Below are 54628 nucleotides of genomic sequence, written 5' to 3'. Positions count from 1 at the left end.
GGTGAGATCGTGGAGGACACGAGCAAGGACGCCTTCTTCGACGAGCCCCGCAGCCTCCGCGTCCAGGCCTTCCTATCGAAGATCCTGTCGCATTGAGGGGGCAGGGGCCGATGAGGCCGCTGACCGGCCTCTCCGTCCACCCCGGCCGATCCGCAAAGCACGGATGCCGCGGAGGCGCATCGCCTCGACGCCAGACTGCCGCCGCGATCACGGGGTTGTGCCGGGCGGCCCCGCCACGGCCGATCCTGCCGCCCCCCCACCGCCCAGGACTGGGTCGCCGCTTTGCTGACGGGGCTTCGGCTGGCCTGAGCGGCCTGCCTCAGCGCAGCGGCGCGGACAGGATCTCCGTCAGGTCCCAGCGGTCCTTCCGCAGAGAGCGGACATCAGCGATCTTCCAGAGGCCGCCCTCGCGCAGGAGGCTGTAACGCAACTCCTGCGGGCTGCCGTTGCGGAAGGTGGCCTGCACCTCGGCCCGGTCGGCCTCCACCACGAGCAGCGTGAGCGTCAGGCTCTTGGAAAAGCCCGGCTCCGTATCCTGGCCGTTGACGTGGAAGGCGAAGCCGAGGCGCCCGACCTCGCCCTTCGCCTCGCGCTGGTCGCGCTCGAACAGGTGGCGCAGGCCCTTGGCGTAGAAGCGGACGGCATTGATGTCGTCCTTGGCGTAGAAGGCGCGCACCGTCTCGACGGGATCGGTCGCCGATTGCGCCCGCGCGCTCCCGGCGGAGAGCGCCAGGACAAGGGCGATGAGAGCGGTGCGCATGGCCTCGCTCAGGCGGCCTCAGCCGGGGCGCCGCCGGCCTCCGTCTTGAGCCAGGCGGCGCCGCAGGCCTTGGCGAGCTCGCGCACCCGCAGGATGTAGCTCTGCCGTTCGGTCACCGAGATCACGCCGCGCGCATCGAGCAGGTTGAAGACGTGGCTCGCCTTGATGCACTGGTCGTAGGCCGGCTGCACCATGCGATGGCGCCCGCCTTCCGTGGCCGGAGCACCGGCGTCCAGATAGGAGCGGCAGGCCTTTTCCGCGTCGGCGAAGTGCCGAAACAGCATCGCCGTGTCGGCGGCCTCGAAGTTGTGGCGCGAATATTCCTGCTCGGCCTGCAGGAAGACGTCGCCGTAAGTGACCTTCGCGTCGCCTTCGCCGCCGTTGAAATTGAGGTCGTAGACGTTCTCGACGCCCTGCACGTACATGGCGAGCCGCTCGAGGCCGTAGGTCAGCTCGCCGGCGACCGGCGCGCATTCGAAGCCGGCCACCTGCTGGAAATAGGTGAACTGGCTCACCTCCATGCCGTCGCACCAGCATTCCCAACCGAGGCCCCAGGCGCCCAGCGTCGGGCTCTCCCAGTCGTCCTCGACGAAGCGGATGTCGTGGAGCTTGAGGTCGACGCCGATCGCGGCGAGCGATTCAAGGTAGAGCTCCTGAAGGTTCGGCGGGTTCGGCTTCAGGATGACCTGGAACTGGTAATAATGCTGCAGCCGGTTCGGGTTCTCGCCGTAGCGGCCGTCCTTCGGGCGCCGCGACGGCTGAACATAGGCCGCGTTCCAGGGCTTCGGCCCGAGCGCCCGCAGCGTCGTGGCCGGATGGAAGGTGCCGGCGCCGACCTCCATATCGTAGGGCTGCAGGATCACGCAGCCCTTGCCCGCCCAGAAGCGCTGCAGGGTCAGGATCAGGCCCTGGAACGAGCGTGTGGGCGAGAGATCGACGTCGCTCGACATGGAGATTCCGACAGCGGGAAGAAGGGTCGCGCGACCGTTTAGAGCCCTCGCCGCCGAAGGGGAAGCCGCTTGAATGACGGAGGCCGCGGGGCGTCGCACGGGGGATGGAAACCGCCCCGGTGCGCGCCCGCACACATTTCTGCCACGATTCCTTTAAGCCGGGGAACCGTGAAGCTTACGGCCAAGTTGTTTCGACAATTCAGGGTCGTGGGCCGCCCCATTGGGCGGATCAGAACAGCGGCAGCCAAGTCATGCGCAAGGGATTTACCGTTTTCGCCGCGGCCATCGCCGCCTCTCTCGTCGCCACACCAATGGTGATCTCGGCGTCCAACGCCCTCGCCACCGCGGACACGACCGGCACGGTCGCCGCCACCGTGGCGATCACCCCAGTCGAGGTCGCGCCGGTCCAGGCCGCCCCCGCCGCCTCACTTCCCGGCGCGCAGGATTGCCGCCGCAAGGTGCGCGTCGTCTATACCGGCTATGGCAGCGTGCCCGCGGCCTGCGTGGCGAGCGCGCAGTAAGCGGCGCGCCACCTCAGGGAAGGGGCGCGCGCAGGGCCGGGGCCAGCACGTAGCCGTGCGGGATGCGGCGCTTGCCGATGAAGCCACCCGCCGAGGCGTCGTGGTAATAGTCGAAGCCCGTCATGCCGAAGGCGCCGCCATTCATGACCTGCGGCACGGGGATGGCGCCGAGCGCATGCACGTCTTCGCCGTTGCGGCCGACGGAGCCGCGACGGAACTGGCTTGGATAGGGATCGAGCTCGATCACCTGCGGGCCGCGCCCGCCCGCCTCGAAGATGCGCTGCTTGGTGCCCTCGGTCTCCGCCGCGGCCGCGGTAACCGACAGGGCGGCGAGGGCACCCGCGAGGGCGGCGAGACGGCGTGAGGTCACCACGGGCGGACTCCGGCTGGGCGAGGGAACGGCCGAGGCTGGCCGCTCAACCCTTGGACTGTAGCACGGTGCGGCGCTCGCGCAGCCGCTCCTCGCAATTCGTGTCGAACATCTTCGCAACGATCGGCGAAGGTCGTGAATCGCAGACAAACGCCTCGTCTGGGGACGGGGCGGGAATCGGATCGCGGGCGACGATCGGATGGGGCGCGCAGGCCCCGACGCTCCCGGCAAGGCCGAGGAGAACGATCAGCTTCGGGAGGCGCATCGGTCTTCGGCCACGTCTCTACGGGGGCGGCGGCGAGGGTCGCACCGCTCCATGGCCGACGAAACTGCGGACCGGTGGCCACGCTGGCAAGCGGTCCGCGGCTGCAATGGCCGGTTTAGGCGTCCCCTGTCGCCCGCCCGCAACAACGGCCGCCTTCGCCGCAGGCGGGCGACCGAACCCGGGCCCGCACGCGTGGTTGGCCCATCGAGGCATCGTCCGGAGAGACGCGCAGCGTCCCGATGGAGCCCAAGAAACCGAGGGAGCTGCCCATGGCCCAGCAGATCCCCGTCGCCCCGGACGCCCGCGCCGATGCCGTTGAGGCGGGCAGCGACGCAGCCCATGCGATCACCGAGGACCTCGCCTATCGCCGCTCGGCATCGTCAATGTCGTCTTCGTCGGGCCACACGGCGCGGGCGACCGCAGCTGGGTGCTGGTCGATGGGGGCCTGCGCGGCACCGCCACGGCGATCCGCGACACGGCCGCCGCCCGCTTTGGCACGGGCGCGCGCCCCGCGGCGATCCTGCTTACCCATGGCCATTTCGACCATGTCGGCGTGCTGGAGGATCTGGCCCGCGAGGGGACGCCCCGGTCTACGCCCACGGGCTGGAAAAACCCTATCTCGACGGCAGCGCGGCCCAGGAATCGGCCTATGCCGTCGCCACGCGGGCACTGGAACTGCACGGCCCGCCCACGTATCTGACGCTCGACTGGGACGCAGCCGGCGCTTCCGTGCGCTTCCTCGCCAGCCTGAAACCCGAGCGCGCGATCACCGGGCACGGCCGCCCCCTACGCGGACCGGACCTGCAGCGCGCCCTCGATGCCCTGGCCCAGGACTTCGAGCGCGTCGCCGTTCCCGAACGGGGCCGCTATGTCGAGCGACCCGCCCGGGCGGCGGACGGCTCGGCCTACCGGGAGGCCTGAGCGGAGCCACCCGCAACACGCAGCGAGCCCCAAGCGAGCTCCGTGCAGCGAACCCATGCGCGCCGGCGAGTTGACGCTGGCGATGGGGTCTGCGACCCGCAGTTCACGGCCTCTGCCTTGCTTCGGCGGGCAGGCTTGGCCTGAGCCCGGGGCCGGAATGCGGCCTCGCGAGAATGGTCGCTGGCACGGCGCGTCAGGCCGAGGCGGCGCTGGGAGGTGTGGATGACGACGACGATCGACAGCGGCCAGAAGCTTCACCTCGTGTTCGGCGGCGAACTCGAGGATCTGGACAGCGTGCGCTTCCGCGACGTGAAGGGCCTCGATATCGTCGGGATCTTCCCCGATTACGCCTCCGCCCAGACCGCGTGGCGGGCCAAGGCTCAGGCCACCGTCGACAGCGCGCAGACCCGCTACTTCATCGTGCACCTGCACCGCCTGCTGGAGCCCTGAGCGCCGGCGCCCGCCAGCTGGTGGGTGGGGAGGGCGGGCCGTGAAGGCATTGTGACACCCTGCCGCCACTGATAAGAGCGCCCCCGTCGGGACGAGAGTCGTGTGCCCTCCGACGGTTTTCGCGCGGGATACCCGTCGTTTGCGAGAGTTTGCGAGCCTTATAGAGAGCCCGGCAATGAAGTCGTCGATCAAGATCATCGCCGGCAACGCGAGCCGTCCGCTCGCCGAGGCGATCGCCGCCTATCTGGAACTGCCGCTGGCGAGCTGCATGGTCCGGCGCTTCGCCGACATGGAGATCTTCGTCGAGCTGCAGGAGAACGTGCGCGGCGAGGACGTGTTCATCGTCCAGTCGACCTCGTTTCCCGCCAACGATCACCTGATGGAACTGCTCATCATGATCGACGCGGCCCGGCGCTCCTCCGCCCGCCGCATCACGGCGGTAATCCCCTATTTCGGCTATGCGCGGCAGGACCGGCGCACCTCGGGCCGCACGCCGATCTCGGCCAAGCTCGTGGCCAATCTCATCACCGAGGCCGGCGCCGACCGCGTGATGACGCTGGATCTCCATGCCGGCCAGATCCAGGGCTTCTTCGACATCCCGACTGACAACCTCTTCGCCGCCCCGGTGATGGTGCGCGACATCAAGGAGCGGCTGCCCCCGGGCGAGCGCATGGTGGTCTCCCCCGACGTCGGCGGCGTGGTGCGCGCCCGGGCGCTCGCCAAGCGCATCGACGCGCCGCTCGCCATCGTCGACAAGCGCCGCGAACGTCCCGGCGAGTCGGAGGTGATGAACATCATTGGCGACGTAAGCGGGCGGTCCTGCATCCTCGTCGACGACATCGTCGATTCCGGCGGTACCCTGGTGAACGCCGCCGAAGCCCTGCTGAATGCCGGCGCCAAGGACGTCTCCGCCTACATCACGCATGGGGTGCTCTCGGGCGGCGCGGTCTCGCGCATCGCCGCCTCGAAGATGAAGGAGCTCGTCATCACAGACTCGATCCAGCCGACCCAGGCGGTGAAGCTCGCCCGCAACATCCGCGTGATCGGCATCGCCCCGCTGCTCGGCGAGGCGATCGGGCGTACGGCCACGGAATCGAGCGTGTCGAGCCTCTTCGTCTGAACCGGCAGCTCCCGCTCGCGACCGACCCCGCTCTTCTCAAGGGAGCGGGGTATTTCGTGTCTTGCAATAGGTATTTATTCCTTATATGGGAGGTGAGCCTCCCATCGCGCCTCCTACCGAGCCTTTTGATCATTGTGCAAATTTACATTTAGACACCGCGCAAACTCATAGGAGCCTCCTGCCTGCAAACCAGGTTCGCCAACCGGGAGACAGGCCATACTCAAGCTGTCGACGTCCTCCTGCGCGGGCAGGCCGCCCGGGTGCGTAAGGAGATCTTCGACCGCAACGCGCTGCTCGTCCTGGAGCAGCAGATCCGTAAGACCCGCGCCGGGCTGGAGTGCAGCCGTCAGCCCTGGCCCTCGCGGTGGCCGGCGACGAGCGGAAACACTTCGCCAGGACGAGGTCGAAGCGCGCACCCGCGCGCTGGAGGCTCAGGCGATCGCCGCGCTCAGGGGCAGCCGGGAGGATCTGGCGGAGGAGGAGGCGTCGGCCATGGCCGAGCTGGAGGCAGAGCGCGACGCCCTGCGCGCGGCCCGGGCCCGCTTCGCGGCGGAAATCGCCGGCATCGGCGCCCACGTGGCCGATGCCTCGAAGCGCCAGGGCGAGTTGGAGCGCGGCCGGCGGGTCAAGCCGTGAACGAAGCCGTACGGCGCCTCGGCGCGGGCGCGTCCCGGCAAGATGCCGCGACCCTACGCGAGGCAGAGACTACCCTGGCGCACCTTCAGGCGCTTCAAGCAGAGGCGGCCGATGTCGAGGCCGCCCTGGCCGAGGCCGGGCCAGGACATCGCTGAGCGCATGGAGCGCGCGGGCTTCGGTCCGACCCACCGTCCGGACGGCGACAGCATCCTCACACGCCTGCGCCGCGCGGCCGAGGCGCCGTCGCCCGATGCCGCCCACGCCTGATCCCGACACCCCCATCCTCAGGAGGACGAGTTGGCGCGCGGGTTGCCTGGGCGAGGGGATCACCTCTCGAGTCCTCCCATGCATTTCCAGTGGATCGCCCTTCGCTACTTCCGTGAAACGGTTCAGGCCCGCTCCATCCGGAAGGCTTCGGAGACGCTCAACGTCGCGCCCTCGGCGGTGAACAGGCAGATCATCAAGATCGAGGAGCAACTGGGCGCGCCACTGTTTGAGCGCAGTTCCCGCGGCCTCAAGCTGACCGCAGCGGGCGAGCTCTTCTATCGCTGGGTGCTCACCAGCCAAGGCGGCCTCGACCAGACCATCACGGAGATCAACGACCTGCGCGGCGCGCGCACCGGGCACGTCACCGTGGCCTGCGAGGAGGGCATCGCGAAGGATTTCCTGCCCGCCATCGTCCGCGCCTTCCGCGCCAAGCACCGGCAGGTCGGCTTCACGCTGCAGGTTCACGATATGCAGGACGTGGTGGCGCGGGTCGCGGAGGGGCAGGCCGATCTCGGCCTCGCCTTCAGCCCCATGCCCGATGCGAGGGTGCGGCGGCGCAGCCAGGCCTCGATGGCGATCGGCGCGGTTCTGCACCCGGCCCATCCCCTCGCGGTGCGCCCCGAGATGAAGCTCTCGGACCTGATCGGCGAGACGCTGGTCCTGCCCGACAACGGCTTCTCGACCCGCCAGATCTTCAATGCGCAGCTCGGCGGCGATGCCGAGCTGCTCTTCGCACGCCGGATCGAGACCAATTCCTTCGAGACCATGACCGCCCTGATCAAGGCGGGCATCGCCATCGGCGTCCGCTCGCAGATGGGCATCGCCGGCGAGATCGCCAGGGGCGACGTGGTGTTCGTGCCCTTCGAGCGGCGCTCCTTCCCGCCCGAGACCGTTACCCTGCTCGTCAAAGGAACGCGCATCCTGCCCGCGGCCGGCGCGCATTTCGTCGAGGCGGTGGATGCGGCTCTGCGGGCGCTCACGGAAGAGTCCCGCTGGGCCGCCCCGCAGGCGGACAGCTTGGCCCTCAGGCCGTCGGCATGAGGGCGCAGCCGTAACACTTGATCAGGTTGCAGGTGTCGTGGTCGACGACGTTGGTGTCGGCGAGCTCGAGATTGAAGAAGCTCTGCTCCTCTCCCTCGAAGAGGGGGCCGGCATGCCACGTGCCCTTGTAGAGGGCCACCGCCGCATCGCCCGGGATGCGAAACACCTTGATACTTTCGAGCGTCGGCGCCTCCGCCTCGCCCGGCGCCGCGACACCGAGATACCAAGTCTTGCCGCCGACGGAGGCGAGAGTCTGGGTGACTGCCTTGTGCCGGGTGATGCGATGGATCGTCAGGCCCCGGGCGGGCAGGCGCATGGCGTAGAAGCGGGGCGTGCCGGCGGAGAAATCGAGCTGGGCATCCTGCGGCCCGAAGGGCACACCGTCCTCCATGGGCACCACCACCGTGCCGAAGGGCGCGAAGGCCTCCGGCGTGAGAGCGTGGATCGGGACGGCGCGGGTCTCGGCAACGGCTTCGGGCGCGGTCTCAGGCGTGCTCATGGGAAACCTCTTCGGAAACGGGGGCAGGCAACACCGCGCGGTGGCGGATCTCGAAATCCTCGGGCAGGTCGAGCTCGGCCTCGGCATAGGCCTGGAGGGCGGGCAGGAAAGCCCCGGCCTGGAGCACGAACAGGCGCTGCGTGATGCCGCGGACCACCCGTGGCAGGGCATGGCGATGCCCGCTGATCGACGCCGTATGCGGGCCGTGGCTCACGGCGCTCGCACCGTTGAAGCAGAAGACGCGGGTAACCCAGGCATCGGCCGCCTCCCGCGGGGTGAAGCTGAAATCGGTGGCCAGGAACGGATAGGCGGCGAAACGCTCGTCCTCCTCCCCCGGCTCCGGACGGTAGCGGTCGGCCCACCGGGCGATCACCGGGGCGAGGGACCGCAACTCGGGCCGGGCGGCGAGATCGACCGCGACGCCAGTGGCGCAGAGCAGGTGGTCGCAGGCAAGCGTCCCCCGCGGGGTCTCGACCGCGATTGCGTCGCCGGCCAGGCGCACGGAGAGCCACGGGCTGCCGGGATGCAGATGGAAATCCGGATTGGCCATGGCCATGGCGAAGCCCCGGGGTGCCGGCGGCTGATCGACCCGCCGGACATGGCGCGCCACCCGCCAGCGCGTCGCGCAGTCGAGATCCGGGAAATGCGCGAGCATGCCAGCATTCTCCAGGTGGCGATGAGGATTGGCCCGCGGCAGGCGCTCCCGGCGGAAGCACAGGTCGACCCGGGCCGCGCCAGCGGCGAGCGCCGCGTTGGCGTTGTCGAAGGCCGAGGCGCCGTGGCCGAGGATGGCGATGCGCTTACCGCGCAACCGGGCGAAGTCGATGAAGCCGTTGGTGTGGTCGTAGCGGTCCCGGGGCAGGGCGGCGCTCACGAATTCGGGCACGTCCCAGCCTCCGGCCCCGTCGAAGCCGGTGGCGATCACCACGTTGCGGGCATAGCGCAGGACCTCGCGCCCGCCCTGCATGGCCGCGACCACCACGACATCGGCATCGTCCGGCGCGGGGCGGATATCGATCACCGCGGTTCCGCTCTCGACCGCGAGGCCCAGGGTGTCCCGATACCAGCGTAGATAGGCCGCCCAGTCCCGGCGGGGGATGCGCTGCAGGGCGTCCCAGGCCCCGGCGCCGTAGCGGGCCGCGTACCAGGCGGCGACCGACAGGCTCGGGCAGCCGAACTCGATGCCGTTCAGGCCCTTGGGGGTGCGCAGTTCCTCCATGCGGGCGAAGCTGTCCCACACGCCCTCCTGGCCGGCCGGAGCCCGGTCGAGGAGCACGACGTCGTCGACCCCGTCCCGGCGGAGGGCGGCCGCCGTCATCAGGCCGGACTGGCCGCCGCCGACGATGAGGGCCGCGTGGATCGGCGCGCCGTCCGGCCGCCGCGCCGGCGTGACCCAGCGCGCCGACGGATAGGACAGGGCATCGAGATCGGCCCGTGCCCGGGCGGCGAGTGCGTCGAGCGCTGCATCGCCAGTCGTCGCGGCCGTCTCGGCGCGGCAGGCATGGCTTCGCCCGGACAGCGCGCCCATTGGTCTCTCCTGATGCTCCCCGCTCCTTTGCGGTGACGAGATCTGGCGCGGGCGCCGGCATCTTGAGAAGCCTCATGTTCCGTACGAGGCGTGCGCGTTTCGGCAACGAGCGACCCCGAGATTGTTGCCGCCGTAGAGCGGGCGCGCTCGGTCCGGCTCCGCGACATCCGGCCCGGTGTCGCCGAAACGCGTCGCGTTGCCCTTCCGGCAACGGAGGGCGCGAAACTTGCTGCTTCGTGCCGCGGGCAGGCCCGTGCACAAGATCGGCTAGGCGCGAACAGGGCGGCCACGAGGCCGCCGCAGAGAGGGAGTTGACCCGTTCCATGCTGCCCTACAGCTTCGAGACCCCCGATTCGGTGAAGGCGTTCCGGATCGGCCCGAACGACACGAACTACTTCGCGATGCTGTTCGACGAGACAAAAGACGCGATCGACAACATCTTCGTCATCGAGATCTTCAACGTAGGCGGCGCCACGCCGCCCAACGAGCATGCTGCCGCGCACGAGTTCTTCTACGTGCTCGAAGGGGAGGGGATCGCCCGCTGCGAGGACAAGACCATGACGATCAAGAAGGGCGACGCGCTGCTGCTGCGCCCGGGCAGCGAGCACGTCATCCAGAACACCGGCAAGGGCAAGCTCTACACGCTCACGGTGATGACCCCGAACGAGGGCTTCGCCGAGCTCATCCGCCGCGGCGAGCCGGTCGCGCTCGACGCCGAGGACATGCGGGTGCTTCGCGGCCAATGAGCGAGGACGCGCTGTCCGCGGGCACGGCCCTGCGCCCCCTCGGCGCGAGCCCGCGCAACCAGTGGCAGGTCGATGCGCAGCGGGTCAGCCTGCTGCGCGGTCCCGGGCCGCAGCGGCCGGTGACGGTGGAGGACAAGGGCCGGGCGATCACCTTCGACCTCGCCCGAACCGCCTGCCTCGTCGTCGACATGCAGAACGACTTCTGCCACCCGGACGGCTGGCTCGCCCATATCGGCGTCGACGTGAGCCCGGCCCGCCGGCCGATCGAGCCCCTGCAACGGCTGCTGCCCGCCCTCCGCGGGGCGGACGTGCCGGTGATCTGGGTGAACTGGGGCAACCGGCCGGACCGGCTCAACCTCAGCCCGGCTCTGCTCCACGTCTACAACCCCACCGGCGCCGGCATCGGCCTCGGCGACCCCCTGCCGAAATCCGGCGCGCCGGTGCTGCAGCTCGGCAGCTGGGCGGCGGAGGTGGTGGAGGAACTGGCGCCCGATCCGCGGGATATCCAGGTGGCGAAGTACCGGATGTCGGGCTTCCCCGACACGCCCCTCGCCAGCATCCTGCGCAATCTCGACGTGACGACGCTGCTCTTCGCCGGTGTCAACCTCGACCAATGCGTGATGTGCACCCTGCAGGACGCCAATTTCCTCGGCTATGACTGCCTGCTGCTGGAGGATTGCGCCGCCACCACCTCGCCGGACTTCTGCACCCAGGCGACCCTGTACAACATCCGCCAGTGCTTCGGCTTCGTCACGGACGGGCCGGCCCTGCTAGGCCAGCTCGGATAAAGCTCAGAGCCCGTAGCGCGCCCAGGCGGCCCGCTCCTCGAGGGCAGCCAGCGCCGCCTCGGGCAGGGCAGCGGCGACGCTGCCCGGCGTGCCGCGGCGGAGCAGGCGGCCGAGGAGCGAGCCCTTGGCATCGGCCACGAGACGCAGGTCAACCTTGTCGCCGTAGCGCGCCCGCAGGGTGCCGCGCAGGTCGCCGAGGGCGTCGACCAGGCCGAGGGGTAGCGCCTGCCGCCCACTCCAGACCGCTCCGGTGAACAGGTTCTCCCCCGGCGACAGCTTCGGCCGGCGCTCGCTGACGAGCGCGGTGAACAGCGCCTGCACGTCGGCCTGGATCCGCTTCAGCCGCTCCACGTCGGCCGGATCCTCCGGCCGGAACGGGTCGAGCATGGCCTTGGCCTCGCCCTGGGTGTGCACCCGGCGCTCGACGCCGATGCGCTCGATCAGCCGGTCGAAGCCGAATCCCGCCGAGACCACACCGATCGAGCCGACCAGCGAGGTCGGGTCGGCGACGATCTCGTCGGCCGCGCAGGCGATCATGTAGCCGCCCGAGGCCGCGACATCCTCCACGAAGGCGAAGACCGGGACGTCCTTCTCCGCGGCCAGTTGCCGGATGCGGCGGTAGATCAGGTGCGACTGGGCGGGCGAGCCGCCGGGGGAATTCACGATCAGCGCCACCGCCTCAATCCGCGGCATGGCGAAGGCGCGCTCCAGGGCCGGGCCGAGGGTGGCGATCGACAGGCCCGGCCGCAGGGGGGACAGGGCGCCGATCGTGCCGCTGAGGCGCAGAACCGCCACCCGCGGGCGGGGATCGCGCCAGCGCTTCGGCAGCAGCCGGCGGAAAACGTTCGGACGCGCGCTCTTGCCCGGCATGCTGCCCCTGAGGATCTCGATCTCGACCATAAGCCGGGCGGCTTCGCCACCTCGGCCGTCTCCTGCGTAATCCGCCGCGGCCCGGCGCGCCATCCGCAGCCGCCGACAGGAGCCTTCCGCGGCGCCGGATCGGGCTGCCTGCCCGAACCGTTTCGCCCCGCCGATCGTTCCTCGGCCGCCCGCAAGCCGTCCTGCGGGATCGCGGCAAGCGTCAACGGACGGATCCACGAGGAGGAGTACGCGAGGATGCGTGTGTTGAGATGGATGATCCTGGCGATCGGCATGCTGGGGGGCGCCGTCGGCCTCTCGGCGAGCGCCGGGGCGGCGTCGCTGCCGGCCAGCGCCGCGGTCGCGGGGGTGGAGGGCGCCCTCGTCGCCAAGGCGCATTGGCATGGGCGGAGACGATACTGGCATCGCCGGCACTGGGGCTATCGCCCGTACTGGCGCCGGCGCCACGCCTGGCATCGCCGACACTATTACCGCCGCCCGGTCTATTATCGCCCGGTCTATGGCTGGCGGCGCCATCACTACTACCGGCCCTATGGCTGGCGCCGCCATTACGGCTGGGGGCATCGCCACTGGGGCCACCATTATGGCTGGCGCCACCGTCACTGGGGCCATCACCACGGCTGGGGCCACCATCACGGCTGGCGGCGCTTCTGAGGCCCCCGCCTCACGCTCGCGACAGGAAGACCGAAGGGCGCCCAGATGGGCGCCCTTTTTCGTGGGGTTCGAGGATGACGGCCCTGAGCCCGCGCTCGCTTCGGAAGCGGCTCGACGGTTCTCGCCCCCACCCGTCCGTTCCGAACCGTCGGCGAGCCTCCCGGAACCCGTCGTTCGGTTGCGATGACTTGCCCGTTGCCCATACGCTCAGGTCGATCTTGGAAGAACGGCGCCGTTCACACGACATCCTTGCGGGATCAGGCAACCGCTTGAGTCATCTCAGCGAGCTTGGCGACCGTGTTCATGTTCCGAGCCGTCCCCTGCTTTTCACTGGGTATGCGAAGTCGAGTGGTCCCCATTCCATCCGGATAGAAAATGAATAGCTCGCGCTTGCCCAAGCGCACCTGCTCGTTTTTGAGCCCTGTCACGCCGTCGATCGGATCGGCCGGAAGCGTCCCATCCACGAACAGGGCCATGACCCGATTGCCAGGCGAAGCTACAAACGGGTTGCGGGCGAGCGTGTCAGCGATCTCAGAGGCGGTCCGCACGATCACACCGACATTCCTGCCTGCATAGGTATACAGCTCACTCTCAAGCGCGGATCGCACCTCGGCCTCCGAACCCCCGCTTCGGAAAACGGCGTTCCCGCTGGCGATATAGGTTCTCACCTTCTCGAACCCAACCGCCTCACACATCTGGGCCAGCGTCGTCATCGGCAGCTTGCCGGTACCGCCGACATTCACGGCGCGAAGCAAGGCCACATATCCGGTCACCGTCTCACTCCGCCATTTCGCTGACGCCGCCAAGCCATATCACGACGGCATCACCGTCTTCCCCCACTCACCCCTCGAGCCAACGCTCTCCACGGTGAAGCGCCTCCGCCTGCGGGGTGAAGCGGCCCTCCGCATCCTGCAGGACAAGGGGCGGCAGCAGACGGAAGGGCGCGCGGCTGCCCTTCCGGCCCGTGAGCAGGATGCGGATCGCCGGATCGCCGGCCCGGGCGTGGACCGGGCGGAGCGCGAGCTCGCCGAAGCGGTTGCGCAGGGCGTCGAGGCAGGCGGGCAGGGCGTCGGCGCGGTGGATCAGGCCGAGGCGTCCGCCGGGCTTGGCCAGATCGGCGCAGGCGCGCATCCAGGCTTCAAGGCCGCCCGGCGCGAAGCCATGGGCCGAGGCCTTGCCGGCGATGGGGGAGGGGCGGTGGCGCCCCCCCTCGAAGAAGGGGGGGTTGGTGAGCACCACCTCCGCGCTCTCCCCCGCGAGCCCGGCCGCCCGGCGGGCCGCGCCCAGCGCCAGCAGATCGGCGCAGAGCACCGCGACGCGCTCCGACAGGCCGTTCTCCGCGGCGTTGCGGCGGGCGAGGTCGGCCAGCACCGGCTCGCGCTCCACCAGCACCACCCGGCAATCCGGCGCGCGCCGGGCGACGGCGAGGCCGACCGCCCCCGTGCTCGCCCCGGCATCGAGAACTATGCCCGCCGCGTCGGGGCCCAGCAGGCTCGCGAGCAGCACCGCATCCGTGCCGGCGCGATGAGCGCCCCGCGGCGGCTGGCGCAGCCGCAGACGGCCTCCGAGCCAGTCCTCTGGCTCCGGCGGATCGCCGGGCGAAGGATCGGGCAGGGCGGCGGGCTCAAGCGCCATCGCCGTGCCCTCGGTCGTCGCGCAGCTCGTGGGCGAGCCCGGCCTCGGTGAGGAGGCGCCGGGCCTGGCGGGCCTGGTCGTCCGGCACCAGCAGCCGCCTCGGGAAGGCGCCGATGGAGCCTTCGATCCCGCTGACATGTTCGTCGGCCACCAGCACGGGAATCGCCGCGCCTTCGAGCAGGGAGCGAGCGAAGCCGACGAGGACGATGTCGTTGGTGCGGATCAGCTCGGTCACGGCAGGCTCCGGGCGGGGTCGCCCGGCTTAGCACCGGGAGCCGACGCTGTCGCTGAGGCCCGATCCGCCGATCCTCGGCGATCATCCGGATTTGGGGCGGGACACGCACGGCATAGGGCGACCCGCGGCTAAGGGGCGTGTTGCGACACCGCACGCCCCGTGCGAAGGGGTCGGCCTACGGTTGCGGTCCGGCCGCGCCATCGCAAGGAGGCATCGCGCTTGGGCGTCGTCGTATCCCTGGATGAGAGCCGTCCCGATCCGGAGGCGAGCCTCACCGATCTGGTCGCCCTGGTGCGCGAGGGCATGGAGAAGGTCAACGCGACGATCCTGTCGCGCACCGGCTCCGACGTCGCCATGATCCCGGAGGTCGCCAACCACCTGATCGCCTCCGGCGGAAAGCGCCTGCGCCCGATCCTCACTCTCGCCGCCGCCGATCTCTGCGGCTATGCCGGACATGACGGGGCGGTAAAGCTCGCGGCCTCCGTCGAGTTCATGCACACCGCCACGCTCCTCCACGACGACGTGGTCGACGAGAGCGACATGCGCCGCGGGCGCGTCGCCGCCCGCATCAAGTGGGGCAACGAGGCGAGCGTGCTGGTGGGCGATTTCCTGCTCGGCCAAGCCTTCCGCATGATGGTGGAGGTGGGCTCGCTGCGCGCCCTCGACATCCTCTCCGCCGCCGCGACGGTGATCGCGGAGGGCGAGGTGATGCAGCTCACCGCCGCCAAGAACACCGAGACCAGCGAGGACGAGTACCTCGCGGTGATCCGCGCCAAAACGGCCGAGCTCTTCGCCGCCGCCTGCGAGGTCGGGCCGGTGCTCGCCGAGCGGCCCCGGGCGGAGCAGGCGGCCTGCCGCTCCTACGGCATGAATCTCGGCATCGCCTTCCAGCTCATCGACGACGTGCTTGATTACGGCGGCACCAGCGCGGCTCTGGGCAAGAATGTCGGCGACGATTTCCGCGAGGGCAAGATCACCCTGCCGATCGTGCTCGCTTTCCGCCGGGGCAGCGATGCGGAGCGCGCCTTCTGGCGGCGGACCCTGGAGCAGGGCGAGCTCGGCGAGGGCGACCTGGAGGAAGCCCTCGCGATCCTGCGCCGCCACCGGGCGCTGGAGGACACGATCGAGCGGGCCCGCCATTACGGCGCCATGGCCCGGGATGCCCTGGCGCTGTTCCCCAAGAGCCCGATGAAGTCGGCCCTGCTGCAGGTCGTGGATTTCTGCATCGCCCGGGCGCACTGACGGCGCCGGCAGGCGCTGTCAACCACAAGACGTTCGGCGCCGGCAGGCGCTGTCGGTCGGGAATTGCGCTGCCGTCAGCGCAGCCAGGTCGGCGCCACCCACCAGAGCGGGTTCTGCGCCCGGATCACCCGGGCCGCCCGCACCGCCTCCCGGCGGTCGGCGAACAGGCCGAACACCGTCGCGCCGGAGCCCGACATGCGGGCGAGGCGGCAGCCGGGCTGTCCGCGCAGGGCCGCCAGCGCCGTCCCGATGACTGGGGCCACGCTCAGCGCCGGGGCTTCGAGATCGTTGCGGGCCGGCGTCACCGCCGCGAGCAGGGCGCCAGCGTCGAGGCCAGGGGCGATCTCGGGATGGGCGGCGCCGGGCAGCGTCTGGCCCACGGCGAGCCCGAGGGCCTTGAAGACCGGAGCCGTGGCCACCGGCACGCCGGGATTGATCAACACCGCCGGCACCGGCGCGAGGCCGAGCCCCGGCCCCACTGCCTCGCCGGCGCCACGCATCATCCGGGCACGGGGGTCGAGGCAGACGGGCACGTCAGCGCCAGTGGCGCGGGCGGCTGCGACGACGGCCGGATAATCGAGGGGCAGGTCATTGAGCCGGGCGAGCAGCCGCAGGGCAGAAGCCGCATCCGAGGACCCGCCGCCGATCCCCGCCGCCACGGGCAGGCGCTTCACCAGATGAAAAGCACCGAGGCGCAGACCGGGAACATGCTCGGCAAGACGGCGCGCCACGCGCAGGACGAGGTTGTCGTCGGTCGGCCCCGCGGGACCGGCAGTCGGGCCGCTCACGGCGAGGGACAATGCCTCGCCAGGGATCAGGCTCAGGATGTCGGCGGTGCCCGCGAAGGCGACGAGGCTTTCGAGGACGTGATAGCCGTCACCCTCGCGCCGCCCGAGCACGTGCAGGGTCAGGTTGATCTTGGCCGGAGCGCGGGCGATGAGGGCGGACACGGGCTCTTCCGGCAGGGTGACGGGCGTTCGGCGAAGCTTCGCGCGGCGTTTACGCGGGCGCAGCGGGATCGGCAACCGCGCGGCCTCCGCGCTTGACGCGGAGGCGCTAGCCCGATTGATCGACGTCTTCCCCGTTTGCCGAAAGCCCTCCCATGACGCCGCCCGACGGCCCACCCCGTTTCCGCAAGCCCTACCGGCCCCGCCCGCAGGGGCCGCGCCCCCCGATGCCGAAGGCGCGGGAGGGGCTCGACCACGTGGTGCTCTACGGCTGGCACCCGGTCTCGCAGGCGCTGTCGAACAGCGGCCGGCGCCTGCACCGGCTGCTCGCGACCGAAAACGCCGCGGCCCGGCTCGCGGAGGAGATCGGGACCCTGCCGATCACGCCGGAGATCGTGCGCCCGGCGGCGATCGGCAGCCTGCTCGGGCCGGATGCGGTGCATCAGGGCCTCTACCTCGAGGCCGACCCGCTCTCCGCACCGGCCCTCGACGCGATGCCGGACGACGCCCTGCTCATCGCCCTCGACCAGATCACCGACCCGCACAATGTCGGCGCGATCGTGCGCACGGCGGCTGCCTTCGGCGTCACAGCCATCGTGACCACGGCGCGCCACTCGCCCAACGCGACCGGGGTAATGGCGAAGTCCGCTTCGGGGGGGCTGGAGCACGTCCCGATGGTGGTCGTGCGCAATCTCGGCGATGCGCTGACCACCCTGCGGGAGCGGGGCTTTTCCTGCATCGGCCTCGACTCGGACGCGGAGACGGATCTCGAGGCGCTGACACCCCGGAGCCCGGCGGTGATCGTGCTCGGCGCCGAGGGCAAGGGCCTGCGCCAGCGCACCCGCGAATGCTGCGATGTGCTCGCGCGGATCGACTTCACCGGTGCGATCCGGAGCCTCAACGTCTCCAACGCGGCTGCGATCACCCTCTACGCCCTGACACGGAAGGGAAACGGGGCGGCCTGAACCGCCCCCTCCCGATCAGGCCGAGGCGAGGGGCTTCGACACGTCCTCCAGGGAACGGCCCTCCGCCTTGGTCCCCCAGACCCCGCCGACGATCGCCGCCACCGCCATCAGCGCAGCGCCGAGCAGATAGCCGCCGAGCACCCAGTCCCGCGAGCCTGTCTCGACCAGGCTGCCGAACAGGAGCGGGCCGGAGACCCCGCCGATGCCGGTGCCCAGAGCGTAGAAGGCCGCGATGGCAAGGGCGCGGATTTCCAGGGGGAAGGTTTCGGCGACCGTGAGATAGGCGGAGCTCGCCGCGGCGGAGGCGAAGAAAAACACGACCATCCAGGCTACCGTCTGACCGACGGCTCCGAAGCTGTCTCCGAGGAACAGGAAGCCCACCCCGGCGAGAAGAACCGCCGAGATGCCGTAGGTGAAGGCGATCATCGGCCGCCGCCCGATCGTGTCGAAGAAGCGGCCGAGCAGCAGCGGCCCCAGGAAGGAGCCCAGGGCGAAGGGCAGCAGGTACCAGCCGACATGCTCGCCGGGCACCTGATAGAAGCGCTCGAGCACCAGGGCATAGGTGAAGAACAGGGCGTTGTAGAAGAAGGCCTGCGCGATCATCAGCGACAGGCCGACCAGGGTCTGGCGCCGGCTCGTCACGAACATGGCGTGGGCGACCTCCGAGAGCGGGGTGTGGTGGCGCGTCCTGAGCTTCAGACGCCGGCTCTCGTCGGGCGGGGGCAGGGTGACGCCGTCGTCGGTGAAGCGCTTCTCGATGCCGGTCACGACCCGGTCGGCCTCGGCGGCGTAGCCGTGGGTGACGAGCCAGCGCGGGCTCTCAGGGATCCAGGTCCGCAGAAGCAGGATCACGAGGCCGATGCCCCCGCCGACGAAGAAGGCGATGCGCCAGCCCCAGGCCGGATCGATCATGCCCGGCCGCAGCACGACGATGGACAGGAAGGAGCCGAGCGCCGCCCCGATCCAGAACGAGCCGTTGATGACGAGGTCCGTCCAGCCGCGGACGCGCGCCGGGATCAGCTCCTGGATGGTCGAGTTGATCGCCGTGTACTCGCCGCCGATGCCCGCCCCGGTGAGGAAGCGGAAGAGGCAGAAGCTCCAGATGTTCCAGGACAGGCCCGTCGCCGCGGTGGCGGTCAGGTAGAGGGCCAGCGTGATGAAGAACAGCTTCTTGCGCCCGATCCGGTCGGTGAGCCAGCCAAAGCCGACCGCGCCCGTGACCGCGCCGACGAGGTAGGAGCTCGCCGCGAGCCCGACATCGAACTCGGTGAAGGACATCGGCGCCTGACGGAGCGCCCCGACCAGGGAGCCGGCCAGCGTCACCTCCAGGCCGTCGAGCACCCAGGTGATGCCCAGGGCGACGATCACGAGCAGGTGGAAGCGCCCGAAGGGCAGCCGGTCGAGCCTGGCGGAAATGTCGGTGTCGACGACGGTGCCCATCGCCACGCGTTCGGGCGCCGTGCCCCCGGTCGCTCCTTCCGCCTTGCTCGCCATCGACGCCTCGTTAACCGTGGTTGCAGACAGGTGTTGGCAACGCCCGGCGGAATCCGAGGACCGCTTCCGCGCACCAGCAAGCGGAAACGCTTCAAGCGGCGCAATGGACCCATTCACCGGGCCAAGCCGCCATGATCAATCTTTCGAGGATCGCACTTCTCACCCTCACCGTCGCGGGAGGGTTCTTCGCCGCGCAGTTGCTCGCCACCGGGTCGGGCCAGGCCGCCGATGCGACGGCGGGCTCGGACGCCACGGGTATCTGGTCGCTCCGGCCGCAGCGCTCGGCGCCTGCATCGGAACCGTCGAGAGAGCTGCGGCTGCCGCGCTCGGTCCCGCTCTCCGCCCTGCCGGGCGAACGCCGCTCGGTCCGCGTGGTCTACCAGGGCTACGGACCGACGGGCAGCACGGCACGGCCGGCCGGCGACTGAGCGATCAGCGCGCCATATTCACCCAGCGTACGAGGTCGACGAGCACCTGGCCCAGGGCGGCATCGAGGCCGACCGCCGCACTCCGCGCATCGACCTTCCCGACGGGCACGCGGGCCGTGAAGATGCGGGCATTGACGACCCGGCCGGTTCCCTCGGCCACGAGCTTGGCGGAGAGGTCCACCACCGCCTCGCCCGAGCCGGCCTGGATGTCGAATTCCCGGATCTCGCTCACGAGCTGATAATCCGAGACCACCTTGTCGCCGGGCCGCGTCACCGAGCGCAGGCGGCCCGAATTCTCCAGACTCTGGATCAACCGCGTCTGGATCAGACGCGGCAACCGGTCGGCCCACTGGCCACCGCCCAGGAAGGAGAGGGAGCCGCCCGGCTCGCGCACGATGATGCGGTCGGCCTCGAGGGGCTGCAGCCCCACCGGCTCCGAGACCATGATCGCGCGCGCCGCGCCACCGGTACGGCTCGAGGGCGGTAGCGCCGCGAGATCGAAGGTCAGCGGTGCGCTACCGCCCCCGCAGCCGCCGAGGGCCACGAGCAGACAGGCGAACACCGCCGCTCTTGCCGGGGATCCCGCCTCCCGCCGCAACCGCATCGGGCTCGGCATGGAGAAACCAGGGGTGATAGGCGCGATCTGCAACTGGTCCGTCCCTTCGCCGCGAAGCGGCTCGGCCAACGTCTTCATCCTTAAACTAAAGCAAAGCACAAGCGTTGCCGTGCGCCCCGGCACAACGGGTGCGGTCGGGTACGGTTAGCGGCCGCCGTTGTATTCCGGCAACGACGGCCTCCCGCCGAAAATCACCTGCGAGGGGTCGCGCTCCAGGCTCTTGGCGGCGCGGTTCAGGGTGTTGAGCGTACGCTGCCCGTCGCTGGAGAGTGCCTCGACCTCGCGGCGGCTCGAACCGGACAGACGGTTGAAGCTCGTCGAGATGTTGGCGGTGCGCTTGTCGAGATTCTCCGACAGGGTCCGGAAAGCCCGGCCCGCGTCGCGCACCGAAATCGCCGCCTCGCGCACCTCGGCGAAGGTCGAGGATCCCTGCTGGCCGGAAGCCGAGCCGAGGAAGCTCTCGGCGCCCTTCAGCACGGCATCGACGCGGTCGGCGGACGCGTTGAGCTTGGCGGCGAGGGAACGGGCATCGTGCAGGCCGGCCTCGATATCCGGGCTTGCCGTGGCGAGCGCGCCGGAGAAGCGGTCGGCATTCTCGATCACCCGGTTGAGGCGCTGGCCGTCCACCGCCTTGACGAGGCCGGCGATCGAGGGGCCGGCCTCGGCGAGCGTCTTCGAGAAGGCCTCGACGTTGGCCAGCGTGCGGTTGATCGCGCCCTCGTTGCCGGCCACGACCTTGTCGAGCCGCTGCAGCACGTCGTCGGCACGCTGGGCGATCTGCTTGGCGGCGGCCATCATGTCCTGGATGTCGCTCGAATCCGCGAAGATCGTCGGCATCTTGTCGCCCGAGCCGGGCTGGAGCGGGGGCGCGTCGGCGCTGCCGCCGGACAGGGCGATCTGCGAGACGCCGGTGAGCATCGCGGAATCGAGCCGGGCCCGGGTGTCGGCGCGCAGGGGCGTCGAGGGATCGACCTGGACGACCGCCTCGACCCGGCGCGGATCCTGCGGCAGCAGGCGCACTTCCGTCGCCTCGCCGACCTTGATGCCGTTGAACGACACCGTGGAGCCCTTGGCGAGGCCCCCGACCGAGCCGGAGAAGATCACCCGGACGAACTGGGTGGCCTGACCGCGGGAGCCGCCCTGCAGCCAGAACACGAAGCCGAAGGCGGCGATGACCACACCGACGGTGAAGGCGCCGATGAGGGCGTAATTGGCACGCGTCTCCATGAGCTCAGCCGTTTCCCTGATCCATCGAGGGCGCGCGGTGCGGGCCCGCACCGACGCCGCGGCCGCCCGCGCGGCGGGCCTCAGGCGCGAAGCTGCGCATGACCGTCTCCCTGATCCCTTGCCGCGTGTTCGCCCCCGCCGGTGGCGATGGCCCGCGCGCGCTTGCCGTGGAAGTAGGAGCGCAGCCAGGGATGATCGCTCGCGAGCATCGCCTCGATCGGCCCCTCGGCGATGATCTGTCCGTCGCCCAGAGCCGCGATGCGGTCGCAGGCGGTGTAGAGGCTGTCGAGGTCGTGGGTGACCATGAACACGGTCAGGCCCAGCGTCTCCTTCAGCGTGGAGACGAGATCGTCGAACTCGCCGGCGCCGATCGGGTCGAGGCCCGAGGTCGGCTCGTCGAGGAACAGGATCTCGGGATCGAGGGCCAGCGAGCGGGCGAGCGCGGCCCGCTTGATCATGCCGCCCGACAGCTCGGAGGGATACTTGTCGGCGGCGTCGGGCTTGAGGCCGACCATCTCGATCTTGAGGCGGGCGAACTCGTCGAGCAGGCGTTCGGACAGGTCCAGATGCTCCCGCATCGGCATCTGGATGTTCTGCTTGACCGTGAGTCCGGAGAACAGCGCGCCCTGCTGGAACAGCACGCCCCAGCGCTGCTCCAGCTGGCGGCGGCGGGCGAGGGTGAGCCCGTCCACGTCCTCGCCGAAGATCTCGATGGTGCCGGAGCGCTTCGGCACGAGGCCGAGGATGGTCCGCGTCAGCACCGACTTGCCCTGGCCGGAGGGGCCGACGAAGCCGAGGATCTCGCCGCGATAGATGTCGAGGTTCAGCCCCTTCATCACCGTGCGGTGGCCGAAGCCGACCACGAGGTCGCGCACGCGGATGATCGCGTCGCGGGCCTGCGGGGGACGAGGGCGTGCGTTCTCGCTCAAAGCTCGGGTCCCGGGCTTCTCAGAAGTCGATGGCCGCGAAGAAGACAGCGAAGAGCCCATCGAGCACGATCACCATGAAGATGGACTTCACAACTGAGGCGGTCACGTGGCGGCCCAGCGACTCGGCCGAGCCTTCCACCGCGAACCCCTCGATCGTGGCGATGATCCCGATGATCAGCGCCATGAAGGGCGCCTTGATCAGCCCCACGGCGAAGTGGTGGAACGAGACCGCCACCTGCAGCCGCGAGACGAAGGCGTCGACCGTCATGCCGCCATAGATCGCCGAGGTCAGGCCGCCCCCGGCGATGGCCGCCAGCGAGGCGAGGAAGGCGAGGAGCGGCAGCCCGATCACCAGGGCGAGGATGCGCGGCACGATCAGGATCTCGATCGGGTCGAGGCCCATGACGCGGAGCGCATCGACCTCCTCGCGCATGCGCATCGAGCCGATTTCGGCGGTGAAGGCCGAGCCGGAGCGGCCCGCCACCATGATCGAGGTGAGCAGCACGCCGAGCTCGCGCAGGATCAGGATGCCGATCAGGTTCACGACGAAGCTCTGGGCGCCGAAGCGCTGAAGCTGGAAGATGCCCTGCTGCGCCACGATCCCGCCCACGAGGAACGAGATCAGCGCGATGATCGGCACGCCGCGATAGGCGACCTGCTCGATCTGGTTGACCAGGGCCGCGCCGCGGAAGGTGCCCGGGCGCAGGGCCACGCGGCCGCAGGCGCTGATCACCTCGCCGAGGAAGGCGAGGCCGGCCACGCATTCGTGGCCGATGGTCACGGTGCGCCGGCCGATGGTCTCGAACAGGCCGACGATGCCGCCCCGACCGCGGGGCGGCGGCGGCTCGGCGGCGCGCAGATGCATCTCGTCGAGAAGAATGCGGTGCTCGGGCCGCGCCCCGGCATAGGCGAGCCGGCCGCCGCGCTGCTCGATCTCGCTGCGGGTCCGCTCCAGCACCCAGGCGCCGAGCGTGTCGAGGCGGATGACGTGGGAGAGGTCGATCAGGACCGCCTGGCGCGCGCCCTGCTCGGCGATGCCGGCGCAGGCCCGCTCCACCGCGGCGCCCTGATCGGCGGTCCAGCGGCCGCGCAGCAGGAAGCGGCCGCTCGCCGGATCGAGATCGGCCGTCGCGGCATCGGGGGCGAGCGCGCTGTCGTCTCTGCGCAGGACCATCATTCCGTTTCCGCGTCGAGGCGGCGCAGGTTTATGGAAACATCCTCAACGGACCGTTTCCGAAAGGCATGATGCAGCATCCGCGCCGCTTCATGGCGCGATCAAGGCAGCGCGCCGGGCGAGGACGCCGCCGCGTGCGGCAAGGCACAAGCCCGTGAGCGCCAGCGGCGCCATCGACAGGAACGTCGCCGCACCTCCGGCCTGGGCGTAGACGAGGCCGCAGAGCAGGGTCGAACCGGAGGCGACGAGGGCGGTGGCGGCGCTCACCGTCCCCTGCGCCCGGCCGCGGGCCCCCTCCGGCGCGAGCTGCGAGACGGCGGCCATGGCGCCGAGCTGCGTCGCGCCGAAGGTGAAGCCGTGCAGGAGCTGGAGGGCGAGGGCCGCCGGAAGCTCGGTGCCGTAGGCGGCCATGCCCACCGCCCGGACGAGGGCCGCGCCGGCCCCGAGCCCGATCATGCGGAAGGGCGAGCGCCAACGCGCAGGCACCTTCCGCACGATGGCGAAGAGGACGATCTCCGAAGCGACGCCGATCGCCCAGAGGGCGCCGATCCAGCGCGGCGCGATGCCGTGCGCGGCCCAGTGGATCGCTCCGAAGGCGTTCACCGCGGCATGGGTCGCCTGGATCGTCGCCGCCGCGGCGATGGCGAGGCGCAGCTGGTTCGGCAGGCGCGGCCCGGGCGCCTCCCCGCCGGGGGAGGCCGGCCGGGCGGGGCTGCCGGTCTCGCCCACCGCCAGCGCGACCGCGCCCGCGACGAGCGAGAGAAGCGTGAGAAGGAGCGGCACGGCGAAACGCTCGCCGAGCAGGCCGAGCAAGGCGCCGCCGGCGAGGTTCGCCACCAGGAAGCCGACCGAGCCGCCCATGCGGATGCGGGCATAGTCGAGCCGCGCGGAGCGGCGCACCGCGGCGAGCGTCAGGTAGTCGATGCAGGGCACGAGCGAGGCGCCGCAGAGCGCGTTCAGCGCCACCAGCCCGGCGAGGGGCGCCCCGCCGAACCCGGCCGCAAGCGGCATGGCCGCATAGGTGAGGCCGCCACCGAGGCTCCCCGCGATCAGGAGGGCGCGGGCGGGCACGCCCCGGTCGATCAGGGACATCAGCGGCGCGGTCGCCACGATGCGGATCACGATCGGCAGGGCGATCAGGGCGCCGATCACCCGCGGATCGAGCCCCAGGGCGTTCAGCCAGACCGGCATGAACGGCATGGCGATGCCGATCTCGACGAACACGAAGGTGTAGAGCAGCGTGAGCCGGACGGGATCGGGCTCGGGCGTCGGCGACATCGGAAAGGGGAATTCCGCGGAAATGGCTCGGCGATACCGGTCGTAAGCCTGCGTTAAAGGCCCCGTGTCAAACTGCGCGGAACTTCGAAACGTGCCGGCCGGTGCGGGCGCTGCGCCCCGTGCCGACGGGCCCGAAGCGTGTGGTGTTCATGTCGAGTTCCCGTTCGCTGACGCCGCTGGACGCGTCCGAGTACGACCTGATCGAGGCCGCGGTGCGCGAGACCGCCCGGGGCCGCTGGTTCCTGTCGGAATTCGCCCGGCGCAACCGCAACGCCGACACCGATCTGCTGCTGAACGCGATCGGCCGATTGGAGAACGCCGTCACCAGCGATCGGACCGGGGAGGGCGTCGGCCGCCTGCGCGGCGACCTGATGGACATGGCCGACGCCATCGCCCGGACCAAGGTCGAGATCACCGCCCTCAACGCCCCGGAGCGGGACCAGAGCCGGCTGACCATGGCCTCCGAGGCCCTCGACGCCATCGTGCGCGACACCGAGCGGGCGACCTCCGACATCCTGGGCGCCGCCGAGAACGTGCAGGAGGCCGCCTGGACCCTGCGCGAGACCGGCGCCGATGCCGGCGTCTGCGACGAGCTCGACCGCCGGGCCACCCAGATCTACACGGCCTGTTCCTTCCAGGACCTCACCGCCCAGCGCACCGGCCGCATCGTCCATACGCTGCGCTACCTGGAAGAGCGCATCGCTTCGATGATCGCGATCTGGGGCGAGCCGATCGAGCCGGCCCCGTCCGCGCACGAGAGCCGGACGACGCCGACGACCTTCGACCTCAGCCAGAGCGACGTCGACCGCTTCATCGACATGGAGCCGAATGCCGAGGCGCCCGCCCCCAAGGCGCCGCTTCCGGCAGCCTCCGCGCTCGCCGACGATCTCGTCTTCCTGCCGGAGGTCCCGGAAGCGGCCGAGAGCGCGCCGGTGGCCCCGGTCGCGGCCCTGGCGCTGGTGACCGAGGACTTCGTCCCGGAGGAGGACCTCGCCGAGGAGGGCAGGGTCGAACAGGCCGCCGTCGAAACGGCCGAGATGCCGGAGAGCCCGGAAGCGGCGTTGGCGGACGCGGCGAGCGACCCTGAGCTCGAGGACGAGCCGGCCCTCCTCGCGATCGAGCCCGAAACGCCTCCGCCGGCCACCGAGCCTGAACTCGTCGTCCCCTCCGACGACGTCGAGGCCTTCGACGCGGAGGTCGAGGCCGCCCCCGCGGCAGCCGAGACCAAAGCCGAAGCCGAGCTGGGCGAGGTCGATCTCTCCGCGGTGTTCGGCGATCTCGACAGCCTGACGATCGAGGAGAAGATCGCGCTGTTCTCGTGAGCGCGGCCCCTCGCCGGCGGGACGGCTCGTGCGCGGCCCCCGCCTGATGTAGAGGGGCGGGATGGCGCTCCATCTGCTCAAGCTCTGCGTCGGCCCCGGCTCGATCGAGGAGCTGGAGGCGCGCATCGCCCGCCATCGCGAGGAGGCCCTGCGCAGCGGGCAGGATCCGGCCCCCTTCCACACCACCCGGATGATCCCCAAGCGGGCAGGCGCGATTGCCGGCAAGGGCTCGATCTACTGGGTGATCAAGGGCACCCTGCTGTGCCGGCAGGCCATCACCCGGATCGACCCCTTCACCGGAACCGACGGGATCGGCCGCTGCCGGCTGGTGCTCGACCCCCAAGTGGTGCCGGTTTCGCCACGGCCCTGCCGGCCCTTCCAGGGCTGGCGCTATCTGGAACCGCGCGACGCCCCCACCGACCTCGATGCCCGCACCTCGGGCGACCTCGCCGAGATGCCGGAATCGCTGCGTCGGGAACTCGCCGCGATGGGGTTGATCTGAGCCGGCCGCACGTTCAACCGATCGGGGCCATCGAGCCGGCGGCGTGCGTGGCCCGCGCTTCCAGCAGCCAGCAGGCCGCATCGAAGCGCACCGCCTCCCCGTGCAGGTACGGATCGAAGGCAGCGCGGACCCGCCGCACGATCTCCGCGCAGCGCGGCGCATCCACATCCGGCAGGATCCGGCCGAGCGGGCCCAGGCGCGTGACGTACTCGGCGAGATCCCGTTCGGGCATCGTGCAGGGAACGTCGATGGGTCGGATCACGACATCGCCCCATCCGCTCGCCCCCAGGATGTACCGCACCCTGTCCGCGTCCGCGAAGGCGAACTGGCCCGGCGCATCCGGCCGGCGCGGCGGAAGCTCGGGAAGGAGCGGGGCGGCCGCCCGCTCGGCCGTCGTCATGAAGGGATTCTGCTCCGCGCTCCGCCAGACGACCGCGCGCAGCCGCGCATCCTCCTGCGCGGCGGCCCTGAGATTGGTGAAGGCGCGGACGGGATCGGCGAAGAACATGATTCCGAAGCGCGAGATGACGGTCCCGAAGCTCTTCGGCACGAAGACGTAGCGCTCGGCATCGGCGCAGACGAACCGCACCCTCTCGCCCAGCGAAGCGGACAGGGCACGGGCGGCCTCGATCATCGGCACGGACAGATCGATGCCGGTGACCGGGACCATCGGGCTCGTGGCGCCCGCGGCAGCGCGCGTGGTGCTCCCGGTCCCGCAGCCGACATCCAGCACCGGGCGGTCGGGCGAGGCCGCGACGGCCTCGCGGAGCAGGTCCTCGAAGGGCCTGAACAGGTCGTCGAGCAGGGTCTGCGCCTGGACCCAGGCATGGCCGGCGCGGCCGTTCCAGACGCCGGCCTGGTCCTCTTCCACAGCGTGTTGCGTGCTCGTCATCGCCACCTTCCGTTTGCGCGTGAAACGAAGAAGCGTCACCGTGCCACTTCAAGTCGACTTGAGGTCAAGGGAGTATGCTGCTCGACATTTCGGAGGTCGCCCGCCGCTCCGGCGTGCCCGCCTCGACGCTGCGCTACTACGAAGAGAGGGGGCTCATCGTCTCGGTCGGCCGACGCGGACTCCGGCGCCTGTTCGAGGCCCAGGTCCTGCAGAGCGTGGCCCTGATCGCCCTTGGCCGATCCGCCGGCTTCTCCCTCGACGAGATCGCCCGGATGTTCGCGCCGGACGGAAGCCCTCGGATCGACCGAGCGCTTCTCGCCGCCAAGGCGAGCGAACTGGACGACACCATCCGAAAACTCACGGCCCTGCGCGACGGGCTGATCCACGCGGCCGCCTGCGGCGCGCCGAGCCATATGGAATGCCCGACCTTCCGCCGGATCCTGGCCGCCGCCGCAGCCCGCAGGGCGGGACGGCCCGGGCGAAGGAAGGCGCTCTCCTGCGTCCCGGCATAGCCCTTCTTCGACGCCTCGCTTGCCCGAGGCGGGAGGGGCCGCATCGACCCAAAAAAGGCCGGGACCCGTTCGGGGTCCCGGCCTTCCGATCTCCAGGATCTTAAGGGATCAGATCCCCTCGAACCGGCCGCTGGCATGGGCCAGCAGGGTGTAGACCTTGCCCGTCTCGGAGGTGAGATAGGCGTCGGCCCGGCGGGTGTCGGTGTCGTTGCGGGTCACCTCGCCGAGCAGGCGCTCGAACTCGCCCACGTAGCGGTCGACGGTGCGGGCGAACTCCGCATCGGTCCGGTAGCGCCGCTCCACCTCGACGAAGGTCTGCCGGCCCGGCCCCGTATAGAGCTTCACGTCGAGCAGGTTCGGATCGTTCCGGCGGTAGCGCTGCCAGAACTCGACCGCGGCCTGATGGTCGATCATCCGGGCGATGTCCGTGGAGATCGCGTCGAGGGTGATGCGGTTGGCCGGCGCGGGGGCCGCCTGAGCCGGAGCCGTCTCCTCGCCGTCCTCGTCGATCGAGGCGCGGGTCAGGAGGTCGGAGAGCCAGCCGCGATTGTCGCGACCGGACTTCGCCCCCTGGGCGGGGCGCGCCGCCGCCTGGGCTGCGGCGGCCGGACGGGCGGACGCGGCCGGGGGCGCCGACGGGGCCGAAGCAGGGCGGCTCTGCGCCGGAGCGGGCGTAGCCGCAGCGAGCGCCGCCGGGGCAGGGGCGGGCGCCGCGGCCCGGCCCCCCTCGGCGACCCGGCGCTGCTCGACCGGCTGGGCGACGTCGACGGCCCGGTTCGAGCGCGAGACCAGCGCCGAGAGCTGGTTGAGCGCCTCGATCTGTTCGGAGACGACGCGACGCATCTCGCCGGCCGCATCCTGCGTCTCGCGGGGGATCTCCAGCACGCCGCGCTGCAGCTCGCCGCGGGTCGCCTCCAGCTCCTGACGGACCTGGGCGGCCATGGCGCCGACCTGGGCGATGGTGGCGCCGAGATTCTGCGAGGCGGTGCCGAACACGTCGCGCATCTGCGCCGCGGCGGCTTCGATCGCCGTGCGCACCGAAGAGACGGCACGCTCGCTCTCCGCATCGGCACCGCTGCGCAGTCGGTCGAACTCGGCGGTGACGCTCGATCCGGCCGCCTGGGCGGTCCGGGTCATGCTCTCGCCGACCTCCTTCGCCCGCGCCTCGGCGGCGCGCAGCGTCTGCTCGATACGCTCGCCGAAGCGGGCGGCCTCCGCCTCCAGGTTGCGGGAGCGCTGCTCCAGCCCGGCCAGCACGGCCTCGACCTCCTGGCGGCGACCGTCGAGGGACGCGGCGAGGCGGCTCTCGATGCTCTCCAGCGAACCCGCGGCGCCCGTGAGGGTGGCGGCATGCGCCTCGGCCTGCTCGCCGAGGCTGCGCCCGCTCCGGCCGAGGGAGGCCGAGAGGGCGGTGGCTTCCTTGAGGGCACCCTCGGCCGCCTGGCGCAGAGCCTCGACCTGGCTCCGCACCCCGGCGCTGGCCCGCTCGGTCTCGGCCGCGACGGTGCCGAGGGCCGACTGGATCTGCTCGATGCGTGCAGCCAGTCCGTTCTCGATCGCACCGAGATTGCCGGCGGTCCCGGCGACGAGGTCGGTGAGCGCGGCATTGGCCGCCTCGACCCGCGCCAGCACCGCGCCGAGATCGTCGCGCAGGCCGTCATTCGCCCGGGCGAGGGCGGCGAGCGTCCGCGCGGCCCCCTCGTCGATGGCCGTGCGCAGGGCGTTGGCGGAGGCCTCGGTCCGGGCCACCAGCTCCTCGGTGCGCTGGCGCAGGGTCTCGACCAGGGGCGTGCCCTGATCGGCGAAGGCCCGCTCGATCGCCTCGCCCCGCTCGGCCAGCGCCGCGACCAGCGCCGCGGCAGGCCCGTCGACCGTCTCGCGCAAGCGCTCGGTCTGTCGGCCGAAGGCCGCCACGAGGGCCGTCCCGCGACCGTCGATCATCTCGGCCAGAGATCCGGTGCCCCCCTCGATCGCGTGAGCGATCCGCTCGGCGCTCTGGGTGAGGCGCTGGGCGAGCTGGGTGCCGCGGGCATCGATCATGCCGGCGAGGCTGTCGGTGCGGCCCGCGAGCTCGGTGGTGAGGGCGGTGCTGCGGCTCTCCAGCAGACCGGCGACATCCGAGCGATGCGTGTCGAGAAGCCGGGTGAGCGACTCCGTGCCCGAGGCGAGGGCCTCGGAGAGCGTGCCGCCACGGCTTTCCAGCAGCGCGCCGATGGCGGCGTTGCGCTCGTCCAGCAGCTTCTGCAGCACCTCGGAATGCGCCTCCGTCAGCGCCGCCTGCCGGTTCACGCGCTCGTCCATCGCCGCGATCAGGGCGGCGGTGCGCTGATCCACCAGGGCGGTATAGGCCTCCTGGCGATCGTCGAAAGCCTCCGCCAGGGCGTCGGCCCGCGAGGCGACGATGGAGGCGAAGCTGCGCAGGCGGCTGTCGATGCGGGTGGTGAAGGCCTCGCTGCGGGAATCCACGGCCTGGGTCAGGTTGGTGCCCTGCGCCTCGATCAGCTTGGCGAAGGCGGCGCCGCGCTCCGTGACGAGGCCGTCGAGGCTCGCCATCCGCTCGTCGAACAGCTGGGCGAGGGCCCGAGCCTGCGCGTCGAGGCGGTGGGTGAGGGCCTCGGAGCGGTCCTCGACGAGGCCGTTCATCGTGGCCAGGATCTCGTCGAACAACCCGCGCAGCTCCTGCGCCCGGTCCGCGACGGCCCGGCTGACCTCGGTGCCGCGTCCCTCGACCACGCTGCCCAGGGCCGTGAGGCGCTCGTCGAACAGTTCCTCGAGGCGGCGCGTGCGGGCATCGACCGCCCCGGCCGCGAGGCCGAGCCCGGCCTCGATGCTGGCGACGAGGTCGCGGGTGCGGTCCTCGAAGGCGGCGCGGAACGGCTCGATCCGGCCGGCGAGGCTCTCGTCGAAGGCGCCGGCATGGCTCTCGAGCAGAGCGCGGATCTCGTTCGCGCGGCCCTCCACGATCTCATGCAGGCGTCCGGTCCCGTCGCCGAGGGCGCGGTCGATCTCCGCGGAGAGCGTGCGCAGCGCCGACAGCAGGCCCTCGCCACGCCGGTCGAACTCGCTGCCGAGGGACTGGCCGCCGCGCTCGAACACCTGCGCCAGCTCGGTGATGCGGCCGGACAGATCCAGGGAGACGGCACGGCCGCGCTCCTCGATCAGGCCGGACAGGGCCCCCGTGCGCTCGTCGAACAGCTTGACGAGGCTGTCCGTCTGGGCGGCCAGCACCTCCTGGGCGCTTCCGCCGCGGGCCTCGATCAGGGCCACCAGCGCCTGAACCTGGCGGGAGAGCTCGGCATCGAGGGCGCGGGTCCGCGTCTCGATCAGATGCACCGTCTCGCCGGCCCGTGCCGCGAACGTCTCGTCGAGGGCGCGGCTGCGCTCGTCGAGGGCGGCACTGGCCGCCTCGAGGCGGGCGAGGACGCCGTTGTCGAAGCGCTGCGCGCCCGCATCCAGGCGACCGGCGAGATCGTGGCTGCGCGCCTCGATCTGCGCCCCGATCTCGGCGGCACGGGCGGCGATGGCCTCGCCGAGCAGGCGACCGCGCTCGGCGATCGTCTCGGCCAGGGTCTTGGCCCGCTCGTCGAAGCCGGCGGAGAGCGTACGACTGCCGTCGTCGAGCACCCGGCCGATCTCGCCGGAGCGCGCGGCCAGCATCTCGTTCAGGGCGGCGGCGCGGGCCTCGATCTGCGCCTCGATCTCGGAGGCATGCCTGTGGAAGATCTCGCCGATCTCGACAGACCGGTTCTTCGAACGCTCCTCGAGGGTGCCGAGATGGGTTTCGACCACCGCGCGGGCCTCGCGGGCCCGCTCGGCGATGGTCTCGGCGAGGGTCTTGCCGCGCTCGGAAATGACGCGGTCCATCTCCTCCAGGCGACCGGTCACGGATTCGCCGAAGGCCTGAGTGCCCACGGCGATCCGGTCGGCGAGGATGTCGCCGCGGGTGATGGTTTCCTGCAGGGCGGCGAGGCGGTTGGTGAGCACGTCGTCGATCGCCTTGGCCCGGTGCTCGGTCGTCTCGGCGAAGGCCGCGCCCGTCTGGCCGAGGGCGTCGCTGACGCGGGACGCGTGGCTCGCCATGGCGAGCACGATCTCGCGGCCGGTGCCGGCGAGCTTCGTCTGGGCCTCGTCGGCCTGAGAGGCGATCATGGCCGTCAGCGTCAGGCCATGGGTGCCGAAGGCGCTCTCGACCTCGCCGATGCGCGCGGTGAGATCGCCGCTGGCGCCCTGGGCCGCACGGGCGACCGCGCCGCTCGCCTCCTCGGCACGGGCGGCGAGTTCCTCCGCCATCTGGCGGATCGTGCCGCGCAGGTTCTCCAGGGCCGCCTCGGTGCGCTGGCCGACATCGCCGGTCAGGCCCTCGGTGCTGCCGCGGAACTGGGCCAGGATCTCGCCGGTGCGCGCCTGCAGGGTGCCGAGGGCCTCCTCGGCGGCCATCCCCAGCGCCTGGGACAGTTCGGTGAAGCGGGTGCCGATCTCGGCGCCGCGGGCGGCGGCGGCGGCCTCGGAAGCCTGGGCGGCCTCGCGATACTGCTCGATCAGGGCACGGGTGCGGGCCTCGACGCCGCCCCCGGCCTGATCGGCGGCGCGGGCAACCGCCTCGGAGAGGCCGGTGAAGGTGGCGACGATCTCGGCCGTGCGCCGCTGCGCCGCCTCGCCCATGCCGGCGGAGGCCTGCTGCAGGCGGTCGGCCGCCTCGGCGGTGCGCGCGGCCAAAGCCTCGGCGGTCTCCGTCAGGCGACGCTCGAAGGCCTCCACGGCCTCCAGGCTGCGCGCCTCCAATTCGCCCGTGGCGCTCGCCGCCGAGCGGCGCAGGGCCTGGGCGGCCTCCGCCGTGCTGGTGCCCACGGCAATGGTGGTCTCCTCGACCTCGCGCCGGAGGACGGCGCTGGCCTCGGCGCTGCGGGCGCCGAGCTCGCCGGCCAGGGTCTGCACGGCGCTGCGCACCGCCTCGACCGCGCTCGCGGTGTTGCGCTCGAAGGTGGAGCCGAGCAGGTCCAGCGCCTGCTCGATGCCGGAGGCGGCGGCATCCGCGCGGGTGGTGACGAGCCGCGCCACGCGCTCGCCCGCCGCTTCCAGGTTGGTGCCGAGTTCGGCCCCCTGGACGGTGATGGTGTCGTGCAGGCGGTTCGCCGCCGCCTCGATCCGGCCGGTCAGCTCGGCGCCGCGCCCGTCCACCGTCTGGGTGACGCGGTCAGCGGACGCGAGGATATCGTCGCGCAGGGCGTTCGCCCGCTGCACGAAGGCCTCGGCCGCGCCTGTGGCTGCGGCGCTGAGGGCGGCCTCGGTCGCGCGGCCGCGGGCCTGGATCAGCTCGGACAGGTCGCTGCCGGCGGTCTCGATCTCCGCGCGGAGGGCCGCGCTGCGGGCGGCGATGCCCTCGGAGATGGCGAAGCCCGTGCCCTCGAACTGAGTGCGCAGGGCGTCGCCCGTCTCGGCGAAGCGCGCCGTGATCTCCGCCCCGGTGGCGGAGAAGCGCTCGGCCAGGGCATGGCCGGTGGCGGAGAAGCGGTCGGTCAGCTCGCCGCCGCGGGACAGGAACAGGGCCTCGAGATCCCGGGCCGAGGTCTCGAAGGTGCCGCGCACGCTCTCGCTCTGGCGGCTGAGAGCCTCGACCACGCCCTCGCCGGTCTCGGTGAGGGTGCGGGCCAGGGTCCCGGCGCTGTCGGACAGACGCGCGCCGACGCTGCCGCTCGACAGTTCGAAGGAGCGGGCGACCTCGGAGGCGCGCTCCTGCAGGGTGCGGGTCAGGCCGTCGCCGACCTCGACGAGGCTCTGGCGCACGCCGTCGCTGGTGACGGTGAGGCGCTGGACGAGGTCGTCGCCCCGCTCGGAGACGAGCCCGACCACCCGCTCGCCGGCCTCGCCCAGCGCAGCGGTGATCTGCTCGCCGCGCGCGCCCAGGGTGGCGGTGATGGCATCGCCCCGTTCGGACAGGGCCGCGGTGATCTCGGCGCCGCGGGCGTCGAGGCTGCCGGTGACCCGCTCGCCCGCGCTGGTGATGGCGGCGACGATCCGCTCGGCCGCCCCGTCGAGTTCCTGGCTCAGGTTCTCGTGCGAGCCGGCGATGGCGCCGCGCACCCGGTCGGCATTGGCGACGATGGACTCGCGCTGCGCGATCAGCTCGTCGACCAGGGAGCGGATGCGGATCTCGTTGTCGGAATAGGCGCGCTCCAGCGTGGCGATCTCGCCGCGCACGAGCGTCTCCAGCTCGCCGGCCCGGGCCAGCGCCCGCTCCACGCCGTCGCCGACCGCGGCCACCTCGCGGCGCACGGTCTGCGACATGGTGAGGACGGCATCCGTCGAGAAGCTCTCCGGCTCCGCGAGCCGGATCGCGACCTCGCCCACGGCGCGGGCGACGAGTCGCATCTCCTGGGCGCGCACGGCCAGCATCGCGGTGATGAGGAAGAGCACGATCGGCCCGGCGAGGGCCGCGGCGGCCACCGCCGCCTGCAGGGCGGTCAGGCCCAGCACGAAGCCCTTGAGGTCGCCCCCGGACTGCACCCAGGCCAGCGCGATCAGGCCGTTCAGCCAGAGGAACGAGGCGATGCCGGCGAAGACGTAGGGCTTGCGCGAGGGACGCACCCGAAGGGTCTGCTGCAGCAGACCGATATTCTGGCGGTCGTCGTTGGCCACGAGGGAGCGGTCGGGCGGCAACAGGCCGCCCTCGCGGCGGTTGCGGCCGCGCTCGGGCCGCGCCTCGGCCGGGGCGGCGTCGAGATCGAGGGCGGGGGGCGCCTTGCGGCCCGCCGGCTCGGTGAGGGGATCGCCGTCGCCGACATCGGGGAGCCGGGGCTCGACCCGGGCCTGCGTCTCGCCCGGCGTCGGAAGGTCCAGATTCAAAGCCTGTTCGATCGCGGAGAGGGCGGCCTCGGCCGGATCTTTCAGCTTCTTTTCCGTGGCCATGCACCGCCTCGTTACGCAAGGTTACGCAAGCCGCCTCACCGGGGGCGCGGCACCCCCGCAGAAGAGACGGATTTACCCGTTTACCAAGGAACTCTAGCCCTCCGGGCGAACTGCGGATACCCGAGCCGGCCGAAGCGCCCAAAAAACCTTAACGGAATGGTTACCAAGATGGCCGCCGCGGGAGGCGGACCGCGCTATCGCATGGTGCCGCAAGGCTTAAACGCTTGCCAACGGCGCTCGCGAGAGCTGTGGATTGCGGGCGGGGCGCCCCGCTCCGGAGCCCCCGGCCGCTTTGAGGGAACCCAGACCGCCGTGACCGACGCGCTGATCGACCGCGCCCATCTCGACGCCCAGACCTTCGGGGATACCGATCTCGCCGCGGAGCTGCTCGGGCTCTTCTCGGACCAATGCGCGAGCCTGATGCCGGCGCTGCGCGACGCGGACAGGCCGGGGCCGGAGCGGGCCGACCTCGCCCATACCCTCAAGGGTTCGGCCCTCGGGGTCGGCGCCACGCGGGTCGCGGCGCTCGCCAGCGCCCTCGAAGCCCGCCTGCGGACGGGCGGGGAGGCGGCGCCGGAAACGATCGCGCGCCTGACCGAGGCGGTGGACGCCACCCTCGCCGAAATCGGTGCCCCGTCGCCGCGGCGTTGATCAGGAGCGGGCGCCGAAGGCCGTGGCGGAATCCCTGGCGCCCTCCGGGCTGAGGAGCCGACGCCTGCGGCCGATCCGACCATCCGCGGCGGAACCGCGCTGCGGCGCGCAATCGCGCTTGCAATCCGCGCCCCGCCCCGCCAAGGCAAGGTCCGTGCGGCGCGTGTGGCACGCACGAACAGGAGCCGGAGCAGGGCATGCCCAAGATCACCTTCGTCGACAACGCCGGAACGGCCCGGACGGTCGACGGCGCGGTCGGTTCGACCGTGATGGAGACGGCCTTGCGCAACAACGTCCCCGGCATCGACGCCGAATGCGGCGGCGCCTGCGCCTGCGCCACCTGCCACGTCTATGTCGACGAGGCCTGGACCGAGGCGGTCGGGCCGGCCGAGCCGATGGAGCAAGACATGCTCGACTTCGCCACGGACGTGCGCGCCAATTCCCGCCTGTCCTGCCAGATCCGGGTGACCGACGCCCTCGACGGCCTCACGGTGACGACCCCCGCCCGCCAGGGCTGATCCGGCCGATCAGCGCACCAGGGCGCGCATCGCCCGGTCGAGTCCCTCCAGGGTCAGGGGAAACATCCGGCCGCCGAGGATGCGCTGCACCATGCCGATGGACTGGGTGTAGCCCCAGTGCGCCTCCGGCACCGGGTTCAGCCAGGCGGCCTTCGGGAAATGATCGAGGAGGCGGGCGAGCCAGACCTCGCCCGCCTCCTCGTTCCAATGCTCGACCGAGCCGCCCGGCATCATGATCTCGTAGGGGCTCATCGAAGCGTCCCCCACGAACACCACCCGGTAATCCGGCGGATAGGTGCGGATCACGTCGAGGAGCGGCGTCGCCTCCTCGTGGCGGCGCCGGTTCTGCGTCCACACGGCCTCGTAGGGGCAGTTGTGGAAGTAGAAATGGGCGAAGTGCTTGAACTCGCTGCGGGCGGCGGAGAACAGCTCCTCGGCCTGCTCGATATGCCAGTCCATCGAGCCGCCGACATCGAGGAAGAGCAGCACCTTCACGGCGTTGCGCCGCTCCGGCCGCAGCTTCACGTCGAGATAGCCCTGCCGCGCGGTCTCGCGGATGGTGCCGTCGAGGTCGAGTTCCTCGGCCGCGCCCGTGCGGGCGAAGCGGCGCAGGCGGCGGAGCGCGACGCGCATGTTGCGCGTCCCGAGTTCCACCGTGTCGTCGAGGTCCTTGAACGCGCGCCGGTCCCAGACCTTCACCGCCCGGAAGTTGCGGTTGCCGTCCTGGCCGATGCGGATGCCCTCGGGGTTGTAGCCGTAGGCGCCGAAGGGGGAGGTGCCACCGGTGCCGATCCATTTCGAGCCGCCCTGATGGCGCTCCTTCTGCTCGGCGAGGCGCTGCTTCAGGGTCTCGAACAGCTTGTCCCAGCCCAGCGCCTTCAGCTCGGCCTTCTCCGCCTCGGTGAGGTATTTCTCCGCGAGCCGGCGCAGCCATTCCTCGGGGATCGCCGCCGGCTCCATCGCCTCGCCGACGGTCTCGAGTCCCTTGAAGACGCTGCTGAAGACCCGGTCGAACCGGTCGAGATTGCGCTCGTCCTTCACCAGCACGGCCCGGGCGAGGAAATAGAACTCCTCGACGCGCTTGGCCGGCAGGTCGCGCTCCAGGCCCTCCAGCAGCGCCAGGTATTCGCGCAGGGTGACGGGCACCCGGGCCTCGCGCAGGGCCGTGAAGAACTGCAGCAGCATGGCCGGACAACGCCCGAGCGGGGCGTCCGGGTCAAGGCTGAGATGGTGAGACGATTCGGAACAAAACGTGAGCGGTTGCGGGGACTTCGTTCACGATTCCTCAACTGCCTGCCGCAATGCGGTAACGCCCTGTGGAAAGTTCACGAATCCGGTGGATATCCCAGGCCTGAGTCTTTGCACAGTAAGAGGGGGCGTCATCAAGTTTTCAAACGGGCGGTTTCACAAGGATAGCGCCTGCCGAGATTTATCGATCGGAATCGGCCGATGGACGTCAACTTGCGCTCGCTCAGCGACTTCAAACGGTTTCTCCGGACGCCGGGCGCGACGATTCAGATCGTGCACAACACGCTGATCGAGCGGCAATCCGAGGAGATGCAGGCGGCTTACCGCCGCAAGGGCATGTACGAGCCGCGGACCGTGCACGCCCTCTCCAAGAAGGCGGCCGTCTTCGCCGTACGCGGCCACGACACCAATGTCTGGCTCTATTGGGACAAGGGCACCCGCAAGTGGCGCTTCTCCGGCGACACCGTGGCCGTGCCGCTCCACGCCGCCCTCGGGCCCGCCGACGAGGTGGTCTATCGCTGCAGCCTGAACGAGGCGCTGCCCGAGCCGGCGACCGTGCCGTCGAGCGTCGCGTCCCGCGGCAAGCCGGGGGCGGCGGCTGCCAAGCGCCTGCGCGAGGCCCGCCGCACCGGCGCCCCGGATTCCGAGCCGCCGAGCTTCGAGCAGCTGGAGCCCTCCTTCGGCCCCTCCTACCGGCGGGACTGAGACCGCCTCAAGCCGCCTCGGTCGGCGTCTCCGCCTTCGCCTCCCGCGGCTCCAGCGTCTTGCCGACGGTGCGCCGTGCCCGGAACACCGGCCGCGACTCGGATTCCTTGCGCTTGAGCATCGAGCGGAACTCGTCGCGCCGCTCGTGGATCGAGGCGATGACGAGACCCATCGGCACGCCGACATCGACCAGCACCGCCTCCGAGAGCTGGAGCGAAGCCTCGATCGTCTCCGGCACCGCGTCGTCGACCCCCATCTCGTAGAGCTGGGTCGCGTGCTTGGCGTCGCGGGCCCGGGCGACGATGGTGAGGTCCGGCCGCTCGGCGCGGGCCGCCTGCACCACGGCCTCGACGGCATAGGCGTTGTCGAGGGTCACCACGAGGGCGCGGGCGGTGGCGATGTCGCAGCGGCGCAGCATCTCCGGATTGGCGGAATCCCCGAAATAGACCGGATTGCCGAGGCGCCGGTGCTCCGAGACCCGGGCCGGGTCGGCATCGACGGCGATGTAGGGGATGTCGTGACGCTTCAGCATGTCGCCGACGAGGCGGCCGACGCGGCCATAGCCCGCCACGATCACCCGGTTCTGCTGCTTGTCCGGCGGCGGCTCGGCCCGGGCGCGGCCGAGCTGCTCCTTCGAGACGCGCTTGCCGATCCGCCGGCCCGCTGCGGCGAGCGCGGGGATCGCGATCATGCTGACCGTCGTGACGATCAGGGCGGCCTGGCCGACATTCTCCGGCACGAGGCCCCCGACCATGGCGCCGCCGATGAGCACGAAGGCGAATTCGCCTCCCGGCCCGAGCAGGAGCGCGGCCTCCAACGCCACCGGCCGGGCAATGCCCATCAGCGGGGCGGCGAGCACGATCACCCCGCCCTTGATGACGAGGAGCGCGAGCGACAGCCCGAGAATGGCGCCCGGGGCGGCGAGGAGCTGGGCGGGATCGAGATTCATGCCCACCGACACGAAGAACACGCCCAGCAGCAGGCCCTTGAACGGGTCGATCGTCGCCTCGATCGCCCGGCGATACTCGGTCTCGGCGAGCAGCAGGCCGGCGACGAAGGCGCCGAGCGTCATCGACATGCCGCTCGCGGCCGCGGTCAGCGCCGTGCCGACGATGACGAGCAGGCAGGCCGCCATGAACAATTCGGGGCTCTTGGTGCGCGCCACGAGCTGGAACAGCGGGCGCAGCGCCAGGCGCCCCCCCACCACGATCACGCCGAGGGCGACGATCGCCTGGAGCAGGGCGAGCGCCATGGCCGCCCCGACATTGCCGCCGCCATTGTTGCCGAGCACCGCGATGGCGAACAGCACGGGGGCGACCGCGAGGTCCTGGAACAGCAGCACCGCGAAGCTGGTGCGGCCGGCCGGGGTGTTGAGCCGGCGCTGCTCGGCCAGCACCGGCAGCACCACCGCCGTCGAGGAGAGCGCGAGGGCGATGCCGACGATGATCGCCCCGGCGAGCGGACTGCCGAGCAGGGCGAGCAGCAGGCCAAGCAGGATCGCCGAGACGCCGACCTGGATCGCGCCGAAGCCGAAGACGAGCCGGCGCATCATGCGCAGGCGCTCCCAGGACAGCTCGATCCCGATCATGAACATCAGGAAGATCACGCCGAACTCGGCGAGATGCGAAATCTCCGCCCGGTTGCCGATGGTGAAGTGCGACAGCCAGGGATGGCCGAGGGCGAGCTTGCCGAGGCCGAAGGGCCCGAGCAGGGCGCCCGCCCCGATGAAGCCGAGGACGGGGCTGATCCGCAGGCGGTGGAACAGCGGCACGATCACGCCCGCGGTCACCAGGAAGATGATCGCTTCCCTGTAGGAGCCGAGATGGGCGCCGGCTTCGGCTGCGACCTGCGCGCCGGCCACGGGTGTTTCGGTCATCGCCTGCGGGTGTCGCCTTCCGGATGGTCGGGGCCGTGCACGCCAAGGCCCGCCCCATCATGGCGAGCCAACCCGCAGCACGGCAACCGAATTTCCGCGTCTTCCGCCAGCCACGGGGAAATTTCCATCGCCAAGGCCACGCTTCATCCGAGGCCGGCGCCGCGATGTGTCCTGCCGCACGAGGTGGAGACATCCTGTGCGGGAAATGTCGCCGTCCACCGTCTCGTGCCCGCGGAGCGCTCGACGGCACAACTTCGGCACAATACCCGCATAAGGGCAGACCTTACGGAAGTGTTTAAGACGCGCCGCCCGCGGCCGAAGCCCCGAGTGATCCATGCGGAAAGTGCCCCCCAACCGGGACGTCCAGCGCGAGGCGCGCGAATGGGCGCTCGACCAGCATCGCTGGAAACACCAGCGCGACGTCGAGCGCGGCTACCGCATCAAGTGGGGCTATGTCGCGATCGCCTATCTCGTCGAGTTCATGGTGATCGGGGCCTCGCTCGCCGGCGCCTGGCTGTTCGCGGGCTATTACAGCGACGGGGACGACCGCAGCTTCTACTTCATGCTGCTGGCGCCCCTGGTCTACGCGGCGGTGGAGCTCTGCCGCGTGCCCCTCGGCATCCTGGCGCGCACTCAGCGCTCCTGGTTCGTGAAGGGGCTCGCCATCATCGGCATCGTGTTCGCCGCGGGCGTGACCACCAAGTCCGTTTCCCAGCTCGGCGAAATGATGTTCCATCCCCGCCTGATGGAAGCGGCCAAGGCCAAGACCGCCCTGAAGGACGCCCAGGCCGACCGCGACAGCCTCGACACCCGCATCGCCGCCGCCAATGCCCGCGTCGAGCAATACACCGCCGAGCTGGAGCAGATTGAGAAGCGGGCCGGCGAGAACGCCGCTCAGCTCGCCGGCCTGCCGGCCCAGCGCTGCGAGCGCGTCTACGGCACCAACAGCCGGGGCATGCGCTACTCGAACCTGAAATGCGTCACCGACCCGCGCACCGCGACCCTCAACGCGGCGGTGGCCAAGGCCGGCAGCGACCGGGCCGGCGTGACCAAGGATCTGGAAGAGGCCCGCAAGGCCCGCGCCCAGCTCGACCGCGGCGCCGCCGACCGCAAGGTAGCCGATGCCGAGCAGGCCTACCGCAACGCGGTCAACCGCTCGCAGCTCCACTCCTTCACCGCCATGGTCTACGGCGTCGATCCGATCGACGTGACCGACAGCCAGGTCCACGCCTTCCTGCGCATCTTCGTGTTCGTGCCCGCGCTCTGCGCCGCCTTCGCCTCCACCATCCTGGCGCTCTCGGCGGTCTCGGTGCGCAAGACGTTCATGGACGAGGACGATCTCGGCGCGGTGGTCGACCCGGAGGCCGCACCCCACCTGATCGCCTCCCTGACCGAATCCCTGCGGCAGGATCTGGGCCTCGCTCCGGCGAGACCGCGGGAGGACAGCCACAGAGAGGCCGTCTCCGGCGCCGTGATCCCCCTCGACCGGCGGCAGGGGCCACCGGCCCAGTCGAACATTCCCGGCGCCGCCCCGGCGAGCGCCGGGGCATGAGATCGTGAGACGCTGAGACCGTGAGCGCGCCCCCATGAGCCTCCACACGCCCGGCACGCACGAGAACATCGTGCTCGCACAGAACGTCAACGGCCGCCTTCGGGCGGAGGCGCGCATCATCGCCGCCCGCGCCTTCCTGTTCCGGGCCCTGGGCGCGGGCGCCTTCGCGGCGCTCGCCGGCATCGGTCTCGGCGCCGCCTCCTATGGCTACGCCTACATGAACCAGTTCGATTCCGCGGCGGAGAAGATCGCCGCGGCGATGCAGGCCGCACTCTCCGACGTGACGCTGAAGACCAAGGGCGAGGTGACGCTCACCGACAACACCCTCAAGCTCGAGGGGCTGCCCAAGCCGTCGAGCGGCGTGCCGACCCCGACCAAGGCCCAGCTGAACGAGGAGGCGACCGCCGCCTCGAAGGCGCCGGTGAACACCACCTTCACCGTGTTCAAGCAGGTGCCCTATCTCGACGGGCAGATCGTCTCCGGCTGGAACTTCAAGGCCAACGAGGACAAGCCCTTCCAGCAATATTGCTACTTCTCCCGTCGCTCGAACGAGCCGAAGGGGCAGGTCGAAATCAAGATCGACCTCGCCATGGACGGCAAGACCCTGCCGCAACCGCAGAAATCGGACGTGAACCTGGAGATCCTGGCGCGCAACTGCGTCTGGCACGACGGGAAGACGCTGTAGAACGGCACGGCCGGGTCAGGCTCGCACCCCGAGCGCGGATCGGGAAGCCCCGCGGGACGAGCCCCGCGTTGCCGCGGGGGAGGGGGCGGGCTAGTTCAGGACCTCTCCCTCTCCGATGCGAGCCCCCATGCGCTTTTCCGGAACCGAGACCTACGTCGCTACGCCCGATCTGACCGCGGCGGTCAACGCGGCGATCGTGCTGCAGCGCCCGCTCCTGGTGAAGGGCGAGCCCGGCACCGGCAAGACGGTGCTGGCGGAAGAGATCGCCAAGGGACTCGGCGCGCCCCTGCTCACCTGGAACGTCAAGTCGACCACCAAGGCGCAGCAGGGACTCTACGAGTACGACGCGGTCTCGCGCCTGCGCGATTCCCAGCTCGGCGATCCGCGCGTCTCGGAGATCGCGCACTACATCCGGCGCGGCAAACTCTGGGAGGCCTTCGCGGCACCGGTGCGCCCGGTCCTGCTCATCGACGAGATCGACAAGGCCGATATCGAGTTCCCCAACGACCTCCTGACCGAGCTCGACCGGATGGAGTTCCACGTCTACGAGACCGGGCAGACCGTGCGGGCGGAGAACCGCCCGGTGGTGATCATCACCTCGAACAACGAGAAGGAACTGCCGGACGCCTTCCTGCGCCGCTGCTTCTTCCACTACATCGCCTTCCCGGATGGGGAGACGCTGAAGCGCATCGTCGAGGTGCATTACCCGGGCATCAAGCAGCGCCTGGTGGAGGAGGCCCTGCGCGTCTTCCTCGCCACCCGCGAAGTGCCCGGTCTCAAGAAGAAGCCCTCGACCTCGGAGCTTCTCGACTGGCTCAAGCTTCTGGTGTCCGAGGACGTGGCGCCGGAGACCCTGCGCGAGACCAACGAGCGCAAACTCATCCCGCCGCTGCACGGCGCGCTCCTCAAGAACGAGCAGGACGTGAGCCTGTTCGAGAAGCTGGCCTTCATGATGCGGCGTGAGGGGCGCGGCGGCTGAAGCGTCAGGCTGTCACCGCCTCCAGCCCGTCGACGTCGCCCCCGCTGATCAGCGGCAGGTGGCGCGTGATCCGTTCCGCATCCCAATCCCACCAGGCGATCCGCTGCATGCGGGCGGCGTCCGCTTCGCTCAGGCGCCGGCGCAGGATCCGGGCCGGGTTGCCGGCGACGACCGCGTAGGGCGGCACCGGGCGCGTCACCACCGAGAGGGCGCCGACCACGGCCCCGTCGCCGATCGTCACGCCGGGCAGGATCGTGCTGTCCAGCCCGAACCAGACGTCGTTGCCGATCACCGTGTCGCCCCGTTTCGGAAAATCGAGCTCCTCGGGAAAGCGCCCGCGCCAGCCGCCGCCGAAGATCGCGAAGGGATAGGTGGAGGGACCCGCCATCCGGTGGTTGCCGCCGTTCATGGCGAAGCGCGTGCCTGCAGCGATGGCGCAGAACCGCCCGATGCGCAGGCGGTCGCCGATGAAGGGAAAGTGATAGAGGATGCTGTCGAGGAAGGCGCCCGGGCCTTCGGGATCGTCGTAGTAGGTGTAGGCGCCGACCGAGACGTTCTCCGGCAGGAGCAGGTTCTTGACGAAGGTCACCCTCGGATGGCCCGGCATCGGATGCAGGGCGTCGGGATCGGGGCCGAAGCGGGGATCATGCGGCACGGCTCTCGCCTCCTTGCATCTGCGGAATGGCCGGGCCGCGCAGACAGCGGAGGCGCACGCCCCGTGCAAGTGATCTTGCGCACATGACGGGTCACCCGCCGAGGGACATCAGGATGTCGGACTGGCCGCTCAAGGAGCGCACCATGGGTCGCTTCGGCAGAGGAGCCGGCATGGACAGGGACCGCATGTCATGAAGACGAAAAAGCTCGGCCGCACCGGCCTCGACGTCTCGCCCCTCTGCCTCGGCTGCATGACCTACGGCGTGCCCGAGCGCGGGCCCCATCCCTGGACGCTGGACGAGGCGCAGAGCCGGCCCTTCATCAAGAAGGCCCTCGAGTTGGGCATCAACTTCTTCGACACGGCCAATTACTACTCGGACGGGACCTCCGAGGAGATCGTCGGCCGGGCTCTGAAGGACTATGCCGACCGCGACGCCATCGTGCTCGCGACCAAGGTCTATTTCCCGCTCAAGAGCCAGCCGAATGCCGGCGGCCTCTCGCGCAAGGCGATCTTCTCTTCGATCGACGCCTCGTTGAAGCGACTCGGCACGGATTATGTCGACCTCTACCAGATCCACCGCTGGGACTATGACACGCCGATCGAGGTGACGCTGGAGGCGCTGCACGACGTCGTGAAGGCCGGCAAGGCGCGCTATATCGGCGCCTCCTCGATGTTCGCCTGGCAATTCGCCAAGGCCCTCTTCACCGCGGACCTGCACGGCTGGACCCGGTTCGCCACCATGCAGAATCACCTCAACCTCCTGTACCGGGAGGAGGAGCGGGAGATGATGCCGCTTTGCGCCGACCAGGGCATCGCGCTGCTGCCCTGGAGCCCGCTCGCCCGCGGTCGCCTGACCCGCGACGCGCAGGCCGTCAGCGACCGGCAGAAGACCGACGAGGTCGGTAAGGGCCTCTACGACCGGACCGCGGAAGCCGACGGCAAGGTGATCGAGGCGGTCGCCGCCATCGCCGAGGCGCGGGGCGTGAAGCGGGCGCAGGTGGCGCTCGCCTGGGTGCTGTCGCGGCCAGGCGTGGCCGCGCCGATCATCGGCGCCTCGAAGCCGGAGCATCTCGACGATGCCGTCGCCGCCCTCGATCTCGTCCTGACGCCGGAGGAGATCGCCGCCCTGGAAGCGCCCTACATGCCCCACGCGATCGTCGGATTTGCCTGAAGCCATGCGCCGCCTCATCCTCCTGCGCCACGCCAAGTCCGATCATCCCCCCGGCGTGGCCGATCTCGACAGGCCGCTGGATGCCCGCGGGCGCCGGGACGGCCCGCGCATCGGCGCGGTGCTCGTCGCCGACGGCCTGGTGCCGGAGCATGTCTTCGTCTCGCCCGCGCGGCGCACGCAGGAAACCTGGGCCCTGGTGCGGGAGCACCTGGGGAGTCTCGAGGCGGAGACCGTGCCCTCGATCTACGAGGCCGCCGCGTCCCGACTGCTGGCGGCAATCCACTCCGCGCCGGACACGGCCGGGAGCCTGATGATGATCGGCCACAATCCCGGCTTCCAGAAGCTCGGCCTGTCGCTCGCCGGCACCGGCGAGCCGGAGGCGCTTGCTACCCTGCGGGACAACCTGCCCACCGCCGCCGTGGCGGTGATCGACTTCCCCGAGGCGGAAAGCTGGGAAGCGGTGGCGCCGGGCACCGGCCGGCTCGTGCGGCTGATCCTTCCGCGGACCCTCGCGGAGGAGGAGGCCTGAACCGAATCCGCCCCGGCGCCGTTCCTCACCGAACAACCGGGGCCGGACCTTGCTCCTCGAAGCGCTGCTCGCCGTCACGACCCTGCTGCCCCGGGCCGAGGCCGGGCTCGCGGCCGCTCGGGTGCAGATTGCCGCCCTGCCGGCACCCCGGCTGGAACGGTCCGCCCCCGCGCCCGAGCCGCCGGCTTTCAGCGCCGTGGCCCGGGCGGTCTCCAACTGGCGGTCGGAGGCGGGGGAGTCGCTCCTGCCGGCGAGCCTCGCCTTCGTGGTGCGCCACGCGGCCGAGGATCCGGGCTTCGTCGCCCGCTGCGTGAAGCTCAACAATTACTGGTGCATCAAGCGGGCTGGCTGGACCGGCGAGATTGGGGGCGATTCGGAAAACCACACCGCCTTCGCCGGGGCCGCCGAGGGAGCCGATGCCGCCGCCCAGCTCCTGCGCCGCTACTATCGCGCCTTCGGACGGCGCAGCGCGCTCGCCATCGTGCGGCGCTGGGCCCCTGCCGAATGCGCCGCGTCCCCGGCGGCCGTGACGGCCGCGAGCCTCCCCGCGCAGCCGGTCTCCGGCGCCCTCGCGCCGAAGGGGATCGGTCGGACACTCCGCGCCCGCTATCTCGCACGGCACCTGCGCGGCGGCGCGCCGCGGCGTGTCGCGGCCGTGCGGCCATCCGTTGGCGGGGGATTGCGGGTCCAGCCGTGGTCGGCCCGGGCGCGGCTCGCGGGCCATCCCGGCCGCCGGCCCGGGCGGGTCGCCGCGGCCCTGCCGCCGCTCAAGCCCGTCGCCGACATCGCCACCGGGATCGCCGCCGCGCCGAAGGCCAAGCCGGCCGACAAGCCGGTCGCCGCGCCCGCCCCGAAGCCGCTTGCCGCCGCCCGGCCGAGCGGCGCGGCCGACCCCGCCGCCCTGCTCGCCCCCGACCGCCTCGTCGCGGAGGCCGCCGCGCTCCCCTCCATCGCCGCGGGCCTGCCGAGCGGCAGCCTGCTCGACCTGCGCCTACCCACCCCGTTCTGCGCCAATGACGAGACCCGCATCCGCAACTATGCCGCCCGCATCGCGTCGAGCGTGGGGCTGAAGCCCGACGACGACCTGCGCCTGTTCGAGGCGGACGGCACGCCGACGGAGCGGCTCGCCCCGGTGATGCTGGCCATGTCCGCGGTCGAGCTCGGCACCCTGCGCGCAGCGCCCGCCCTCGTCGCGGCGGCGATCGCCCGGCTGACCGCGCGCTCGGCCTCGGCCGAGGCGCGATGAGCGGGGCTGCGAGCGAGGCCTTGCGGCAGCCCCCCGCCTGCGCCACCTGATGCCCAGCCTCCCGACGAGAAGCGCGATACCGATCCTTGCCGCCCCTGTCCGACTACGCCGCGCAAGCGGGTTCCGCGCTCAAGGCCTTCGCCGAAGCCTCCAGCGATCTCCTGGTCCAGCCGACCCTGCGGCTCGGCGTGACCGGGCTCGCCCGCTCCGGCAAGACGGTCTTCACCACCGCGCTGATCCACCACCTCGTCGAGACCCATGCCCTGCCGGCCTTCGCCCCGGCGCAGGAGGGACGGCTGCGCCGCGCCCGGCTGGTGCCCCAGCCCGACGACGACGTGCCGCGCTTCCCCTTCGAGGAGCATTTCGCCGCCCTCACCGAGGCCCGGCACTGGCCGCGCTCCACCGACCGGATCAGCCAATTCCGTCTCGCCATCGAGTACGAGCGCAAGGGCGGCTGGTTCTCCGGGCCGGGCACGCTGATGCTCGACGTGGTGGATTATCCCGGCGAATGGCTGCTCGACCTCGCCCTGATCGAGCAGAGCTATGTCGGCTGGTCGCGGGCCACCATCGCCGGCACCCGCCGGGCGGGGCGGGCGGGGATGGCCGCTCCCTGGCTCGCCGTGCTGAAGGGCCTCGAGGCGAATGCGCCGCTGGACGAGCTTGTGGCCGAGCGGGCGGCGGACAGCTTCAAGGGCTACCTCGCGGCCCTGCGCAACGGCCCCGAGGCGGTGGCGACGACGCCGCCGGGCCGCTTCCTGATGCCGGGCGACCTCGCCGGCTCGCCGATGCTGACCTTCGCCCCCCTCGACCACCTGCCGGAGACCCTGAAGCCCGACAGCCTGGCCGGGCTGATGGAGCGGCGCTTCGAGGCCTACAAGGCCAAAGTGGTGGTGCCCTTCTTCCGCGACCACTTTCAGCGGGTCGACCGCCAGATCGTGCTGGTCGACGTGCTCTCCGCGGTCGATGCCGGGCCGGCGGCGCTGGCCGAGCTGGAGGAGGCCCTCGACGCGGTGCTGCTGTCCTTCCGGATCGGGCGGAACACGATCCTGTCGCGGCTGTTCGCGCCGCGGGCGGAGAAGATCCTGTTCGCGGCGACCAAGGCCGACCACCTGCACCAGACCAGCCACGACCGCCTCGACGCCCTGCTGCGTCTGCTCGTCGCCCGGGCCATGCGCCGCACCGAGGCCGCCGGCGCCCGGGTCGGCACCGTGGCGCTCGCCTCCGTGCGGGCGACCCGGGAGACCACGGTGCATGACGGCGACGAGGTCCTGCGCACCGTCTCCGGCACCCCGGAGGCCGGAGAGCGGGTCGGCGACGAGGTCTTCGACGGCGAGACCGACGCGGCGATCTATCCGGGCGAATTGCCGGCGAATGTCGAATCGGTGCTGTCCGGCGCGGTGCCGCCCGGCTCGCTGCGCTTCCCCCGCTTCCGCCCGCCCCTCGTCAGGCCCGACGCCCTCGGCCGTCCCGGCCACCTGCCGCAGATCCGGCTCGACCGGGCCATGCAGTTCCTGATCGGGGACCGCCTGGCGTGAGGCTTTCGGAAAGGTCCTGATCCATGTCCTCCGGCCCGCGCCCCCGCGCCTTCCGCATGCCCTCCGGCGCGCCCTCCGCCACGCCCGAGGCGGAGACGGCGGCCCCGCCGCCGAACCCGGACGTGCGCCTCGTCGAGGAGCCCTTCGAGATCGTGGATGCCGCCGACGGCACGCCGGTGCCCGTGGCGGTGAAACGCCGGGCGCCCTGGCTGTCGATCCTGTTCGCGGCGCTCGGCGGCCTCGTCTCGATCGGGATCGGCCTCTCGATCGAGCGGCTGATCGCCGACCTGTTCTCCTCCGCCCCCTGGCTCGGCTGGGTCGCCCTCGCACTGCTGGGGGTGGCGCTGGTGGCTTTGCTCGCCATCGTAACGCGGGAGGTCGCCGGCGTCTGGCGGGAGCGCAAGATCGAGTCCCTGCGCGAGCGGGCCATCGCCGGCCTGCGGGAGCGCGACCACAGCGCGGCGCAGGGCGTGGTGCGCGAGCTGCAGGGCTTCTACGCGGACCGGGCGGCGCTCGCCGCCGGCCGGCAACGGCTGGCCGCCCTCGGCGACGCCATCCTCGACGTGGACGACCGGATCGGGCTGGCCGAGCACGAGCTCGTCGCCCCCCTCGACCGGCAGGCCAAGGCCGCCATCGCCCAGGCCGCCAGCCAGGTCTCGGCGGTGACCGCGCTCAGCCCCCGGGCCATCGTGGACGTGGCCTTCGTGGTCTTCGCCGCCGCGCGGCTGCTGCGCCGGATCGCGGCGATCTATGGCGGCCGGCCGGGGCTGCTCGGCTTCCTGCGGCTGGCCCGCGCCGCCGTCGGGCATCTCACCGTCACCGGCGGCATGGCGCTCGGCGAGGGCATGCTGCAGCAGGTGCTCGGCCTCGGCATCGCCGCCCGCGTCTCGGCCAAGCTCGGCGAGGGCGTGCTCAACGGCCTGATGACCGCCCGCTTCGGCCTCGCCGCCATGGCGGTCTGCCGCCCGCTCCCCTTCACCCGCGAGACCCCACCGACCGTGAACGACGTGGCGGGGCAGCTTTTGAAGTTCGGGCGGGAGGAGGGTTGACCCCTCACAACGTCTTCATGAACCCCGCGAGGCGCATCAGGCCCTCCGGCCAGGGACCGTGGCCGCTCGCGACGTTGATGTGGCCGGATTCGCCGGCATCGACGATGGCCGCCCCCCAGGCATAGGCGAAGTCCTCGGCGCGGGCGTAGTCGCAATAGGGGTCGGTGCGGCTCGCCACCACCAGGGACGGGAAGGGCAGGGGGTCGCGCGGCACCGGGGCGAAGGCGCGCACGCTCTCGGGCAAGTCGTTGCGGGATTCGATGTCGGGAAAGGCGACGAACAGGGCGCCGGCCACCTTGCCGGAGGCGAAGCGCGGCGCGGCCTCCACCGCTGCGACCACGCCGAGGCTGTGGGCGATCAGAATCACCGGCTGCGTCGCCGCCGCCACCGCCTCGGCGATGCGGGTGCGCCAGCCCTCCGGGTCCGGGTTGTGCCAGTCGTCCTGGGCGACGATGCGGGCGGTGCGCATCTTGGCGGCCCAGCGCGCCTGCCAATGCTCCTCCTCGGAGCCGGCATAGCCCGGCAGGATCAGGATCTCGGCGTCGGCAGTCTTCATGGGGCCGGGATAGCGCCTGACAGGGGAAGCGTCGAGATGCGGTCAGGCGGCGGCCCTGGCCCGCCAGCGGGTGATCCAGGCGGCGAGCGCAGTCGAGGCGCGGTTCTTGGCCTTGGCCTCGATCTCGAAATCGCTCCAGGCGAGGTGGCGGGCCACCAGCGCGTTCACCGCCTCGTTCCACATCCCGTCCGAATGGGCCGCGAGGTCGCGCCGGGAATGGCCCGCGGCCGAGAGGGCCGCGTAGTCCGGCAGCACGCGCACGTCGTGATCGGCCAGGAGCGCCTCCCGCGAGACGCTGATATGGCTGACCGGGCGCACCCCGCGCCAGGAAGCGATCACCGCGGGGATGCGCGCATCCTCCGGCTCGAGATAGGCGCCGCCGCTCTCGACCCAGTGATGATGCAGGTCGAGGACGATCGGCACGCGGTCGCCGAGCCGCAGCACCGCGTCCAGGGAGAACAGGGATTCGTCGTTCTCCACCGTGAGCAGGTCGCGGGCGGCCTGGGAGAGCAGGGGCAGGTTCTCGCGGAAGCCCTCGATGCCCGGCGCGCGCCCGCCGATATGGATGTTCACGTGGGCGCCATGCGGATGCCAGCCGCCGCCATAGCCGAGCAACCCCATGATCTCGGCGTGGTATTCGAGCTCGGCGATGCCGTTGCGCTGCGCCTCCGGGTTGCGCGAGGCGATGATGCAGAAGGGGCCGGGATGCATGCTGAGGCGCACGCCGTCCGCCCGGGCCGCCTCGCCGATCCGGCCGAGCCCCGTCTCGATGAGACGCCGGAGCTCGGGCGCCACGTAGATGTCCCGGGCAACGGGATGGTTGAAGCCCGGCAGCACGTCGCTGCCGATGCGCATCAGGCGCTCCAGGGGCGGCCGGCCCGCGACCCAGGCCACCTGCCGCCCGAGCGCCGCGAGGTTGTGGCGGACGATCCCCTCGATCTTCGCCCGGCGTGCCGCCGGGGCGAGGTTGCCGAGATGCGACATGGTGGTGCCGGTGAGATTCATCGCCAGGGCCGCCGCGCGGGCGGCCTTGAGGGTGGCGTGGCGGCCGGGCTCCTCGTCGGGGATGAACTTGCAGCAGAAGCCGAGGCGGGGCGGGGAGGCGGGCCGGGTCATGACCCGACAACGCCCCAGGCCCGGTTTCGCCCCGTTTCAGCGAGCGTTTCTCAACTCCAGAACGGCTTCACGTCGACGAGGGCGTCGAAGCCCGTCTCCGCCTTCTCGATGAGGTCGCCGGCATGGGCCTCGTTGTCCGCCGCCGTCAGCCCCGCCGCGAACAGGGCCGGGCCGGGGGTCTCGGCGCCGGGCTCCTGCGGCGTCAGCATCCGGGCGATGGCGTGGGCCGTGGCGAGGTCGTTGAGCGCGCCGAGCTGGTCCTGCATGTCCGAGAGGGCGACGACGAAGGCCTTGTGCCGACGGCGCGCCTTCTTGTCGGAGAAGAGCGGCGCGAAGAACTCCGCACCGTAGCGCAGCTTCTTGGCCTCGATGCGCAGGCGGTGGCGCGCCTCCGGCTCGAGATCGGCGAGGTGCTTGCCGCGCTTGCGCACCCGGCGGCGCAGGCGCTGCAGCACGTCCGCGGCGAAGTCCACCGCCGGCCGGTCGCGCTCGGGCAGCCCTTCCGCCTTGCGCCAGGTCCCCGCCTCCAGCCAGGTGACGAGGTCGATGAGAAGGGCGCGCCATTCCGGGCTGCCCAGAACCGCGAGCACCGCGTCGTAGCTCGCCGCGCGCTTCGGGAGCAGCTTCTCCCGCAGCTCCGGCAGGCCCGGCTCGTCGGGCCGCCGCTCGATCTCGGCGGGCAGGGTCTCGCTCAGGAAGACGTCGAGGTTGCGCGCCTCGCCGAAGGGGGCGGTGACGCGCTTGATCTCCCCGCGCAAGCGCTCGGCAGCGGCGTCCTCCTTCAGCATCGGCTTGAACAGGGTGAAGGCGGAGCGCAGCCGCCGCACGGCCACGCGGATCTGGTGCAGCGCCTCGGGGTCGCGATTGAACAGGAACACGTCCTCGTTCAGGCGCAGGTGCCGCAGGCAGCCATGGGCGATCTGCACGAAGGCCTCCCCGGCCGTGCCCTCCGGGTCGAGGGGCGTGGTGCCGGCCTTCGAGGGCTTGTGCAGGCGCTCGCCGATCAGCGCGTCGCCGCGCTCGCCCTTGCTCAGCACGCCGAGGCGCAGGGGCACGGTCTCGGCCAGGGCCTGGGCGAGGGCGAAGAGGTCGGCGGGCTGGCCCTGCTTCAGCTCCAGCTCCAGTTCGCAGACCGGGGCGTCGCCGAGCTCGCTCTCGATGCGGCCGAGATCGAGGGTCATGGCGATGGTCGCGGCGCCGTACGGCACCGTGCGGGCGGTGCGCTCGATCGCGGTGACGAAGAGCGGCGCGAGGGTGGCATCGTCCGCCTTCGCCAGCACGGCGGCCACGGGCGTATCCGCATAAGCCGCGGGATCGGGCGCGTTGCCCGCGATCTCCCGCTCCCATTCCGGCCGGTCGAACAGGCCGGTGGAGGCGGAGGCGCCCTTCACCGTCTGGAGGATCCGCTCCCCCTCCCGCCGCACCCGCAGGGACAGCCCGGCCGCGCGCAGGTCGCGGGCGGGGGTGTCGAAATAGGTGGCGGAGAGGAGGAGGGGCTCCGTCTCGGCCTCCGCCTGGAGCAGGGGATGCGCCGAGAGCGCGGTGAGGTCCGGGCCGTCGCATTCCAGCTTCAGCTCGATCTCGCGGGCACCCGACATGCGTCCTCTCACCCTCCGTGCGGTGGATCGCGGCAGCGCGCCGCGCCCCTCCAACGCCCGCCACCTCGCGCGGATGCATGGCATGGCGTCAAGCCTCCGCACCGATGCCGGCGCGCTTTGCATGAACGGAATGATCGACGGGAGCACCGGGTTTCGCTAAGCTTGCCACCCGCCGGCCGATCTGCCGTGGCGCCGTCCGTCCCGGCCTTCGGCGATTCGCGCGACGCTTCCGGCGGCCGAGACCGCCACGGGAGGACGCTAGATGTCCCACGGCACCGGCTCCGTCACCGCTCTTCTCGTGCTCCTGCTCGGCACCCTGGCCGCCTCCGCCCAGGAGAGCGGCCGGGAGGCCAGGCCCGGCCAGGGCAGCTGGACCGATCCGCCGGCCCGCACCGCGGCACCGGACAAGAGCGCGGAATCCGCCAAGGCCGCGGAGAGGGCCGCGCCTGTCGCCGGAGCGCGGGCGCCGTCTTCGCAGGAGCGCCAGCGGCCGGAGAAGGTGGCCCGGCAGAGCCCGACGCCCGCCGCCTCCGGCCTCGCCCGGCCCCCGCGCCGCGCGACGGCGCAGCGGACGCGGACGGTCAAAGCGGCGCCGGCGAAGGCACGTCCGACCCGGGTGGCGACGCGGTCACGGCCGCCGCGGCGCGAGGCGGGCCCGGTGCTCGTCCGCGACCGCGCTCCGGCGCGGGCCGTCGACGGTTTCGCCTATGGCCCGGCCTATCCGACCCCGCGGGACTATCCCGTCATGGTCGGGCGCCGGCTGGAACGCGAGGGCTGGGAGGACGAGCGGGCGCACCGCATCGCCCGGGCGCGGGCGGCGGGCTTCCTGGTGATGCGCGCCCGCACCGTCCGCTACCCCGACGGCACGGTGGTGCGCAGCCTCAGGCCGGTCAGCGTGGAGGACGATTTCTGAGGCGGGATCCGGCCCGGCGGGCGCGACGGGCGCCGCGACCGGGGTTCAAAAGGCTTAGCGGATCCGGCCGGGGCGGGCGGGCTCGAACACGATCCGCCGGTGGAACGCGCACCAGCTCTTGCCGTCCGCGACCGGGGCGCCGCAGCAGACGGCGCGGTCGTTCGGCTCGCCGATGATGTATTTGCAGACGAAGGCGCCCGACTGCGCGAAGGGCACGCGCAGCTTCTCGGAGGGCTCCTCGATGGCGTTGGCATCGTCGAACTGCGAGATGCGGAGCATCTGGTTCATGCGTGTCGAACTCGTGTCTCGACCGTGAGAGGATCCACACAGAAGCGCCGTTCCGTCCCGCACCCCTTGTGCGGTCAGGCCGTTTGTCGCTATGCGGTCGATCTCCGGTGGAACTTCAGAAACGTCGGGACCCGTTTCGCGGCGGCTTGATCCAAAACCGAGACTCAACGGCGCATCCCGCTGTTATAACTGGGGTTCTTGCTGCGGCAAACAAGTGCTGGCGTCCCCCCGCCATGCATGCACAGACCATCACGAAGACGGTGAACGACCCGCAACGGGCCGCGGGCATTGCTTGCGACGGCCGAAGATCAGGGCGTTTTCTTTAATCATTACAATTGTTTGAAACTGTTCTTCGACCTTGGGTTGGAAGGTCCCGAGCCGGATCCCCGGGCGGCGGAACGCAGGCCTGCCTCAATCGGACACAGGGTTTTGACCCCCGCGCGGCATTCCGCGGGGATCCGGGACGAGCGCTTTCACCGCTCCTGTCGAATCGCCGCGAATCGCACCCCTCCCGGCCAGCCGGGCGAGAAGGCGACGGCTACTCCGCCGCGAACAGCGTCGGCTCGTCCGGCTCGGCCTCCGCCGCACGGGGATCGCCGGGGGCGGTCTCGCAGCCGAGGCCGGGCAGGGCGGCGACGCGGGTGCCGCGGAAGCCGGTGCGGCAGACCACGAGGCCGCGGGTCTCCATGTAACTGAGCAGGCGCCGCGCCCGGCCCGGGGAGCGGCTGCCGATGGCCCGCGCCAAGGCCGCATCGCCGGGGCAGGGCGCGCCGGCCAGGGCCGCCCGGGCGATGAGCAGGAACACGCCCTGCACCTCCTCCGGCAGCTGCGCCGCGGCGGCCCTAGCCTGCTCCCAGCGCTCGTCCGGCACGCTCTCGGGGGCGGGCTCCGCCTCGTCGAGGCCGGCCCGGGCGACGCCGAGGCGGCGGCGGAAGGCGGGCAGGTCCATGGCCTCCCCGTCGAGACCGCGCATGCGGCAGCGGACCAGGAAGTCCTGGTACATCACGGCGACCGGCTGGCCGCGCATCTCCGCATCGTCCGCGAGGCCGCGCAGGACGG

At 71.3% G+C, this 54628-nt stretch carries 54 protein-coding genes and 1 pseudogene (2 of these 55 cut by a window edge); 28 read left to right on the top strand and 27 right to left on the bottom strand.

The genetic code is table 11. The features are described from left to right. On the top strand, positions 1–96 hold the 3' end of the coding sequence (locus tag MMB17_RS22825) for an amino acid ABC transporter ATP-binding protein (protein WP_241102270.1). 633 nt of this gene lie to the left of the window's left edge; the window shows 96 of its 729 coding nt (coding positions 634–729); the start codon falls outside the window, past its left edge; it ends in the stop codon at positions 94–96. A 223-nt stretch (positions 97–319) separates the two neighbouring features. Here MMB17_RS22825 and MMB17_RS22820 read toward each other — a convergent pair whose 3' ends face one another. After that, entirely contained in the window at positions 320–760 is a 441-nt protein-coding gene (locus MMB17_RS22820) for a DUF3828 domain-containing protein (RefSeq protein WP_241100381.1), read from the bottom strand. 8 nt (positions 761–768) lie between these two features. After that, entirely contained in the window at positions 769–1710 is a 942-nt protein-coding gene (locus MMB17_RS22815; protein ID WP_241100380.1) for a glycine--tRNA ligase subunit alpha, read from the bottom strand. A 251-nt stretch (positions 1711–1961) separates the two neighbouring features. Here MMB17_RS22815 and MMB17_RS22810 point away from each other — a divergent pair, with 251 nt between their 5' ends. Next, positions 1962–2231, top strand: coding sequence for a hypothetical protein (locus tag MMB17_RS22810; protein WP_241100379.1), 270 nt, complete (start codon positions 1962–1964; stop codon positions 2229–2231). A gap of 13 nt (positions 2232–2244) precedes the next feature. Here MMB17_RS22810 and MMB17_RS22805 read toward each other — a convergent pair whose 3' ends face one another. After that, positions 2245–2601, bottom strand: a complete 357-nt coding sequence (locus MMB17_RS22805) for a hypothetical protein (protein ID WP_241100378.1) — start codon at positions 2599–2601, stop codon at positions 2245–2247. A gap of 46 nt (positions 2602–2647) precedes the next feature. Continuing rightward, positions 2648–2866, bottom strand: coding sequence for a hypothetical protein (locus MMB17_RS22800; RefSeq protein ID WP_241100377.1), 219 nt, complete (start codon positions 2864–2866; stop codon positions 2648–2650). A 269-nt stretch (positions 2867–3135) separates the two neighbouring features. Between MMB17_RS22800 and MMB17_RS22795 the strand changes: the two are divergent. From MMB17_RS22795 to MMB17_RS22775, 5 genes and pseudogenes are all read left to right on the top strand, one after another. Then, positions 3136–3787, top strand: a pseudogene (locus MMB17_RS22795) (MBL fold metallo-hydrolase). A 222-nt stretch (positions 3788–4009) separates the two neighbouring features. Next, the gene (locus MMB17_RS22790; RefSeq protein WP_238313459.1) at positions 4010–4237 is read left to right on the top strand and encodes a DUF4170 domain-containing protein; all 228 of its coding nucleotides are present in this window, start codon (positions 4010–4012) and stop codon (positions 4235–4237) included. Between the two features lie 175 nt (positions 4238–4412). After that, on the top strand, positions 4413–5357 hold the full coding sequence (locus tag MMB17_RS22785; RefSeq protein WP_238313461.1) for a ribose-phosphate pyrophosphokinase: 945 nt from the start codon (positions 4413–4415) through the stop codon (positions 5355–5357). A gap of 492 nt (positions 5358–5849) precedes the next feature. After that, positions 5850–5993, top strand: a complete 144-nt coding sequence (locus MMB17_RS22780) for a hypothetical protein (protein WP_241100376.1) — start codon at positions 5850–5852, stop codon at positions 5991–5993. Positions 5994–6338: 345 nt separating this feature from the next. Next, positions 6339–7301 (top strand): LysR family transcriptional regulator, encoded by a 963-nt coding sequence (locus tag MMB17_RS22775; protein ID WP_238313464.1) that lies wholly within the window; start codon positions 6339–6341, stop codon positions 7299–7301. Here MMB17_RS22775 and MMB17_RS22770 read toward each other — a convergent pair. Together MMB17_RS22770 and MMB17_RS22765 are read right to left on the bottom strand one after the other, a co-directional pair. After that, a complete protein-coding gene (locus MMB17_RS22770) occupies positions 7285–7800 on the bottom strand; it encodes an ureidoglycolate lyase (RefSeq protein ID WP_241100375.1) in 516 nt (171 codons plus the stop codon). The genes MMB17_RS22775 and MMB17_RS22770 overlap by 17 nt on opposite strands. Continuing rightward, a complete protein-coding gene (locus MMB17_RS22765; RefSeq protein WP_241100374.1) occupies positions 7787–9328 on the bottom strand; it encodes an NAD(P)-binding domain-containing protein in 1542 nt (513 codons plus the stop codon). Before MMB17_RS22765 ends, MMB17_RS22770 begins: the two co-directional genes overlap by 14 nt. A gap of 311 nt (positions 9329–9639) precedes the next feature. Between MMB17_RS22765 and MMB17_RS22760 the strand changes: the two genes are divergently transcribed. Both MMB17_RS22760 and MMB17_RS22755 read left to right on the top strand, forming a co-directional pair. Then, positions 9640–10074 carry a cupin domain-containing protein gene (locus MMB17_RS22760; RefSeq protein WP_241100373.1) on the top strand — a complete coding sequence of 145 codons (435 nt, stop codon included), beginning with the start codon at positions 9640–9642 and terminating at the stop codon, positions 10072–10074. Continuing rightward, complete coding sequence (locus MMB17_RS22755) at positions 10071–10862, top strand: cysteine hydrolase family protein (RefSeq protein WP_241100372.1); 792 nt, start codon at positions 10071–10073, stop codon at positions 10860–10862. The genes MMB17_RS22760 and MMB17_RS22755 overlap by 4 nt, the downstream gene beginning before the upstream one ends. Positions 10863–10865: 3 nt before the next feature. Here MMB17_RS22755 and MMB17_RS22750 read toward each other — a convergent pair whose 3' ends face one another. Further along, the gene (locus MMB17_RS22750) at positions 10866–11732 is read right to left on the bottom strand and encodes a S49 family peptidase (protein WP_241102269.1); all 867 of its coding nucleotides are present in this window, start codon (positions 11730–11732) and stop codon (positions 10866–10868) included. Between the two features lie 246 nt (positions 11733–11978). On the opposite strand from MMB17_RS22750, the gene MMB17_RS22745 reads away from it, so the two are divergent. Beyond that, positions 11979–12395, top strand: a complete 417-nt coding sequence (locus MMB17_RS22745; protein WP_241100371.1) for a VrrB protein — start codon at positions 11979–11981, stop codon at positions 12393–12395. A 257-nt stretch (positions 12396–12652) separates the two neighbouring features. Here MMB17_RS22745 and MMB17_RS22740 read toward each other — a convergent pair whose 3' ends face one another. The 3 genes from MMB17_RS22740 to MMB17_RS22730 all read right to left on the bottom strand — a co-directional run bounded on the left by MMB17_RS22740 (position 12653) and on the right by MMB17_RS22730 (position 14265). Next, positions 12653–13168: a DUF1697 domain-containing protein gene (locus MMB17_RS22740; protein WP_241100370.1), complete on the bottom strand. Its 516-nt coding sequence runs from the start codon at positions 13166–13168 to the stop codon at positions 12653–12655. 67 nt (positions 13169–13235) lie between these two features. Beyond that, complete coding sequence (locus MMB17_RS22735; protein ID WP_241100369.1) at positions 13236–14030, bottom strand: tRNA1(Val) (adenine(37)-N6)-methyltransferase; 795 nt, start codon at positions 14028–14030, stop codon at positions 13236–13238. Beyond that, complete coding sequence (locus MMB17_RS22730; RefSeq protein WP_241100368.1) at positions 14020–14265, bottom strand: putative signal transducing protein; 246 nt, start codon at positions 14263–14265, stop codon at positions 14020–14022. Before MMB17_RS22730 ends, MMB17_RS22735 begins: the two co-directional genes overlap by 11 nt. Positions 14266–14484: 219 nt before the next feature. Between MMB17_RS22730 and MMB17_RS22725 the strand changes: the two genes are divergently transcribed. After that, on the top strand, positions 14485–15507 hold the full coding sequence (locus tag MMB17_RS22725; RefSeq protein ID WP_241100367.1) for a polyprenyl synthetase family protein: 1023 nt from the start codon (positions 14485–14487) through the stop codon (positions 15505–15507). A 74-nt stretch (positions 15508–15581) separates the two neighbouring features. On the opposite strand, the gene MMB17_RS22720 is transcribed toward MMB17_RS22725, so the two are convergent. Beyond that, a complete protein-coding gene (locus tag MMB17_RS22720; RefSeq protein WP_241100366.1) occupies positions 15582–16457 on the bottom strand; it encodes a 4-(cytidine 5'-diphospho)-2-C-methyl-D-erythritol kinase in 876 nt (291 codons plus the stop codon). Between the two features lie 152 nt (positions 16458–16609). On the opposite strand from MMB17_RS22720, the gene rlmB reads away from it, so the two are divergent. Further along, the gene (rlmB, locus tag MMB17_RS22715; protein ID WP_241100365.1) at positions 16610–17419 is read left to right on the top strand and encodes a 23S rRNA (guanosine(2251)-2'-O)-methyltransferase RlmB; all 810 of its coding nucleotides are present in this window, start codon (positions 16610–16612) and stop codon (positions 17417–17419) included. A gap of 15 nt (positions 17420–17434) precedes the next feature. Here the strand turns inward: rlmB and MMB17_RS22710 are convergent, their stop codons facing one another. After that, on the bottom strand, positions 17435–18913 hold the full coding sequence (locus MMB17_RS22710) for an MFS transporter (protein ID WP_238313486.1): 1479 nt from the start codon (positions 18911–18913) through the stop codon (positions 17435–17437). A 131-nt stretch (positions 18914–19044) separates the two neighbouring features. On the opposite strand from MMB17_RS22710, the gene MMB17_RS22705 reads away from it, so the two are divergent. Continuing rightward, positions 19045–19341, top strand: coding sequence for a hypothetical protein (locus MMB17_RS22705; RefSeq protein ID WP_241100364.1), 297 nt, complete (start codon positions 19045–19047; stop codon positions 19339–19341). Positions 19342–19345: 4 nt separating this feature from the next. Here MMB17_RS22705 and MMB17_RS22700 read toward each other — a convergent pair whose 3' ends face one another. The 5 genes from MMB17_RS22700 to MMB17_RS22680 form a co-directional block, all read right to left on the bottom strand. After that, positions 19346–19945 (bottom strand): ABC-type transport auxiliary lipoprotein family protein, encoded by a 600-nt coding sequence (locus MMB17_RS22700; protein WP_241102268.1) that lies wholly within the window; start codon positions 19943–19945, stop codon positions 19346–19348. Between the two features lie 156 nt (positions 19946–20101). Next, a complete protein-coding gene (locus MMB17_RS22695) occupies positions 20102–21184 on the bottom strand; it encodes an MlaD family protein (RefSeq protein WP_238313490.1) in 1083 nt (360 codons plus the stop codon). A gap of 80 nt (positions 21185–21264) precedes the next feature. Then, positions 21265–22020, bottom strand: a complete 756-nt coding sequence (locus tag MMB17_RS22690) for an ABC transporter ATP-binding protein (protein WP_308445695.1) — start codon at positions 22018–22020, stop codon at positions 21265–21267. A gap of 112 nt (positions 22021–22132) precedes the next feature. Next, a complete protein-coding gene (locus MMB17_RS22685; RefSeq protein ID WP_241100363.1) occupies positions 22133–23287 on the bottom strand; it encodes an ABC transporter permease in 1155 nt (384 codons plus the stop codon). A gap of 90 nt (positions 23288–23377) precedes the next feature. Next, positions 23378–24565 carry an MFS transporter gene (locus tag MMB17_RS22680; RefSeq protein ID WP_238313495.1) on the bottom strand — a complete coding sequence of 396 codons (1188 nt, stop codon included), beginning with the start codon at positions 24563–24565 and terminating at the stop codon, positions 23378–23380. A 149-nt stretch (positions 24566–24714) separates the two neighbouring features. Here MMB17_RS22680 and MMB17_RS22675 point away from each other — a divergent pair, with 149 nt between their 5' ends. Further along, positions 24715–25887 (top strand): hypothetical protein, encoded by a 1173-nt coding sequence (locus MMB17_RS22675; protein WP_241100362.1) that lies wholly within the window; start codon positions 24715–24717, stop codon positions 25885–25887. A 61-nt stretch (positions 25888–25948) separates the two neighbouring features. Next, on the top strand, positions 25949–26389 hold the full coding sequence (locus tag MMB17_RS22670) for a DUF1489 family protein (RefSeq protein ID WP_241100361.1): 441 nt from the start codon (positions 25949–25951) through the stop codon (positions 26387–26389). Positions 26390–26402: 13 nt separating this feature from the next. Here the strand turns inward: MMB17_RS22670 and MMB17_RS22665 are convergent, their stop codons facing one another. After that, positions 26403–27281 carry a class I SAM-dependent methyltransferase gene (locus MMB17_RS22665; protein WP_241100360.1) on the bottom strand — a complete coding sequence of 293 codons (879 nt, stop codon included), beginning with the start codon at positions 27279–27281 and terminating at the stop codon, positions 26403–26405. Between the two features lie 74 nt (positions 27282–27355). Here MMB17_RS22665 and MMB17_RS22660 point away from each other — a divergent pair, with 74 nt between their 5' ends. After that, a complete protein-coding gene (locus MMB17_RS22660; protein WP_241100359.1) occupies positions 27356–27793 on the top strand; it encodes a helix-turn-helix domain-containing protein in 438 nt (145 codons plus the stop codon). A 108-nt stretch (positions 27794–27901) separates the two neighbouring features. Here the strand turns inward: MMB17_RS22660 and MMB17_RS22655 are convergent, their stop codons facing one another. Further along, positions 27902–34699, bottom strand: coding sequence for an apolipoprotein A-IV repeat region-like domain-containing protein (locus MMB17_RS22655; protein WP_241100358.1), 6798 nt, complete (start codon positions 34697–34699; stop codon positions 27902–27904). Between the two features lie 312 nt (positions 34700–35011). On the opposite strand from MMB17_RS22655, the gene MMB17_RS22650 reads away from it, so the two are divergent. Continuing rightward, entirely contained in the window at positions 35012–35350 is a 339-nt protein-coding gene (locus MMB17_RS22650) for an Hpt domain-containing protein (RefSeq protein WP_241100357.1), read from the top strand. 197 nt (positions 35351–35547) lie between these two features. Further along, positions 35548–35868, top strand: coding sequence for a 2Fe-2S iron-sulfur cluster-binding protein (locus MMB17_RS22645; protein WP_241100356.1), 321 nt, complete (start codon positions 35548–35550; stop codon positions 35866–35868). A gap of 9 nt (positions 35869–35877) precedes the next feature. Here the strand turns inward: MMB17_RS22645 and MMB17_RS22640 are convergent, their stop codons facing one another. Beyond that, positions 35878–37053, bottom strand: coding sequence for a vWA domain-containing protein (locus tag MMB17_RS22640; protein WP_241100355.1), 1176 nt, complete (start codon positions 37051–37053; stop codon positions 35878–35880). Between the two features lie 264 nt (positions 37054–37317). On the opposite strand from MMB17_RS22640, the gene MMB17_RS22635 reads away from it, so the two are divergent. Continuing rightward, positions 37318–37821 carry a hypothetical protein gene (locus MMB17_RS22635; RefSeq protein ID WP_238313514.1) on the top strand — a complete coding sequence of 168 codons (504 nt, stop codon included), beginning with the start codon at positions 37318–37320 and terminating at the stop codon, positions 37819–37821. 7 nt (positions 37822–37828) lie between these two features. On the opposite strand, the gene MMB17_RS22630 is transcribed toward MMB17_RS22635, so the two are convergent. After that, the gene (locus tag MMB17_RS22630) at positions 37829–39697 is read right to left on the bottom strand and encodes a cation:proton antiporter domain-containing protein (protein ID WP_241100354.1); all 1869 of its coding nucleotides are present in this window, start codon (positions 39695–39697) and stop codon (positions 37829–37831) included. A 334-nt stretch (positions 39698–40031) separates the two neighbouring features. Between MMB17_RS22630 and MMB17_RS22625 the strand changes: the two genes are divergently transcribed. From MMB17_RS22625 to MMB17_RS22615, 3 genes are all read left to right on the top strand, one after another. Then, the gene (locus tag MMB17_RS22625; RefSeq protein WP_241100353.1) at positions 40032–41249 is read left to right on the top strand and encodes an ATPase; all 1218 of its coding nucleotides are present in this window, start codon (positions 40032–40034) and stop codon (positions 41247–41249) included. Between the two features lie 34 nt (positions 41250–41283). Continuing rightward, positions 41284–41934, top strand: coding sequence for a hypothetical protein (locus tag MMB17_RS22620; RefSeq protein WP_241100352.1), 651 nt, complete (start codon positions 41284–41286; stop codon positions 41932–41934). 127 nt (positions 41935–42061) lie between these two features. After that, complete coding sequence (locus tag MMB17_RS22615) at positions 42062–42913, top strand: AAA family ATPase (RefSeq protein ID WP_238313522.1); 852 nt, start codon at positions 42062–42064, stop codon at positions 42911–42913. 4 nt (positions 42914–42917) lie between these two features. Here the strand turns inward: MMB17_RS22615 and MMB17_RS22610 are convergent, their stop codons facing one another. Further along, the gene (locus tag MMB17_RS22610) at positions 42918–43568 is read right to left on the bottom strand and encodes a CatB-related O-acetyltransferase (RefSeq protein ID WP_373325070.1); all 651 of its coding nucleotides are present in this window, start codon (positions 43566–43568) and stop codon (positions 42918–42920) included. Between the two features lie 190 nt (positions 43569–43758). On the opposite strand from MMB17_RS22610, the gene MMB17_RS22605 reads away from it, so the two are divergent. The 5 genes from MMB17_RS22605 (at position 43759) to MMB17_RS22585 (ending at position 49098) form a co-directional block, all read left to right on the top strand. Then, positions 43759–44739: an aldo/keto reductase gene (locus MMB17_RS22605; protein ID WP_238313524.1), complete on the top strand. Its 981-nt coding sequence runs from the start codon at positions 43759–43761 to the stop codon at positions 44737–44739. A gap of 4 nt (positions 44740–44743) precedes the next feature. Then, positions 44744–45268, top strand: a complete 525-nt coding sequence (locus MMB17_RS22600; protein ID WP_241100351.1) for a SixA phosphatase family protein — start codon at positions 44744–44746, stop codon at positions 45266–45268. A gap of 49 nt (positions 45269–45317) precedes the next feature. Continuing rightward, on the top strand, positions 45318–46514 hold the full coding sequence (locus MMB17_RS22595; protein ID WP_241100350.1) for a hypothetical protein: 1197 nt from the start codon (positions 45318–45320) through the stop codon (positions 46512–46514). A gap of 86 nt (positions 46515–46600) precedes the next feature. After that, the gene (locus MMB17_RS22590; RefSeq protein WP_241100349.1) at positions 46601–48049 is read left to right on the top strand and encodes a YcjX family GTP-binding protein; all 1449 of its coding nucleotides are present in this window, start codon (positions 46601–46603) and stop codon (positions 48047–48049) included. A 23-nt stretch (positions 48050–48072) separates the two neighbouring features. Next, the gene (locus MMB17_RS22585; RefSeq protein ID WP_241100348.1) at positions 48073–49098 is read left to right on the top strand and encodes a YcjF family protein; all 1026 of its coding nucleotides are present in this window, start codon (positions 48073–48075) and stop codon (positions 49096–49098) included. 4 nt (positions 49099–49102) lie between these two features. Here MMB17_RS22585 and MMB17_RS22580 read toward each other — a convergent pair whose 3' ends face one another. From MMB17_RS22580 to MMB17_RS22570, 3 genes are read right to left on the bottom strand one after another with little or no spacing between them, the layout of a single operon-like run. Continuing rightward, complete coding sequence (locus tag MMB17_RS22580; protein ID WP_241100347.1) at positions 49103–49654, bottom strand: RBBP9/YdeN family alpha/beta hydrolase; 552 nt, start codon at positions 49652–49654, stop codon at positions 49103–49105. Positions 49655–49696: 42 nt separating this feature from the next. Continuing rightward, positions 49697–50770: an apurinic/apyrimidinic endonuclease family protein gene (locus MMB17_RS22575; RefSeq protein ID WP_241100346.1), complete on the bottom strand. Its 1074-nt coding sequence runs from the start codon at positions 50768–50770 to the stop codon at positions 49697–49699. Between the two features lie 50 nt (positions 50771–50820). Beyond that, on the bottom strand, positions 50821–52368 hold the full coding sequence (locus MMB17_RS22570) for a CYTH and CHAD domain-containing protein (RefSeq protein ID WP_241100345.1): 1548 nt from the start codon (positions 52366–52368) through the stop codon (positions 50821–50823). Positions 52369–52630: 262 nt separating this feature from the next. On the opposite strand from MMB17_RS22570, the gene MMB17_RS22565 reads away from it, so the two are divergent. Then, entirely contained in the window at positions 52631–53281 is a 651-nt protein-coding gene (locus MMB17_RS22565) for a hypothetical protein (protein ID WP_241100344.1), read from the top strand. Positions 53282–53335: 54 nt separating this feature from the next. On the opposite strand, the gene MMB17_RS22560 is transcribed toward MMB17_RS22565, so the two are convergent. Then, complete coding sequence (locus MMB17_RS22560) at positions 53336–53569, bottom strand: hypothetical protein (RefSeq protein ID WP_238313537.1); 234 nt, start codon at positions 53567–53569, stop codon at positions 53336–53338. A 538-nt stretch (positions 53570–54107) separates the two neighbouring features. Beyond that, positions 54108–54628, bottom strand: the final stretch of a protein-coding gene (locus MMB17_RS22555; protein WP_238313539.1) for an ATP-binding protein. Its footprint extends 1015 nt past the window's final position; the window shows 521 of its 1536 coding nt (coding positions 1016–1536); the start codon falls outside the window, past its right edge; it ends in the stop codon at positions 54108–54110.

This window comes from Methylobacterium organophilum (assembly GCF_022533465.1).
GTDB lineage: Bacteria > Pseudomonadota > Alphaproteobacteria > Rhizobiales > Beijerinckiaceae > Methylobacterium > Methylobacterium organophilum.
This window is presented reverse-complemented; position numbering and strand designations above follow the sequence as displayed.

Excerpts from the sequence above, each read along its gene's own strand:
- MMB17_RS22820 (WP_241100381.1), bottom strand. The coding sequence starts at position 760 with ATGCGCACCGCTCTCATCGCCCTTGTCCTGGCGCTCTCCGCCGGGAGC.
- MMB17_RS22815 (WP_241100380.1), bottom strand. The coding sequence starts at position 1,710 with ATGTCGAGCGACGTCGATCTCTCGCCCACACGCTCGTTCCAGGGCCTG.
- MMB17_RS22810 (WP_241100379.1), top strand. The coding sequence starts at position 1,962 with ATGCGCAAGGGATTTACCGTTTTCGCCGCGGCCATCGCCGCCTCTCTC.
- MMB17_RS22800 (WP_241100377.1), bottom strand. The coding sequence starts at position 2,866 with ATGCGCCTCCCGAAGCTGATCGTTCTCCTCGGCCTTGCCGGGAGCGTC.
- MMB17_RS22790 (WP_238313459.1), top strand. The coding sequence starts at position 4,010 with ATGACGACGACGATCGACAGCGGCCAGAAGCTTCACCTCGTGTTCGGC.
- MMB17_RS22785 (WP_238313461.1), top strand. The coding sequence starts at position 4,413 with ATGAAGTCGTCGATCAAGATCATCGCCGGCAACGCGAGCCGTCCGCTC.
- MMB17_RS22780 (WP_241100376.1), top strand. The coding sequence starts at position 5,850 with ATGGCCGAGCTGGAGGCAGAGCGCGACGCCCTGCGCGCGGCCCGGGCC.
- MMB17_RS22775 (WP_238313464.1), top strand. The coding sequence starts at position 6,339 with ATGCATTTCCAGTGGATCGCCCTTCGCTACTTCCGTGAAACGGTTCAG.
- MMB17_RS22770 (WP_241100375.1), bottom strand. The coding sequence starts at position 7,800 with ATGAGCACGCCTGAGACCGCGCCCGAAGCCGTTGCCGAGACCCGCGCC.
- MMB17_RS22765 (WP_241100374.1), bottom strand. The coding sequence starts at position 9,328 with ATGGGCGCGCTGTCCGGGCGAAGCCATGCCTGCCGCGCCGAGACGGCC.
- MMB17_RS22755 (WP_241100372.1), top strand. The coding sequence starts at position 10,071 with ATGAGCGAGGACGCGCTGTCCGCGGGCACGGCCCTGCGCCCCCTCGGC.
- MMB17_RS22750 (WP_241102269.1), bottom strand. The coding sequence starts at position 11,732 with ATGCCGGGCAAGAGCGCGCGTCCGAACGTTTTCCGCCGGCTGCTGCCG.
- MMB17_RS22745 (WP_241100371.1), top strand. The coding sequence starts at position 11,979 with ATGCGTGTGTTGAGATGGATGATCCTGGCGATCGGCATGCTGGGGGGC.
- MMB17_RS22735 (WP_241100369.1), bottom strand. The coding sequence starts at position 14,030 with ATGGCGCTTGAGCCCGCCGCCCTGCCCGATCCTTCGCCCGGCGATCCG.
- rlmB (WP_241100365.1), top strand. The coding sequence starts at position 16,610 with ATGACGCCGCCCGACGGCCCACCCCGTTTCCGCAAGCCCTACCGGCCC.
- MMB17_RS22710 (WP_238313486.1), bottom strand. The coding sequence starts at position 18,913 with ATGGCGAGCAAGGCGGAAGGAGCGACCGGGGGCACGGCGCCCGAACGC.
- MMB17_RS22705 (WP_241100364.1), top strand. The coding sequence starts at position 19,045 with ATGATCAATCTTTCGAGGATCGCACTTCTCACCCTCACCGTCGCGGGA.
- MMB17_RS22700 (WP_241102268.1), bottom strand. The coding sequence starts at position 19,945 with ATGCGGTTGCGGCGGGAGGCGGGATCCCCGGCAAGAGCGGCGGTGTTC.
- MMB17_RS22695 (WP_238313490.1), bottom strand. The coding sequence starts at position 21,184 with ATGGAGACGCGTGCCAATTACGCCCTCATCGGCGCCTTCACCGTCGGT.
- MMB17_RS22690 (WP_308445695.1), bottom strand. The coding sequence starts at position 22,020 with ATGAAGGGGCTGAACCTCGACATCTATCGCGGCGAGATCCTCGGCTTC.
- MMB17_RS22685 (WP_241100363.1), bottom strand. The coding sequence starts at position 23,287 with ATGGTCCTGCGCAGAGACGACAGCGCGCTCGCCCCCGATGCCGCGACG.
- MMB17_RS22680 (WP_238313495.1), bottom strand. The coding sequence starts at position 24,565 with ATGTCGCCGACGCCCGAGCCCGATCCCGTCCGGCTCACGCTGCTCTAC.
- MMB17_RS22675 (WP_241100362.1), top strand. The coding sequence starts at position 24,715 with ATGTCGAGTTCCCGTTCGCTGACGCCGCTGGACGCGTCCGAGTACGAC.
- MMB17_RS22670 (WP_241100361.1), top strand. The coding sequence starts at position 25,949 with ATGGCGCTCCATCTGCTCAAGCTCTGCGTCGGCCCCGGCTCGATCGAG.
- MMB17_RS22665 (WP_241100360.1), bottom strand. The coding sequence starts at position 27,281 with ATGACGAGCACGCAACACGCTGTGGAAGAGGACCAGGCCGGCGTCTGG.
- MMB17_RS22660 (WP_241100359.1), top strand. The coding sequence starts at position 27,356 with ATGCTGCTCGACATTTCGGAGGTCGCCCGCCGCTCCGGCGTGCCCGCC.
- MMB17_RS22655 (WP_241100358.1), bottom strand. The coding sequence starts at position 34,699 with ATGGCCACGGAAAAGAAGCTGAAAGATCCGGCCGAGGCCGCCCTCTCC.
- MMB17_RS22645 (WP_241100356.1), top strand. The coding sequence starts at position 35,548 with ATGCCCAAGATCACCTTCGTCGACAACGCCGGAACGGCCCGGACGGTC.
- MMB17_RS22640 (WP_241100355.1), bottom strand. The coding sequence starts at position 37,053 with ATGCTGCTGCAGTTCTTCACGGCCCTGCGCGAGGCCCGGGTGCCCGTC.
- MMB17_RS22635 (WP_238313514.1), top strand. The coding sequence starts at position 37,318 with ATGGACGTCAACTTGCGCTCGCTCAGCGACTTCAAACGGTTTCTCCGG.
- MMB17_RS22630 (WP_241100354.1), bottom strand. The coding sequence starts at position 39,697 with ATGACCGAAACACCCGTGGCCGGCGCGCAGGTCGCAGCCGAAGCCGGC.
- MMB17_RS22625 (WP_241100353.1), top strand. The coding sequence starts at position 40,032 with ATGCGGAAAGTGCCCCCCAACCGGGACGTCCAGCGCGAGGCGCGCGAA.
- MMB17_RS22620 (WP_241100352.1), top strand. The coding sequence starts at position 41,284 with ATGAGCCTCCACACGCCCGGCACGCACGAGAACATCGTGCTCGCACAG.
- MMB17_RS22615 (WP_238313522.1), top strand. The coding sequence starts at position 42,062 with ATGCGCTTTTCCGGAACCGAGACCTACGTCGCTACGCCCGATCTGACC.
- MMB17_RS22605 (WP_238313524.1), top strand. The coding sequence starts at position 43,759 with ATGAAGACGAAAAAGCTCGGCCGCACCGGCCTCGACGTCTCGCCCCTC.
- MMB17_RS22600 (WP_241100351.1), top strand. The coding sequence starts at position 44,744 with ATGCGCCGCCTCATCCTCCTGCGCCACGCCAAGTCCGATCATCCCCCC.
- MMB17_RS22585 (WP_241100348.1), top strand. The coding sequence starts at position 48,073 with ATGTCCTCCGGCCCGCGCCCCCGCGCCTTCCGCATGCCCTCCGGCGCG.
- MMB17_RS22580 (WP_241100347.1), bottom strand. The coding sequence starts at position 49,654 with ATGAAGACTGCCGACGCCGAGATCCTGATCCTGCCGGGCTATGCCGGC.
- MMB17_RS22575 (WP_241100346.1), bottom strand. The coding sequence starts at position 50,770 with ATGACCCGGCCCGCCTCCCCGCCCCGCCTCGGCTTCTGCTGCAAGTTC.
- MMB17_RS22570 (WP_241100345.1), bottom strand. The coding sequence starts at position 52,368 with ATGTCGGGTGCCCGCGAGATCGAGCTGAAGCTGGAATGCGACGGCCCG.
- MMB17_RS22565 (WP_241100344.1), top strand. The coding sequence starts at position 52,631 with ATGTCCCACGGCACCGGCTCCGTCACCGCTCTTCTCGTGCTCCTGCTC.
- MMB17_RS22560 (WP_238313537.1), bottom strand. The coding sequence starts at position 53,569 with ATGAACCAGATGCTCCGCATCTCGCAGTTCGACGATGCCAACGCCATC.